Here is a 54,720-nt window from a genome sequence, read left to right as displayed (position 1 = left end):
ACGACAAGATCTCGAAGCGCGTCAAGCTGCGGGCCCACGACGGCGACCACGTCGCGGTCGGCGAGAAGCTCACCGAGGGCACCATCGACCCGCACGAGTTGCTGCGGATCATGGGTCCGCGGGCGGTCCAGGTCCACCTGACCCAGGAGGTCCAGGAGGTCTACCGCTCGCAGGGTGTGCTCATCCACGACAAGCACATCGAGATCATCATCCGCCAGATGCTGAAGCGGGTGACGGTCATCGACTCCGGCGCGACCGAGTTCCTGCCGGGCGTGCTGGTCGACCGGGCGCTCTTCGAGTCGGAGAACCGCCGGCTCGTCGGCGAGGGTGGCGAGCCCGCCGCCGGTCGTCCCGTGCTGATGGGTATCACCAAGGCCTCGCTGGCGACCGACTCCTGGCTCTCGGCGGCCTCCTTCCAGGAGACCACCCGGGTGCTGACCGACGCGGCGATCAACTCGCGCAGCGACTCGCTGGTCGGCCTCAAGGAGAACGTCATCATCGGTAAGCTCATCCCGGCCGGTACCGGCATCAGCAAGTACCGCAACATCCGGGTCGAGCCCACCGAGGAGGCCAAGGCGAAGGTGTACTCGATGACCGGGTACCCGGAGACCGACTACGGCTTCGGGCCGGCCAGCGGGCAGGCTGTGCCGCTGGACGACTTCGACTTCGGGTCGTACCGCTAAGGGTTCTTCAGTTTCACCGCCGAAGGCGGTCGCGCACCGCGCGGCCGCCTTCCGGCGTTCCTAGAATGGGGGAGTGACGCTTCCCGCCGCCGTGCCCACCCGCCATCCGATGGATCCGGACCCGGTCACGGCGACCAAGGCCCGCGCGGTGTTCGCGCTCGGGCTGATCGCGCTGCTCACCGGCCCGCTGATCGGCGGCGTCATCCCGGCCACCATCGCGTTGCTGCTGGCCCGGCAGACCCACCGCCAGCAGTACGCCGCCCGCGGCTACCTGACCGGCTCGGCGTGGTTGCGGCGAGGGCGGCGGCTGGCCTGGGCGGGGCTGATCCTGGCGTTGACGGCGCTGGTGGTCGCGGTGATCACCGGTTTGCTGCACGTGGCGGCTCCGGGGCAGGACTTCGACGCCAACACCGACTGACACCCCTGGCGGCCCGGGGTGGCGGGCCCGGCAGGGGTGGGCTGCGGACGGCCTCGAACGAGTGACATGCTCGAACCATGACGCAGCCACCGGGTCCCGGCCAGTACCCACCCGCCGATCCGGCTTCCGCGCCGCCCGGCGGTTCGCCCGGGCAGTTCGCGTCCGGGCACGCGACGCCCGGGCATTTCGCGTCTTCTGAACAAGCCGCCTCCGGGCAGCATTCGGCCGGGCAGACGTCTGGGCAGTTCGTGCCTGGGCAGGCCGGGCCGGGTGCCTATCCGCCCGTGCCGCCCCCGCCGCCCGAGGGCCGCTGGAAGCCCGCCCGGGTCGACCCCATGCCCGGCACCGACTTCGGCCTGGTGCAGTTGCAGATCGCGCCGGCCGCCTCCGGGCTGGCCACCGGTGCGCTGCTGGCCGGCATCGGCTCGATCCTCGCCTCCGTGCTCGTGCTGTGCTTCGGCGTGGCCGGCGCCGAGGGGGGCTGGGGCGGCTGGGTGGCCGGCGCCTTCACGCTGCTGGCCGTGCTGTTCGGCGGGGGAGCGGTCGCGGTCGGGGTGGTGGCACGGCGTCAGATCGCCGGCTCGGGTGGGGCGGGCCGGCTCCGGCTCACCGGCCGGGGCGTCGCCGTGGCGGGGATCTCGTGCGGTGTGGTGGGGGTGGGAATCGCGCTGTCAGCGCTGGCGTTGGGACTGGTGTTGCAGCTGTGAGAGCGCCACGACGCACGGGTTCGGGCACCGCGGTGATGCCGCCCGGGAGTACCCGTTACACTGGGTCTGTAGAGATGTCCGTCATGGGAAGCTGGTATCGAGGATCACCCTCGTTTTGACCTGCCTGCTCGTGATGGGTAATCTTTCCCCTCGTGCCCGGGCTTGCCCGGGCAACTCGTGCGTGCGCCCGAGTCGGAAATAGCGACGGGGCAGTGGCACGACGGGCCTAAGGCCTGACACAGACAAGACCCGGTGCGCGTTGACAGGCGCGCGGCGGGACCGTGAGCCGGACGACACGCCCGACCGCGGGTGCCGGAGGGCCCTTCGGGGTCAGACGACACACACAGGCAGAACGAAGACGGTGCGGCCGTGAGAAGGCGGCCGAAGGGAGCGGAGAAACCCGGTGCCCACGATCCAGCAGCTGGTCCGAAAGGGCCGCCAGGCGAAGACGAGCAAGACTAAGACGCCGGCGCTGAAGGGTAGTCCCCAGCGGCGCGGCGTGTGCACGCGCGTGTACACCACCACCCCCAAGAAGCCGAACTCCGCGCTGCGCAAGGTCGCTCGTGTGAAGCTCAGCAGCCAGATCGAGGTGACCGCGTACATCCCGGGCGTCGGCCACAACCTGCAGGAGCACTCGATCGTGCTCGTGCGTGGCGGTCGTGTGAAGGACCTCCCGGGCGTCCGTTACAAGATCGTCCGTGGTTCGCTGGACACCCAGGGTGTCCGCAACCGCAAGCAGGCCCGCAGCCGTTACGGCGCGAAGAAGGAGAAGAGCTGACATGCCGCGTAAGGGCCCCGCTCCGCGCCACCCGGTGGTCGCTGACCCGGTGTACAACTCCCCGCTGGTTACGCAGCTGGTCAACAAGATCCTGGTCGGCGGCAAGCGGCAGCTGGCCGAGCGCATCGTCTACGGCGCGCTCGAGGGCTGCCGGGAGAAGACCGGCACCGACCCGGTGGTGACGCTCAAGCGCGCGATGGACAACGTGAAGCCGACCCTCGAGGTCCGCAGCCGCCGCGTCGGTGGCGCGACCTACCAGGTTCCGGTCGAGGTGCGCACCCCGCGCCAGACCACCCTGGGTCTGCGCTGGCTGGTCCAGTACTCCAAGGCCCGTCGCGAGAAGACCATGATCGAGCGCCTGCAGAACGAGCTGCTCGACGCCAGCAACGGTCTGGGCGCCGCGGTCAAGCGTCGCGAGGACACCCACAAGATGGCGGAGTCCAACAAGGCCTTCGCGCACTACCGGTGGTAATCCACCACCTGACGACGACGAAGACGAAGAGGGATTGAAGTGGCTGCCGCAGACGCGCTCGCCAAGGTACGCAACATCGGCATCATGGCGCACATCGATGCTGGTAAGACCACGACGACCGAGCGGATCCTGTTCTACACCGGCATCACGTACAAGATCGGTGAAGTCCACGAGGGCGCGGCCGTCATGGACTGGATGGAACAGGAACAGGAACGCGGTATCACCATCACCTCCGCCGCCACGAAGTGCGAGTGGAAGGGCTACACGATTCAGATCATCGACACGCCCGGCCACGTCGACTTCACGGTCGAGGTCGAGCGGTCCCTGCGTGTGCTCGACGGCGCGGTGGCGGTCTACGACGGCGTCGCCGGCGTGGAACCGCAGACCGAGAACGTGTGGCGGCAGGCGGACAAGTACCACGTGCCCCGCATGTGCTTCGTCAACAAGCTCGACCGGACCGGAGCGGACTTCTTCCGCTGCGTGCAGATGATGATCGACCGGCTCAACGCCACGCCGCTCGTCCTGCAGATTCCGATCGGCCTCGAGGGCGACCACATCGGCGTCGTGGACCTGGTCACCATGAAGGCGTTCACCTGGCGTGGGGAGACCCAGAAGGGTGAGGACTACGCGATCGAGGAGATCCCGGCCGACCTGGTCGACTCCGCGAACGAGTGGCGCGAGAAGCTGATCGAGACGCTCGCCGACGTGGACGACGACGTCATGGTCAAGTACCTGGACGGCGTGGAGGTCTCCCAGGAGGAGATCAAGGCCGCCATCCGGCGCGCCACCATCGCCAGCAAGGCCAACCCGGTCCTGTGTGGCTCGGCGTTCAAGAACAAGGGCGTCCAGCCCATGCTCGACGCCGTGGTCGACTTCCTGCCGTCGCCGCTGGACGTTCCGGCGATCGAGGGCACGGCGACCGACGGCGAGACCCCGATGCTGCGCAAGCCGTCGAACGACGAGCCGTTCTCCGGCCTGGCGTTCAAGATCCAGACGGACAAGCACCTCGGCAAGCTGACCTACGTGCGGGTCTACTCCGGCACGCTCGACTCCGGTTCCCAGGTGATCAACTCCACCAAGGACCGGAAGGAGCGCATCGGCAAGATCTACCAGATGCACGCGAACAAGCGGGAAGAGCGTCCTACGGCCCAGGCCGGGGACATCATCGCGGTGCAGGGTCTCAAGCAGACCACCACCGGTGACACCCTGAGTGACCCGGCCGCGCCGGTGATCCTGGAGTCGATGACCTTCCCGGAGCCGGTCATCCAGGTGGCGATCGAGCCGAAGACGAAGTCCGACCAGGAGAAGCTCGGCACCGCGATCCAGCGGCTCGCCGAGGAGGACCCGACCTTCCGCGTCTGGAACGACGAGGAGACCGGTCAGACGGTCATCGCCGGCATGGGCGAGCTGCACCTCGACATCCTCGTCGACCGCATGCGGCGCGAGTTCAACGTCGAGGCGAACATCGGTAAGCCGCAGGTGGCGTACCGTGAGACGATCCGCGGCAGCGTGGAGAAGCTCACGTTCGTGCACAAGAAGCAGACCGGTGGCTCGGGCCAGTACGCGAAGGTCGTCGTCACCGCCGAGCCGCTGCCGCTGGACGCGGACGGCCCGACGTACGAATTCGTGAACGCGGTCTCCGGTGGCCGCATCCCGCGGGAGTTCATCCCGTCGGTGGACGCCGGTGCCCAGGACGCGCTGCAGTACGGCGTGCTGGCCGGCTACCCGATGGTCGGTGTCCGGCTGACGCTGGTGGACGGTCAGTACCACGAGGTCGACTCGTCGGAAATGGCGTTCAAGATCGCCGGTTCGATGGCCATGAAGGAGGCGGCCCGCAAGGCCGACCCCGCGCTGCTCGAGCCGATGATGGCCGTTGAGGTCACCACCCCCGAGGACAACATGGGTGACGTCATCGGTGACCTCAACTCCCGCCGCGGCCTGATCCAGTCGATGGAGGAGCGCTCCGGCGCCCGCGTCGTCAAGGCTCTGGTACCGCTGTCGGAGATGTTCGGCTACGTCGGCGACCTGCGGTCGAAGACTCAGGGCCGGGCGAGTTACAGCATGCAGTTCGACTCCTACGCCGAGGTTCCGGCAAATGTGGCGAAGGAGATCATCGCGAAGGCAACGGGTGCGTAGTCACCGCCGGATGCGTTGAGGCACGTGCGGTCCGTCGTGGACCGCACGTGCACGAGCAGTCGACAGAGTCCTAAGCGCCTTTCCGGCGCGCCGGGCGAGAGAAGAAAATCCAGTCCACAGGAGGACACCAGTGGCGAAGGCGAAGTTCGAGCGGACTAAGCCGCACGTCAACATCGGCACCATTGGTCACATCGACCACGGTAAGACGACGCTGACTGCGGCCATCACGAAGGTCCTGCACGACCAGTACCCGGACCTGAACCCGTACACCCCGTTCGACGAGATCGACAAGGCGCCTGAAGAGAAGGCCCGCGGTATCACGATCTCGATCGCACACGTCGAGTACCAGACCGCGGCGCGCCACTACGCGCACGTGGACTGCCCCGGCCACGCCGACTACATCAAGAACATGATCACCGGTGCCGCCCAGATGGACGGCGCGATCCTGGTGGTCGCCGCGACCGACGGCCCGATGCCGCAGACCAAGGAGCACGTGCTCCTGGCCCGCCAGGTCGGCGTTCCGTACATCGTCGTCGCCCTGAACAAGAGCGACATGGTCGAGGACGAGGAGCTCCTGGAGCTCGTCGAGCTCGAGGTCCGCGAGCTGCTCAGCACGTACGAGTTCCCGGGTGACGACGTTCCGGTCATCCGCGTCTCGGCGCTGAAGGCGCTCGAGGGCGACGAGGAGTGGTCCGGCAAGCTCATGGAGCTGATGAACGCGGTCGACACCGCGATCCCGCAGCCCGAGCGTGACGTCGAGAAGCCGTTCCTCATGCCGATCGAGGACGTCTTCACGATCACCGGTCGCGGTACGGTCGTCACCGGCCGGGCCGAGCGCGGCATCCTCAAGCCGAACGAGGAGGTCGAGATCGTCGGCATCCGCGAGAAGTCGACGAAGACCGTCTGCACCGGCATCGAGATGTTCCGCAAGCTGCTCGACGAGGCCCGCGCGGGCGAGAACGTCGGCCTGCTGCTCCGCGGCATCAAGCGCGAGGACGTCGAGCGCGGCATGGTCGTGGTCAAGCCCGGCACCAGCACTCCGCACACGGAGTTCGAGGGCCAGGTCTACATCCTCTCGAAGGAGGAGGGTGGCCGGCACACGCCGTTCTTCCAGAACTACCGGCCGCAGTTCTACTTCCGCACCACGGACGTCACCGGCGTCGTCACGCTGCCCGAGGGCACCGAGATGGTCATGCCGGGCGACTCCACCACCATGTCGGTCAAGCTGATCCAGCCGATCGCCATGGAGCAGGGCCTGAAGTTCGCGATCCGGGAGGGTGGCCGCACCGTCGGCGCCGGAACGGTCACGAAGATCAACGTCTAGTTGAGAGTCGTTCACCGCTGTGAACAACCCTCATCGGTGACCCCGATTAGCATTGCCAGCTTCGATCCGGCATACTAGTCAGGTTGCGTCCGCGCAGGGTGGTTGGCTGCCGCAAGATGTATTCGGCAGTCGGCCACCCTCGCCCGGTGTCCGGGTGTGTTTACTGGCCGCCCGGCACTACGTTCCCCCGCTGGACACGGGCACCATCGCTCCAGATCCCTGGGGCGGAGCCTGGTTCGCAGAGCAGTCTGTGAAGCGGCGCGACACGCCCGACCGCGGGGGTCGGACAACGCAGGATCAACGGTCCTGCGGGCATGCGAGGGCCACCGCTTTCGCACGTAGCGGCATCGAGAGAAGGAAACAGAAGCCACCATGGCGGGACAGAAGATCCGCATCCGGCTCAAGGCCTATGACCACGAGGTCGTCGACTCCTCGGCACGCAAGATCGTCGAGACGGTCACGCGTACCGGAGCGTCGGTCGCAGGTCCGGTGCCGCTGCCCACGGAGATCAACCGTTTCTGCGTGATCCGTTCGCCGCACAAGTACAAGGACTCGCGCGAGCACTTCGAGATGCGCACGCACAAGCGTCTGATCGACATCATCGACCCGACTCCGAAGACGGTCGACTCGCTCATGCGTCTCGACCTGCCGGCTGGCGTCGACATCGAGATCAAGCTGTAGGGATCCGGACAATGGACAGGCAAGTGAAGGGCATCCTGGGCGCCAAGCTCGGCATGACCCAGGTCTGGGACAACAACAAGGTCGTCCCGGTGACTGTGGTGCAGGCCGGCCCGTGCGTCGTGACCCAGGTCCGCACCCCCGAGACGGACGGCTACGCCGCGGTCCAGCTGGCGTACGGCGCCATCGACCCGCGGAAGGTCAGCAAGCCGAAGAGTGGCCAGTACGCCAAGGCCGGTGTGTCGCCGCGGCGCCACCTGGTCGAGCTGCGTACCACGGACGCCGGCGAGTACGAGCTCGGCCAGGAGGTCACGGTTGAGACCTTCGTGCCGGGCACGCCGATCGACGTGACCGGTAAGACCAAGGGCAAGGGCTACGCCGGCGTCATGAAGCGGCACGGCTTCCACGGTCTGAAGAGCAGCCACGGTGTCGAGCGCAAGCACCGCTCGCCGGGCTCCATCGGCGCCTGCGCCACGCCGGCCCGGGTGTTCAAGGGCACCCGGATGGCCGGTCGCATGGGTAGCCGCCGGTTCACCGTGCAGAACCTGACCGTGCAGGCGGTCGACCTGGAGAACAACCTGATCCTCGTCCGCGGTGCCGTTCCCGGCCCCAAGGGCGCGCTGATCCTGGTCCGCACCGCGGCGAAGAAGGGCGGTGTCAAGTGAGCTCCGTTGACGTGATCAACGCCGAGGGCACGAAGACCGGCTCGGTCGAGCTGCCGGAGTCCGTGTTCGACGTACAGGCGAACATCCCGCTGATGCACCAGGTCGTGGTGGCCCAGCTCGCGGCCGCCCGGCAGGGCACGCACAAGGCGAAGACCCGCGGCGAGGTGGCCGGCGGCGGCAAGAAGCCGTACAAGCAGAAGGGCACCGGTCGCGCCCGCCAGGGCTCGATCCGCGCCCCGCAGTTCGCCGGCGGTGGCGTGGTCCACGGCCCGGTGCCGCGCGACTACAGCCAGCGGACCCCGAAGAAGATGAAGGCCGCCGCGCTCCGCGGTGCCCTCTCGGACCGGGCCCGCGACGGCCGGGTGCACGTCGTCGAGGCGTTCCTCACCGGCGAGACCCCGTCCACCAAGGCCGCGGTGGCGACGCTGCGCAAGGTGACCGAGTCCCGGAAGGTCCTCGTCGTGCTGAGCAGCACCGACGAGCTGAACTGGGTGTCGCTGCGCAACGAGACGACCGTGCACCTCATCGAGGCCGGCCAGCTCAACACGTACGACGTGCTGGTCGCCGACGAGGTGGTCTTCACGAAGGAAGCGCTCGACGAGTTCCTGGGCACTTCCGAGACCAGTGAGGAGGCTGGCGCATGAGCACGATCGCCGACCCGCGCGACATCATCGTCGCCCCGGTGGTCTCCGAGAAGAGCTACAGCGTTCTCGACCAGAACTGGTACACGTTCCTCGTCCACCCGGACGCGAACAAGACCCAGATCAAGATCGCGATCCAGCAGATCTTCAACGTCCGCGTGCTGACGGTGAACACCGCGAACCGCGAGGGCAAGCGCAAGCGCACCCGGACCGGTTTCGGTCAGCGCAAGGCGACCAAGCGCGCGATGGTGAAGCTGGCTGACGGTGACCGTATCGAGGCCTTCGGCGGGCCGGTCAGCTAAGGGGTTATGACTGATGCCTATCCGTAAGTACAAGCCGACCACGCCGGGCCGTCGTGGCTCCAGCGTCGCCGACTTCGCCGAGATCACCCGGTCCACGCCGGAGAAGAGCCTGCTGAAGCCGCTGCCCCGCAAGGGTGGCCGCAACGTCCACGGCCGCATCACCACGCGGCACCAGGGCGGCGGTCACAAGCGGCAGTACCGGCTGATCGACTTCAAGCGGGTCGACAAGGACGGCGTGCCGGCCAAGGTCGCGCACATCGAGTACGACCCGAACCGCACGTCCCGCATCGCACTGCTGCACTACGCCGACGGCGAGAAGCGCTACATCCTCGCGCCGAAGGACCTCAAGCAGGGCGACCGGGTCGAGTCCGGCCCGGGCGCGGACATCAAGCCGGGGAACAACCTTCCCCTGCGCAACATCCCGGTCGGAACGACGATCCACGGTGTGGAGCTTCGTCCCGGCGGTGGCGCCAAGCTGGCCCGCTCGGCCGGTGTCGGTATCCAGCTGCTCGGCCGTGAGGGTGTCTACGCCACGCTGCGTATGCCCTCCGGTGAGATCCGCCGGGTCGACATCCGTTGCCGTGCCACGGTCGGCGAGATCGGCAATGCCGAACAGTCGAACATCAACTGGGGCAAGGCCGGCCGCATGCGCTGGAAGGGCAAGCGCCCGACCGTCCGCGGTGTCGCCATGAACCCGATCGACCACCCGCACGGTGGTGGTGAGGGTAAGACCTCCGGTGGTCGCCACCCGGTCAACCCGGCTGGTAAGCCCGAGGGTCGTACCCGCCGCAAGGGCCAGGAGAGCGACAAGCTGATCGTTCGCCGCCGCTACGCCACCCGCAAGCGCGGGTAACGGGAGTTTAAGAGATGCCACGCAGCCTGAAGAAGGGCCCGTTCGTCGACGACCACCTGCTCAAGAAGGTGGAAGTCCAGAACGAGAAGAACTCGAAGAACGTCATCAAGACCTGGTCGCGACGCTCGACGATCATTCCCGACATGCTCGGGCACACGATTGCCGTGCACGACGGGCGCAAGCACGTCCCGGTGTTCATCACCGAGGCCATGGTCGGGCACAAGCTCGGCGAGTTCGCTCTGACCCGCACGTTCAAGGGTCACGAGAAGGACGACCGCAAGAGCCGCCGCCGCTAAGCAGATTCACGGATCAGAGGATTTAGGAGCTACAGCGATGCCAGTCAAGGGCGACGCTCCGGTGCTTCCGGGCGCGCGGGCGATTGCGCGGCACGTGCGCATCTCGCCGAACAAGGCGCGCCGGGTGATCAACCTCGTCCGCGGTCTGCCCGCGAAGGAGGCGCTCACCGTGCTGCAGTTCGCGCCGCAGGCGGCGAGTGAGCAGGTCTACAAGGTGCTCGCCAGCGCGATTGCCAACGCGGAGAACAACGAGCGGCTCGACCCGGATGCACTCCTGGTCAGCGAGGCGTTCGTGGACGAGGGACCGACGCTCAAGCGGTTCCGGCCGCGGGCGCAGGGCCGGGCGTACCGGATCCGCAAGCGCACGTGCCACATCACGATCGCGGTCGAGGCGGTTCAGGTGAACCGTCCGGCGAAGAAGGCCCCGGCGAAGAAGGCCGCCAAGGCCGCCGAGCCGAAGGCCGAGTCCCAGACCAGCACGGAGGGTGCGGAGTAATGGGTCAGAAAGTTCACCCCACCGGGTTCCGTCTGGGCATCTCCACCGACTGGAAGTCCCGCTGGTTCGCGGACAAGCTCTACTCCGACTACATCGGCGAGGACGTCAAGATCCGCCGCATGATGTCGAAGGGCCTGGAGCGCGCCGGCATTTCCAAGGTGGACATCGAGCGCACCCGGGACCGGGTCCGCGTCGACATCCACACCGCCCGGCCGGGCATCGTCATCGGCCGTAAGGGCGCCGAGGCCGACCGCATCCGCGGCGAACTCGAGAAGCTCACCGGCAAGCAGGTCCAGCTCAACATCCTCGAGGTGAAGAGCCCGGAGTCGGACGCACAGCTGGTGGCGCAGGCCGTCGCCGAGCAGTTGTCCAGCCGGGTCAGCTTCCGCCGGGCGATGCGCAAGGCGATGCAGTCGGCCATGAAGAACCCGATCTGCAAGGGCATCCGGGTGCAGGTCTCCGGTCGCCTCGGCGGCGCGGAGATGAGCCGCACGGAGTTCTACCGTGAGGGTCGCGTCCCGTTGCACACGCTGCGCGCCAACATCGAGTACGGCTTCTTCGAGGCCCGTACCACGTTCGGCCGCATCGGTGTGAAGGTCTGGATCTACAAGGGCGACGCCGTGCCGGGTCGCGAGGTCGCCCCCGAGGCGCCCGCGCGTCCGCGCCGTGACCGGGGCGACCGTCCCGAGCGCCCGCGCCGTGGCCGTTCCGGTTCGTCCGGCACGACCGCCGGCGGTACCGAGGCCGGCCGGGCCGCTGCCGCCCAGGCGAAGGGCGACACCCCGACCGGTGAGTCGACCGACGACGCGGCAGTTGCCGCGGCGCCGGCCGTCGCCGAAACGCAGCAGGAGGGCTGACACATGCTGATGCCGCGTAAGCCCCCGAAGGGCTTCCGCAAGCCGCACCACCCGGGCCGCTCCGGCGCGTCCAAGGGCGGCAACCGGGTGGTCTTCGGCGAGTTCGGTATTCAGGCCCTGGAACCGGCGTACGTGACCAACCGGCAGATCGAGTCGGCACGTATCGCGATGACCCGCCACATCAAGCGTGGCGGCAAGGTCTGGATCTCGATCTTCCCGGACCAGGCTCTGACGAAGAAGCCGGCCGAGACCCGGATGGGTTCCGGTAAGGGCTCTCCCGAGTGGTGGGTGGCGAACGTCAAGCCGGGACGCATCCTCTTCGAGATGTCGTTCCCGAACGAGACGGTTGCGCGTGAAGCGATGCGTCGCGCGATCCACAAGCTCCCGATGAAGTGCCGCATCGTGACACGCGAAGGGGCGGAAGGCTGATGGCAGCGGGCGTTAAGCCAGCCGAGCTGCGGGAGATCTCCGACGAGGAGCTGGTCTCGCGGCTGCGGGAGGCCAAGGCGGAGCTGTTCAACCTCCGCGTGCAGGGCGCGACCGGTCAGCTCGACAATCACCGTCGGCTGCAGGTTGTCCGTCGGGACATCGCCCGGATCTACACGATCATGCGTGAGCGTGAGCTGGGGCTCTCGGCCGCGCCGGATGAGGTGACAGCATGAGTGAAACCGCCCCGCAGGGGACCAGTTCTGCCGCGCCGCGGACTCAGCGCAAGACGCGTGAGGGCCTCGTGGTCAGCGACAAGATGGACAAGACCGTGGTCGTCGAGGTCGAGGACCGTGTCAAGCACGCCCTCTACGGCAAGGTGCTCCGTCGTACCCGCAAGCTGAAGGTGCACGACGAGCAGAACGCGTGCGGTATCGGCGACCGCGTTCTGATGATGGAGACCCGTCCGCTCTCCGCCACCAAGCGGTGGCGGGTCGTGGAGATCCTCGAAAAGGCCAAGTGAGGTACGCCGGGCCGCAAGGCCCGGCGATCTCGTAGTTCCGCCAAGCTCCGACCGCCCCGGTGGCGGAGAACTGGCAGACATAGGAGACAGACGTGATTCAGCAGGAGTCGCGACTGCGCGTCGCCGACAACACGGGTGCCCGGGAAATTCTGTGCATCCGCGTACTCGGTGGCTCCGGTCGCCGCTACGCGAGCATCGGCGACGTCATCGTGGCCACGGTCAAGGACGCCATTCCGGGTGCGGGCGTGAAGAAGGGTGACGTCGTCAAGGCGGTCATCGTGCGCACCGCCAAGGAGAAGCGCCGTCCTGACGGCTCGTACATCCGTTTCGACGAGAACGCCGCCGTCATCATCAAGGACGGCGGGGACCCCCGCGGTACGCGCATCTTCGGCCCGGTCGGCCGGGAGCTGCGCAACAAGCGGTTCATGAAGATCATCAGCCTGGCGCCGGAGGTGCTCTGACCGTGAAGATCAAGAAGGGCGACACGGTCGTCGTCATCGCCGGCAAGGACAAGGGTGCCAAGGGCAAGGTCATCGCGGCCTACCCGCGGCAGGACAAGGTCCTGGTCGAGGGCGTGAACCGCGTCAAGAAGCACGAACGCATCCGCACCACCCAGCGCGGCGCGAAGACCGGCGGCATCGTCACCCAGGAAGCCCCGATCCACATCTCGAACGTGCAGATCGTGGACGACCAGGGCAAGCCGACTCGCATCGGCTACCGCATCGACGACAGCGGCCAGAAGGTCCGCATCGCGCGTAGCACCGGTAAGGACCTGTGATGACTGCCGCCACCGAGACCAAGACCCTGCCCCGCCTGAAGCAGAAGTACCGCAGCGAGGTCATCCCCGCGCTTCGGGAGCAGTACAACTACGGCAACCCCATGCAGATCCCCGGCCTGGTCAAGGTCGTCGTGAACATGGGTGTGGGCGAGGCTGCCCGCGACGCCAAGCTGATCGACGGCGCGGTCCGTGACCTCACCACGATCACCGGTCAGAAGCCGCTGGTGCGGCGGGCGACCAAGTCCATCGCGCAGTTCAAGCTGCGTGAGGGCATGCCGATCGGCGCGAAGGTGACCCTCCGTAACGACCGGATGTGGGAGTTCCTGGACCGGCTGCTCTCCATCGCGCTGCCGCGTATCCGCGACTTCCGCGGCCTGGACGGGCGCAAGCTCGACGGGCACGGCAACTACACGTTCGGTCTGACCGAGCAGTCGGTGTTCCACGAGATCGACCAGGACCGGATCGACCGGACCCGGGGCATGGACATCACGGTGGTCACCACCGCCAAGACCGACGACGAGGGCCGGGCGCTGCTCAAGCTCCTGGGCTTCCCGTTCAAGGAGAACTGAGCATGGCTAAGAAGGCGCTGATCCTCAAGGCTGCCGCGAAGCCCAAGTTCGCGGTGCGTGCGTACACCCGCTGCCAGAAGTGCGGACGGCCGCACTCGGTCTACCGGAAGTTCGGTCTGTGCCGGGTGTGCGTCCGGGAGATGGCTCACCGCGGTGAACTGCCCGGCGTATCGAAGGCTTCCTGGTAACCGCGCCCACGAACCGGCGCACACACTTGCTATACCGCTTCGCCGTAGGCCTGGAGATTCCGGGAACCCCGGCGAGAAAGGTTGACGAATACCCATGACGATGACGGACCCGATCGCAGACATGCTCACGCGTCTGCGCAACGCCAACCAGGCGTACCACGACAAGGTGACCATGCCCTACTCGAAGATCAAGGCGAACATCGCCGAGGTCCTCAAGGCCGAGGGCTACATCGCCTCCTGGACGGCTGAGGAGCCCGAGGAGGGCGCTGTCGGCAGGCGCCTGGTCGTTGAGCTGAAGTACGGCCAGAGCCGCGAGCGCAGCCTCGCCGGCATCAAGCGCGTGTCCAAGCCCGGTCTCCGGGTGTACGCCAAGTCGGACGAGCTTCCGCGCGTGCTCGGCGGTCTCGGTGTCGCGATCATTTCGACGTCCCAGGGGCTGCTGACCGACCGGCAGGCCCGCAAGCGGAGCGTGGGCGGGGAAGTCCTCGCCTTCGTCTGGTAACTGGAGACTTTGACATGTCGCGAATCGGACGTAAGTCGATCCCGGTCCCGGCCGGCGTCGACGTCACCATCACGGGCCAGACCGTCAAGGTCAAGGGCCCCAAGGGCGAGCTGTCGCACACCGTCTCCGAGCCGATCACGGTGGAGAAGGCGGACGGCGAACTGCACGTCAACCGCCCCAACGACGAGCGTCGGGCCAAGGAGCTGCACGGCCTCTCCCGTACCCTGGTCGCCAACATGATTGTCGGCGTCACTGAGGGTTACCGGAAGACGCTGGAGATCAACGGCACCGGTTACCGCGTGACCGCCAAGGGCAAGGACCTCGAGTTCGCCCTGGGCTTCTCGCACCCGGTCAACGTGGTTCCGCCGGACGGCATCACCTTCACGGTGGAGCGCCCGACGCAGTTCACGGTCGCCGGCATCGACAAGCAGCTCGTCGGCGAGGTCGCCGCGAACATCCGGAAGATCCGCCCGCCGGAGCCCTACAAGGGCAAGGGCGTCAAGTACCAGGGCGAGGTCATCCGCCGCAAGGCTGGAAAGGCAGGTAAGAAGTGACCGCCACGCTGCTCAAGCGCCGCAATGGCGGCGGTGTCGCCTCCAAGCGCGCCGTCGGAAAGGCGCGTCGGCACTTCCGGGTCCGCAAGAACGTCCGCGGCTCTGCCGAGCGTCCCCGTCTGGTCGTCACCCGGTCCTCGCGGCACATCACCGCGCAGATCGTGGACGACCTCAAGGGCCACACGCTCGCTTCCGCTTCCACGCTCGACGCCTCCCTGCGGGGCTCCGAGGGTGACAAGAGCGCTCTGGCCGGCAAGGTCGGCGCTCTCCTCGCCGAGCGGGCCAAGGCCGCGGGCGTGTCCAAGGTCGTCTTCGACCGCGGCGGCAACCGGTACGCGGGGCGGATCGCCGCGCTGGCGGACGCTGCCCGCGAAGCCGGACTCGAGTTCTAGGAAGGAAGACCTATGCCTGGTCAGCAGCGCCGTGGCGGCGGGTCCGGCGGTAACAACGAAGGTGGCCGCCGGGACAACCGCCGTGAGGGCGGTCGCGGCAACGCGCCCGTCGAGAAGACTCCGCACCTCGAGCGGGTCGTCGCGATCAACCGTGTCGCGAAGGTCGTCAAGGGTGGTCGTCGCTTCAGCTTCACCGCCCTGGTGATCGTCGGCGACGGCGACGGCACCGTCGGTATCGGATATGGAAAGGCCAAGGAGGTGCCCGCGGCCATCGCCAAGGGCGTCGAGGAGGCCAAGAAGCACTTCTTCAAGGTGCCGCGGATCGGTGCCACGATCCCGCACCCGATCACGGGCGAGGCCGCCGCGGGCGTCGTACTCCTCAAGCCCGCGTCCGCCGGTACCGGTGTCATCGCCGGCGGCCCGGTGCGCGCGGTGCTGGAGTGCGCCGGTATCCACGACGTCCTCTCCAAGAGCCTGGGTTCGTCGAACCCGATCAACATCGTGCACGCGACGGTGGCCGCGCTGAAGGGCCTCGAGTCGCCGGAGATGGTCGCGGCGCGCCGTGGCCTGCCGGTCGAGGATGTGGCGCCGGCGGCCATGCTGGCGGCGCGTGCGGAAGCGGCGGTGCACTGATGGCACGTCTGAAGGTCACCCAGGTCCGGTCCGGTATCGGCCGCAAGCAGAACCAGCGGGACTCCCTGCGGTCGCTCGGCCTGAAGCGGATCAACGACGTGGTGGTCAAGGAGGACCGTCCCGAAATCCGGGGCATGATCTTCGCCGTGAACCACCTCGTGAGCGTTGAGGAGGTCGAGTAATGGCGATCAAGGTCCATCACCTGCGCCCGGCGCCCGGTGCCAAGACCGCAAAGACCCGTGTGGGTCGCGGTGAGGGCTCCAAGGGCAAGACCGCCGGTCGGGGTACGAAAGGTACGGGAGCCCGGAAGAACGTCTCGGCGGCCTTTGAGGGCGGCCAGATGCCTATCCACATGCGTCTCCCGAAGGTCAAGGGTCTGGGCAACCGGCCCCGCAACAAGGTCGTCTTCCAGGTCGTGAACCTGGACCGGCTCGCCGAGCTGTTCCCGAACGGTGGCGAGGTCGGCCCGACCGAGTTGGCCGAGGCCGGAGCGGTACGCCGTAACCAGCCGGTCAAGGTTCTCGGCTCGGGTGAGTTGGGCGGTGTTGCGCTGAATGTCAAGGCGCACGCGTTCAGCGAATCGGCCAAGGAGAAGATTGCCGCAGCCGGTGGTTCCGCGACCGAGCTGTGAGTTTGCTGGGGGTGTTCGCCCGAGCGCAGCAAGTCGCGCTCGGGCGGCGTCCCCTTTTGTGGCGCCTGACCTGGCCTTTCCTCAGCAGGTGCAAAGCGTCACCGCAGTCACGCCGACCGTGGCTGACCACGGCCGTGCGAGGCTGTTAGAGTCCGTTCCCAGCTAGGGATATCGGTCGTCCGGACCGATGCCCACCCCCGTCCGCCTGATGTGGCGGTTACCTCGCGCAGGAGGAAGAAGTTGCTCTCCGCCTTTTCCAGTGCGTTCCGGACGCCTGACCTGCGCAAGAAACTGCTGTTCACAGTAGCGATCATCGCGGTCTACCGGCTCGGTGCGACGTTGCCCAGCCCGGGCGTGTCCTACATCAACGTGCAGAACTGCCTCGAAGCCGTGAACACGTCGGACGCCGGTGGTGGGGTATTGACCCTGCTGAATCTGTTCTCCGGCGGCGCGTTGCTCTCGCTGTCGGTCTTCGCGCTCGGGATCATGCCGTACATCACGGCGTCGATCATCCTGCAGCTGCTCACCGTGGTGATCCCCCGCCTGGAGCAGCTCCGCAAGGAGGGCCAGTCCGGCCAGGCGAAGATCACGCAGTACACCCGCTACCTCACGCTCGGCCTGGCGATCCTGCAGTCCGCCGCGTTCGTCGCACTGGCCCGCTCCGGCCAGCTGTTCGCCGGCGCGTGCCCGCAGGACCAGTCCCAGTTCCAGATCATCCCGACGAACACCGGTCTGCCGATGTGGCTGACGCTGGCGACCCTGGTGATTACGATGACCGCGGGCACCGGCGTGGTGATGTGGCTCGGCGAGCTGATCACCGACCGCGGTGTCGGCAACGGCATGTCCGTCCTGATCTTCACCTCGATCGCCGCCCGCCTCCCCGGCGAGGGCTGGACGATCAAGGAGGAGAGCGGCGTCGCCAAGTTCCTCCTGGTGATCGCGCTGGTGCTGCTCATCATCACGGCGGTCGTCTTCATCGAGCAGGCGCAGCGGCGCATCCCGGTGCAGTACGCCAAGCGGATGATCGGCCGGCGGATGTACGGCGGCACCTCGACCTACATCCCGCTGAAGGTGAACCAGGCGGGTGTCGTCCCGGTCATCTTCGCGTCGTCGCTGCTCTACCTGCCGCAGCTGTACCTGCAGTTCTTCGACCCGAACAACCTCAAGGGCTACCAGCAGTGGATCCAGAACAACCTGGCCAACCCCAGTAACTGGATCTACATCGTCACGTACTTCCTGCTGATCATCTTCTTCACGTACTTCTACGTCTCGATCACGTTCAACCCGACCGAGGTCGCGGAGAACATGAAGAAGTACGGCGGATTCGTGCCGGGCATCCGGCCGGGCAAGCCGACCGCGGACTACCTGGACTTCATCCTCAGCCGGATCACCCTGCCGGGTGCGCTCTACCTCGGCCTGATCTCGGTCATGCCGAACTTCTTCTTCATCTGGCTGAACAACGACCAGTACATGAACTTCCCGTTCGGTGGCGTGGCGGTGCTGATCATGGTCGGTGTGGGTCTGGAGACCGTGAAGCAGATCGAGAGCCAGCTCATGCAGCGCAACTACGAAGGGTTCCTCCGGTAGTGGGGGCGCGGGGCCGGGGGGCTCACGCGTTGGTCGGTTCTCACCGAAGCGAGGCGATGTAGGTGCGGCTGGTACTGGTGGGCCCTCCGGGGGCCGGCAAGGGGACCCAGGCTGAGTTCGTTGCCGCCCACCTCGCCGTACCGAAGATCTCGACCGGGGACATCTTCCGGGCGAACGTCTCGCAGGGCACGCCGCTGGGCGTGGAGGCCAAGCGCTACATGGACGCCGGCTCGCTGGTTCCGGACGAGGTCACCATCAACATGGTCCGGGACCGGCTGGCCGAGCCGGACGCCGGTGACGGCTTCCTGCTCGACGGCTTCCCGCGTACCGTGCCCCAGGCCAACGCGCTGGACAAGCTGCTGGCCGACCTCGGCACCGCGCTCGACCTGGTGATGGAGCTGGTGGTCGACGACGACGAGGTCATCCGTCGGCTGTCCGGGCGGCGTACCTGCCGGGGCTGCGGAAAGATCTGGCACGTCGAGTTCGACCCGACCAGCAAGGAGAACATCTGCGACCGGTGCGGGTCGGAGCTGTTCCAGCGGGACGACGACAAGGCCGAGACGATCGCGAACCGGCTGGTCGAGTACGCGGACAAGACCCAGCCGTTGGTCGACTACTACGGCGCGCAGGGCAAGCTGGTGGGCATCGACGCGACCGGCCCGGTCGAGGACGTCACCGTGCGCGCCATCGACGCCCTGCGGTCGTACGGAGGCTGACATGCGCCGCTCCCAGCTGGACATTCAGCTGAAGACGCCCGCGCAGATCGAGCTGATGCGCGGCGCCGGCCTGGTGGTCGCCGCCGCGCTGGACGCGATGCGCGAGGCGGTCGCCCCGGGCGTCTCCACCGCCGACCTGGACGCGATCGCCGAGAAGGTGATCCGGGACGCCGGCGCGGTCCCGTCGTTCAAGGGCTACCACGGCTTCCCGGCGTCCATCTGCGCGTCCGTGAACGAGCAGGTGGTGCACGGCATCCCGGCGGCCGACCAGGTGCTGCGCGAGGGCGACCTGATCTCGTTGGACTGCGGCGCGATCCTGAACGGCTGGCACGGCGACTCCGCCATCACGGTGGGGGTGGGCGACACCGACCCGGCGCTGCTGACCATGGCCGAGGTGGCCGAGGACGCCATGTGGGCGGGCATCGCCGCGGCCGCGCGGGGCGTCGCAAACGGCCGTGGGCGGCTCACCGACATCTCCTTCAACGTGGAGAAGGCCGTCCGCAAGGCGGGCCGCTACGGCATCGTGGACGGGTACGGCGGCCACGGCATCGGCACCGAGATGCACCAGGACCCGCACGTGCTCAACCACGGCAAGCCGGGCAAGGGCCCGAAGCTGGTGGTCGGCATGGCGCTGGCGATCGAGCCGATGATCACCATGGGGTCGCCGCGCACCGTGGAGCTGTCCGACGGGTGGACCGTGGTCACCCGGGACGGTTCGGTGGCGGCGCACGTCGAGCACACCATGGCGCTCTGCGACGACGGCGTGTGGGTCACCACGGCGCCGGACGGCGGCCGGTCCCGCCTGGGCGACCTGGTGACGGCCCGGCAGCCGGCGGTCCCGGTCGCCGACTGACAGCGCTGGTGTTCCACTGGAGCGCTCCAGTGGTGCACCGATGTCGTTCTGCGGGCCGGGTAACGACGCTGGTGTTCCAGTGGTACGCCGATGTCGTCCTGCGGGCCGGGTAGCAACGCTGGTGTTCCACTGGAGTGCTCCAGTGGTACGCCGATGTCGTCCTGCGGGCCGGGTAGCAACGCTGGTGTTCCACTGGAACGGCGGCGGCGGTCATCCGGCGGCCGGGGTCCAGAAGGCGCGGTCGCGGACGCCGTGCGGCTGGTCGGTGGGTTCGTGGGACGCGTCGGGCGGCGTGACCGCCGCGACACGGGTCGGACGGACGGGCGTGCGGCTGGCAGAATCGGAACATGGGCCGCGACGAGATGAGGGCCGCCGACGCCGATCGGCAGACGGTCGCCGACGCACTGAAGTCCGCCCTCGACGAGGGCCGCCTCGATCTCCACGAGTATGACGAGCGGCTGCAGCAGGCGTACGCCGCGAAGACGTACGGCGAGCTGGACACGCTGCTGGACGACCTGCCCACCGCGGTCCCGGCCCAGCGTGTGGCTGCCGGTGTGCCGGCGGCGCCGCCGGTCCGGGACGACGTGACCCGGAGATGGCTGCTGCACGTGTGGAGCAGCTACGTGCCGACGGTCGCCATCACCATGGTGATCTGGGTGATCTCCAGCCTCGCCGCGGGCGATCCGCTCTACTTCTGGCCGATCTGGGTGGCCGGGCCCTGGGGGCTCGTGCTGATCTGGCAGACGGTCGCCGGCCTGTCCCAGGGCGAGCCGCGCAAGTGGCAGACGAAGCTCGACAAGGCCGAGCAGAAGAAGCAACTCAAGCGCCAGCGCAAGGCGCTCGAGGCGGAGGCGATCGCCCGGGGTGAGCTGCCGCCCGCGAAACCGAAGAAAAAGTCCGCTTAGTCCGGTTTTCCGGGGCGCGACACACCCGACTCCGGGTTACGGGGACCTCGGTTTGGTGTCGATGCCACGGCGCGCGTACACTGGCTAGCTGGCGCGCAGCGTCCACTCCCGCATGTCTTCAGCGCTTCGGAGACGGCGGGAGCCGCGGCTGGTCCGGGCGGTCATCCACCCGGGTAAAGACGTTGCGAGCCCGCCCCAGAACCCGATGTCAGGTAGCGGAGGACATGCCAAAGAAAGACGGAGCCATCGAGATCGAAGGCCGAGTGATCGAGCCCCTGCCCAACGCGATGTTCCGCGTTGAGCTGGCGAACGGTCACAAAGTGCTGGCTCACATCAGCGGCAAGATGCGGCAGCACTACATCCGCATCCTGCCCGAGGACCGAGTCGTCGTCGAACTCTCGCCGTACGACCTCACCCGCGGGCGCATCGTCTACCGCTACAAGTGATCGGGTCCCGTCGGACCGAATAGGGTAAGGCACACCGTGAAGGTCAAGCCGAGCGTCAAGCGGATCTGCAACAAGTGCCGGGTCATTCGCCGGCACGGCCGGGTCATGGTCATCTGTGACGACCCGCGCCACAAGCAGCGCCAGGGCTGACGCCTCTTCAGTACAAGCTCGTTCCAGCCGCGGTCGTCTCACGTCGATGACGCACGCGGTTCCACCCCTGGTCGGAGGCCAGGGCCCGCCCGGGCAGGCGGGGTGGACCGGGCACAGACCTCCGTGAGACAACGAGGAGTACGCCCGCTAATGGCACGTCTCGTCGGCGTCGATCTGCCCCGCGAAAAGCGGATGGAGATCGCGCTCACCTACATCTTCGGGGTCGGTCGGACCCGCGCCGTGGAGGCGCTCACCGCGACCGGCATTGACCTGAACAAGCGCGCCAAGGACCTCACGGACGAGGAGCTGGTACAGCTCCGCGACTACATCGAGGCCAACTTCAAGGTTGAAGGCGACCTGCGCCGCGAGGTCGCCGCTGACATCCGCCGCAAGGTGGAGATCGGCTGCTACGCCGGCATCCGGCACCGCCGGGGCCTGCCCGTCCGCGGACAGCGGACCCGGACCAACGCGCGTACCCGCAAGGGTCCGAAGCGCACGGTCGCCGGTAAGAAGAAGCCCGGACGCAAGTAGTTATAGGAGCGCACTGACTTATGCCACCGAAGGCACGCGCTGGGGCCGCCGTCAAGAAGGTCCGGCGCAAGGAACGCAAGAACGTCGCCCACGGGCAGGCGCACATCAAGAGCACCTTCAACAACACCATCGTGTCGATCACCGACCCGACCGGTGCGGTCATCTCCTGGGCCTCGTCCGGCCAGGTGGGCTTCAAGGGCTCCCGCAAGTCGACCCCGTTCGCCGCGCAGCTGGCCGCCGAGGCTGCCGCGCGCCGGGCGATGGAACACGGCATGCGCAAGGTCGACGTGTTCGTCAAGGGCCCCGGCTCCGGCCGGGAAACCGCCATCCGTTCGCTGCAGGCCGCCGGCCTCGAGGTCGGGCAGATCTCCGACGTCACGCCGCAGCCGCACAACGGATGCCGCCCGCCGAAGCGTCGTCGGGTCTGAGAGGTAGAGGATAAATGGCTCGTTATGCAGGTGCCGACTGCCGCCGTTGCCGTCGGGAGAAGATGAAGCTGTTCCTCAAGGGCAGCAAGTGTGACGGTCCGAAGTGCCCGTTCGAGTCCCGGCCGTTCCCGCCCGGGCAGCACGGCCGCGGCCGCACCAAGGAGACCGAGTACCTGCTCCAGCTCCGCGAGAAGCAGAAGGCGCGTCGCGTCTACGGCATTCTCGAGAAGCAGTTCCGCGGGTACTACGAGGAGGCAGTGTCCAAGCCCGGCAAGACCGGTGAGGTGCTGCTGCAGATCCTCGAGTCGCGTCTCGACAACGCGGTCTACCGGGCCGGATACGCCTCGTCCCGGGACATGGCCCGGCAGCTGGTCAAGCACGGCCACTTCCTGGTCAACGGCAAGAAGGTCGACATCCCGTCGTACCGGGTGAAGGACCACGACATCATCCAGGTTCGGGAGAAGTCCCGCGAGATGACGCCGTTCGTGGTGGCGCAGGCCCAGGCGGGTTCCCGCCCGGTGCCGGCGTGGCTCGAGCCGATCCCGAGCGAGATGAAGATCCTGATCCACACGCTCCCGGCGCGTCAGGTCATCGACACGCAGGTCCAGGAGCAGCTGATCGTCGAGCTCTACTCCAAGTAGCAGCACCGGGTGCCGGTCGATCTGGCCGGCACCCGTCAGACGGGCGTCATATAGCGGATGCCCTGACAGAAAGAAGAACCACGTGCTCATCAGCCAGCGCCCGAGCCTCTCGGAAGAGTCGCTCAGCGAGACCCGCTCCCGGTTCACCATCGAGCCGCTGGAGCCCGGCTTCGGCTACACCCTCGGCAACTCGCTGCGCCGCACGCTGCTGTCGTCCATCCCGGGCGCGGCGGTCACCAGCATCAAGATCGACGGCGTGCTGCACGAGTTCACCACGATCCCCGGTGTCAAGGAGGACGTGGTCGAGCTGGTCATGAACGTCAAGGACCTGACCGTCAGCTCGGAGCACGACGAGCCGGTCAGCATGTACCTGCGCAAGCAGGGTCCGGGCGACGTCACCGCGGGCGACATCCAGCCCCCGGCCGGTGTCTCCGTGCACAACCCCGACCTGAAGCTGGCCACGCTGAACAGCAAGGGCCGGCTCGACATGGAACTGACCGTCGAGCGGGGCCGTGGCTACGTCACCGCCGCGCAGAACAAGAACGCCGGCGCCGAGATCGGCCGCATCCCGGTCGACTCGATCTACTCGCCGGTGATGAAGGTGACCTACCGCGTCGAGGCGACCCGTGTCGAGCAGCGTACCGACTTCGACCGGCTGATCATCGACGTCGAGTCGAAGGCGTCCATCTCGCCCCGGACCGCGCTGGCGTCGGCCGGCTCGACGCTCGTCGAGCTGTTCGGCCTCTGCCGCGAGCTGGACGAGACCGCCGAGGGCATCGACATCGGACCGTCCCCGCAGGACGCTCAGCTGGCTGCGGACCTGGCCCTGCCGATCGAGGAGCTGGACCTCACCGTCCGGTCGTACAACTGCCTCAAGCGCGAGGGGATCAACACCGTCGGCGAGTTGATAGGGCGTACGGAGGCCGACCTTCTGGATATAAGGAATTTCGGTCAGAAGTCCATCGACGAGGTCAAGATGAAGCTCGCCGGAATGGGTCTGGGCCTGAAGGACAGCGCGCCGTCCTTCGACCCGGCGCACGTCGTGGATTCGTTCGGCGACGTGGATTACGACACCGACGACTACCGCGAGACCGAGCAGCTGTAAGCCTGCTGCGCCATTTACCAAGGAGCATCTGAAATGCCCACGCCCACCAAGGGTCCCCGCCTCGGCGGCAGCCCGGCGCACGAGAAGCTGTTGCTGGCCAACCTCGCCACGGAGCTCTTCCGGCACGGGAAGATCAAGACCACCGAGACGAAGGCCAGGCGGCTGCGCCCGCTGGCTGAGCAGCTCATCACGAAGGCCAAGCGCGGCGACCTGCACAACCGTCGCCGGGTACTGACCGTCGTGAAGGACAAGGACGTCGTGTACGCCCTGTTCGAGCAGATCGCTCCGCGGTACGGCAACCGGCCGGGTGGCTACACCCGGATCACCAAGACCGGCCCGCGCAAGGGTGACGCCGCGCCCATGGCGATCATCGAGCTGGTCGAGGAGCTGCAGGTCGCCACGCCGGCGCCCGCGAAGAAGGCGGCCCGCAAGGCCGCCGCGCAGCAGGACAAGGTCGAGGCGCTCAGCCGCGAGGACGAGGCGCCCGCGAGCACCCGGACGGACGCCGACCAGGACTCCGAGCCGCCGGTGAACGCGTCCGGCGACAAGGGTGCCGAAGGCCCCGGCGACCAGGCCGAAGGCGAAGACCCGGCCGACCGCAAGTAGTTCCCGGCGATGAGCCCGGCACTCCAGGTGGGGTGCCGGGCTCACGTCTTTTCTGGTACGAGCGTTCGTGCCGTGACCTGGCTCAGGAGGTAGCGCCGTCGTGGTCGAGGCCGTAGCCCCGGCATCCGGGCCGGACCAGGTGGTCCGGCTCAGGCTCGAGGTGTCCTACGACGGCACCGACTTCTCCGGGTGGGCGGTTCAGCCCGGCCGGCGCACGGTTGCCGGCGTGCTGGTGGAAGCGCTGGCCACGCTGGTCGGCCAGGACACGCCGCTCGGGCTGACCGTGGCCGGCCGCACGGATGCGGGCGTGCACGCCACCGGGCAGGTGTGCCACATCGAGCTGCCCGCCGCGGTCTGGGACGAGCTGACCGGCTCGCTGGTGCGGCGGCTCGCCGCGCTGATGCCGCCGGACGCCCGGGTGCGCGCGGTGACCCCGGTGCCGGCCACGTTCGACGCCCGCTTCTCCGCCACGTTCCGCCGCTACCGGTACCGGGTCGCGGACCGGCCCTGGGGCCCGGAGCCGCTGCGCCGGCACGACACCATCGGCTGGGCGCGTCCGCTGGACCTGGATCTGCTCCGGGAGGCGGCGGCCGGGCTGGTCGGCGAGCACGACTTCGCCGCGTACTGCAAGCGCAAGGACCACGCCACCACCGTGCGGGCCATCACCCACCTGGACTGGCACCGCGAGGCGGACGGGGTGGCCGTGGCCACCGTGCAGGCCGACGCGTTCTGCCAGGCGATGGTCCGCAGTCTGGTCGGCGCCATGCTGACCGTCGGCGACGGGCGGCGCCCGCCGTCCTGGCCGGCCACCCTGCTCACGCTGCGGGAACGCTCCAGCGCGGTCACCGTGGCACCGGCGCACGGGCTCACCCTGGTCGAGGTCGGCTACCCGGCCGAGGCAGAGTACGCCCACCGCGCCGACGCCACCCGCCGGCTGCGCGTCTGACGCCCTGCCGGCTGCGCTTCCCACGCCCTGCCGGCTGGGCGTCCGACGTCCTGCCGGCTGCGCGTCCCACGCCCTGCCGGCTGGGCGTCCGACGTCCTGCCGGCTACGCGTCTGACGCCCGGGCGCCGAGGATCTCCCCGCCCAGGTAGGACTCCAGCAGGTCGGTGGTGATCCGCCGGGCGTACCGGTCGTCGGCCCGCACCAGCTGCCCGTCCGGCGCCGCGATCACGCAGTACACCAGGAAGTGCCCGCGTTCCTGCCAGCCCACCTGGGACAGCGGCTCGGCCCTCGGCGCGCTGCCCGGCACCGAGTCGGCGGACATCACGGCGAAGCTGCCGTCCCCGCTCTCCACCAGCGCCCGGACCTGCTCGGCCAGCCGGATCGCGGCCACGTCGTCACTCAGGTTGAACACGCCCACGGTCACCCGGTAGCCGCCGTACGGTGCGGTCACCGCCGCCCGGACCACCTGGCTGCACCCGTGCCGGTCGAGCAGCGCACCCGTCGCGCCGGTCGCCGCGATGGCGCAGTCGCCGTCGATGTGGGTGGCCCGCACACGGTACGGGTCGGCGCCGGACGCCATCCGGATCGCCGTACCGGGGAACACCTCGGCCACGCTCAACGGCCGGGCGTCCACCTGACGGCTGGCGATCGACCGGGCGTACCCCGAGGTGGTGCTCGCCTCCGCACCGTCACCGGGGCCCTGGTCGGCGATCACGAAGAAGCCGCTCAGCCCGCAGATGGCCAGCAGGATGACCGCGCCCAGGCCGGTCATCACCGCGTGCATGGCCCGCTCCGGCTCGCGGGGCGCCCGCCGGGGCCGCCGCGGCCGCGGTATCCGGTGCTGACCGGTCGGCGGACGGCCGGGCCGGCGTGCCCGCGGCCCCGCTCCTCCGGACCTCGCGCGGTGGGCAGGGCGGGCCGGTGAACCGAGAAGCATGCCTGCACGCTAGAAGCGCACGGTGGTCAATGAACGCACCCGGTGTGCGGCATCCCGGACGCCGCTGTCGTCGTTGAACCCGGGACGTGCGGAACAATGTCCGGGTGACCGCCGACCATTACTTCAGTGCCGAGCCCAGCACGCCCGCCCGGCACGGCACCGTGGAGTTCTCCGTGGCCGGGCGCGACTACGCGCTGACCGCGGCCTCCGGGGTGTTCTCCGCCGCCCGGCTCGACCCCGGCACCGCCGTCCTGCTGCGCAAGGCCGACCTGCCCACCGCCGGCACCCTGCTCGACCTCGGCTGCGGGTACGGCCCGATCGCGTGCGTGCTGGCCCGCGAGGCGCCCGGCGCGACCGTGTACGCGGTGGACGTGAACTCCCGGGCCCGCGACCTGACCGCCGCCAACGCCGCCGCGCTCGACCTGGCCGTCCGGGTGCACGCCCCCGACGAGGTGCCGGACGACGTGACGTTCACCGAGATCTGGAGCAACCCGCCCACCCACGTCGGCAAGGCCGAACTGCACGCCATGCTGACCCGATGGCTGCCCCGGCTGGCCCCCGGCGGCGTGGCCTGGCTGGTGATCAACCGGCACCTGGGCGGTGATTCGCTGCACAGCTGGCTGGTCGGGCACGGCTGGGCGGTGGCGCGGACCGCCAGCCAGAAGGGCTTCCGGGTGCTGCGGGTGACCCGGAAAACCGACTGACCGCGCGCCCGCCGCCAGGGAGGATGCGGGGCATGGGTTACGTGGATGTCGCCGGGGCCGGATTCGTACTGCCGGACGGCCGGGAGTTGTTCGCCGACGTGTCGTTCCGGGTCGGCGAGGGCGCCAAGGTCGCGCTGGTCGGGCCGAACGGTGCCGGCAAGACCACGCTGCTCCGGATGGTCGCCGGTGACCTGCCGATGCAGACCGGTGCGGTCGCGCGCTCCGGCGGGCTGGGCGTGATGCGGCAGTTCATCGGGATGATCGGCGACGACCGTACCCTCGCGGATCTGGCTCTGTCCCTGGTGGAACCGCCGCTGCGGGCGGCCGGCGAACGGCTGAACGCGGCCGCCGCGGCGCTCGGCGACTCCGAGAAATCCCAGATCGGGTACGCCAACGCGCTGGCATACTGGGGCGAGGCCGGCGGGTACGACGCCGAGGTGCTGTTCGACACGGTCGCCGTGGCCATCCTCGGCAAGCCGTGGGACGACGTGAAGCAGCGCCCGGTCCGCACCCTCTCCGGCGGCCAGCAGAAGCGGTTCGCCCTCGACCTGCTGCTGCGCGGCAACGACGAGGTGCTGCTGCTCGACGAGCCGGACAACTTCCTCGACGTGCCCGGCAAACGCTGGCTGGAGACCCGGCTGCGCGAGTCGCCCAAGTCGGTGCTGTACGTCTCGCACGACCGGGAACTGCTGGCCCAGACCGCCGACCGGGTGGTCGCGGTCGAAGGTGGCGGCGCGTGGACCCATCCCGGCGGCTTCGCGTCCTGGCACGACGCGCGGGCGAACCGGCACGAGCGGCTGCTCGAATCCCGCCGGCGCTGGGACGAGGAACACGAGAAGCTGCGGGAACTGGTCTTCACGCTGAAGCAGAAGGCGACCTACAACGACGGGATGGCGTCGCGGTACCAGGCCGCGCAGACCCGGCTGCGCAAGTTCGAGGAGGCCGGGCCGCCGCCGCTGCCGCCCAAGGAGCAGTCACTGCGGATGAACCTGCGCGGTGGGCGGACCGGCAAGCGCGCGGTGATCTGCACCGGCCTGGAGCTGGAGAACCTGACGTTCCCGTTCGACCTGGAAGTCTGGTACGGCGACCGGGTCGCGGTGCTCGGCGCCAACGGCACCGGCAAGTCGCACTTCCTGCGGCTGCTGGCAGCCGGCGGCAGCGCACCCGAGCCGGACAACAAGCCGGTCGACGGAGCGCCGCTGGCCCACGTGGCGCACGACGGGACGGCCCGGCTCGGCGCGCGGGTGCGGCCCGGCCACTTCTCCCAGACCCACGACCGGCCGGAGCTGCTGGAACGCACGCTGGTGGAGATCCTCTGGCGGGGCGACGACCACCGGTCCGGCCTGGACCGGGCCGGGGCGATGAAGGCGCTCAACCGGTACGAGCTGGCGGCGCAGGGCGACCAGCGGTTCGGCACCCTGTCCGGCGGTCAGCAGGCGCGGTTCCTGGTGCTGCTGCTGGAACTGTCCGGCGCCACGGTGCTGCTGCTCGACGAGCCGACGGACAACCTGGACCTGGCGTCGGCGGAGGCGCTGGAGGAGGGGTTGCGGGCGTTCGAGGGGACGGTGATCGCGGTCACCCACGACCGGTGGTTCACGCGGTCGTTCGACCGGTTCGTGCTGTTCCGGAGCGACGGCGAGGTGGTCGAGACCCCGGAGCCGGTCTGGGACGTCCGCTGATCGCCCCAGCGGAGCAGGCCGTTGTCCGGTATGTGGCCTCCAAGATCTGCGCGCCATCGGGCAATCCACGACCAAACGTCCCTCCGGTAATGGCGTGTGGAGCAGCGGCGCGCTGCGTGCCGCAACTCCACGCACCTCTGTCGCCCGAGCGCGATGTGCGGAGTTGCGGCGCGCTGTGCGCCGGGAGGCCACACGCGGCGTCGCCCGAACCCGGCGAGCAGAAACGGCGCGCTCGTCAGTCTCGCGGCAAGGGACAGATCTTGGAGGCTTGCGCACATCTTGGAGCCGCTCGCCCTCATGAGGGCCATTTCGCGTCAAGTCCAAGATCGACGGTCGGCCGGGTGGGGTGGCGGGGAGCGCTCGGCGCGGCTGAGGGTTTACGGGGGTGGCGCGGGGGGTTATCGTCGGGACGGAACAACCCCACGGGAGTCCGGTGCACCGGGCTGAGAGGGGGGCTGCAGCCCCCGACCGTCGAACCTGATCCGGGTCATGCCGGCGCAGGGAGGAGCGTGTTGTGGACCCGTCGTTTCCACGTCTGCACCTGGTCACCGGCCCCCGTCCGATGGAGACCGTGCGCGCCGCGGTGGACGTCGCGGCCCGGCTCGGGATGGCGGCGGAGTTGGCCGTGCAGGTGCGGGTCGAGGATCACGTCACCGACCGGGTCGCGTACGACCTGACCCTCGCGGTGCTGGCCGTCACCCGGCCGCACGGCGTGCTGTGCCTGGTCAACGATCGGCTGCACGTGGCCGTGGCGGCGGGCGCGGACGGTGGTCACGTGGGCGCCGACGACCTGCCGGTGGCGGCGGCGCGGGCGGTGCTCGGCCCGGCGGCGGTGCTTGGGGCGACCGCGCGTACGCCGGACGGCGGGACGGCGGCCCGTGCGTCGGGTGCGACGTATCTCGGCGTCGGGCCCGCGTACGCGACGTCCACCAAGGATGGTCTGCCGGAACCGATCGGGCCGGCCGGGGTGGCGGCGGTGACCGGTGCCGTGCTGGGGCTGCCGGTGCTGGCGATCGGTGGCGTCACCGCGGGACGGGTGCCGGATCTTCGTGCCGCGGGGGCGCACGGCGTGGCGGTGGTCGGTGCGATCGCGGCCGATCCGGAACGGGCCACCGAGGACCTCCTCAAGGCGCTGGCATGAGCACGGCCGGACCGGCGGAACGGCACCACGACGACACCGACGCGGCCGAGCGGGAGTTCGGGGGCGCGGCGGAGCGGGAGTTCGGGGGCGCGGCGGAGCGGGAGTTCGGGGGCGCGGCGGAGCGGGGCGCCGGGGGAACGGTCGCGGTGGTGGGTGGTGGGATCGTCGGGTTGTCCGTGGCCTGGCGGCTGGCGCGGCGCGGGGTCGATGTGCGGGTGCACGACCCGGGGCGGGACGACGGTGCCTGGTGGGTCGCCGCGGGGATGCTGGCGCCGGGTGGCGAGTCGGCGTTCGAGCACGCGGCGCTCGCGGAACTGATGCGTGAGTCCGCGAAGCGCTGGCCGGCCTTCGCCGCCGAGTTGGCCGGGGAGACGGGCCACGATCTGGGGTACGACGAGGCCGGCACGCTGAGTGTGGCGCTCACCGCGGACGATGCGGCCGAGGCTCGGCGGATGTGGGCGTACCAGGGACTTCGCCCGACCGCGCTGCGGGAACTGGAACCGGAGCTGTCGCCGCGGGTGCGGGCCGGGGCGCACGCGCCGGACGACCGTCAGGTCGACCCGCGCCGGGTGGTGACGGCGTTGCGGGCGGCCCTCGCCGGGCGGATCGTCACCGGGTCGGTGGCCGGGCTCGGCGAGCTGGAGGCGGACACCGTCGTGGTGGCCGCGGGGTGCGGCACCGCGGCGCTCACCGGGCTGCCGGTGCGGCCGGTCAAGGGGCAACTGCTGCGGCTGCGCGGGGAACCGGGCGTACTGCGGCACGTGATCAGCGGTGCGGCCGACGGGCGGCACGTCTACCTGGTGCCGCGGGCGGACGGCGAAGTGGTGGTGGGCGCGACCCAGGAGGAGCGCACGGACCGTGCGGTCACCGCGGGCGGCGTACTCGATCTGCTCCGGGCCGCCCTCGATCTGGTGCCGGCGCTGGCGGAGTTCGAGCTGGTGGAGACGCTCGTCGGGCACCGGCCGGCCACCCCGGACAACGCGCCGCTGCTCGGGGCAGTGCCGGGTGACTCCGGGCGGCGGGTCCTGGTGGCCGCGGGTCACCACCGTAACGGCGTACTCCTGGCACCGGTCACCGCGGATCTCATCGCCGAGCTGGTGGTGACCGGCGTGCCCGATCCACTGCTGGCCGCGTTCCGGCCCGGGAGGTTCTCATGCACCTGATGGTCAACGGACAGAGCCGCGAGGTCACCGGCGAGGCCACGGTGGCCGTGCTGGTGGCCGAGCTGACCGAGGCCGAACGCGGCGTCGCGGTCGCGGTGAACGGCGAGGTGGTGCCGCGGTCCACCTGGCCGGCGGCCGGCCTGCGCGACGGCGACCGGGTCGAGGTTCTCACCGCGGCACAGGGGGGCTGACGATGACCGCTGTCGACGTGGACGTGCCGCTGCTCGGCGAGTCCCGGCTGATCCTCGGCACCGGGGGCGCGAGCAGCCTGTCCGTGCTGGAGGCGGCGATCGTGGCGTCCGGCACCGACCTGGTCACGCTGGCGCTGCGGCGGGTCGACGCCGCCGGGCCGGGTCTGCTGCCGATGCTGGACCGTCTCGGCGTGCGCCTGCTGCCCAACACCGCGGGCTGCTACACCGCCCGGGACGCGGTGCGGACGGCGCGGCTGGCCCGGGACGCGTTCGAGACCGACCTGATCAAGCTTGAGGTGATCGGCGACGAGCGCACCCTGCTGCCGGACGGCGTGGAGCTGCTGCGGGCGGCCGAGACGCTGGTCGGCGAGGGGTTCCGGGTGCTGCCGTACACCAGTGACGATCCGATCCTGGCGCGCCGCCTGGCCGACGCCGGGTGTGCGGCGGTGATGCCGGCCGGCTCGCCGATCGGGTCCGGGCTGGGCATCGGCAACCCGCACCACATCCGGCTGATCCGGCAGAGCGTGGACGTGCCGGTGATCCTGGACGCCGGCATCGGCACGGCCTCGGACGCGGCGCTGGCGATGGAACTCGGCTGCGACGCCGTGTTGGTCGCCAGTGCGGTGACCCGGGCCGCGGACCCGGTGCGGATGGCCGAGGCGATGCGGCACGCGGTGCGGGCCGGGCGACTGGCGGCCCGGGCGGGCCGGATCCCGAGGCGGTTCCACGCCCTGGCCTCGACCGCCGACGACGGGCTGGCGCAGTGGTGACCCCGTCCGGCGTCGTCGTGCTCACCGACCGGCGGATCGCCGGCGGGCCGCTGGTGGAGGTGGTGGCGGCCGCGGTCGCCGGTGGCGCCCGGTGGGTGGTGCTGCGGGAGCGCGATCTGGGGTACGCCGAACGGCAGGCGCTCGCGGTCTCGTTGCGGGCGGTCGTGCCGCCGGGGCGGTTGATCGTGGCCGGTCCCGATCCGCTGGGCGGGGACGCGGTGCACCTGGCCGCCGCCGATCCGCTGCCGTCCGTTCCGCAGCGGACGTCCCCGAGATCAGCGCCAGTGGAACACCAACGCGGGGCGGTGCGCGTGGTGGGACGGTCCTGCCACGACGCGGCGGAGGTCGCCGCGGCGTCCGGCCTGGACTACGTGACGTTGTCGCCGGTCTTCCAGACGGCCACCAAGCCGGGTTACGGTCCGGCGCTCACCCCGGACGGCGCCGCGCGCCTCGCACCGGCGGTGCCGTGGCTGGCGCTGGGTGGCGTCGACTCGGCCGGGCGGGCCCGGCGGTGCGCCGCGGCCGGCGCGGCGGGGGTGGCGGTGCTGGGCGCGGTGATGCGGGCCGCCGATCCGGAGCGGGTGGTCCGCGACCTGGCCGGGGCGTTCGCGGATGCGGAGGTGCCGGCGTGACGCCGCGGGTGGTGCTGACCGTCGCCGGGTCGGACTCCGGCGGGGGAGCGGGCATCCAGGCCGATCTGAAGACGTTCGCGGCGCTGGGTGCCTACGGCGCGTCGGTGCTCACCGCGGTGACCGCGCAGAACACGCTGGGCGTGACCGCGATCCATCCGATTCCGGCGGACGTGGTCGCCGCCCAGTTGGACGCGGTGCTGGCCGACCTGCCGGTGGCGGCGGTGAAGGTGGGCATGATCGGTGACCCCGCGGTGGCCGAGGTGATCGCATCCCGGGCCGCGGACCTGCCGCACCTGGTCGTCGATCCGGTGCTCGTGGCGACCAGCGGAAGCCTGCTCTCCGGTGTGGCGTCTGTGGCACCTCTGCTGGCGTACCCCTGTGTGTTGACGCCGAACCGGCACGAAGCCGGCGCCCTCGTCGGGCGGGTGGTGTCCACGGCCGAGGAGATGGCGGAGGCGGCGGCGGAGCTGGCCGCGGCCGGGCCGGGCACGGTCGTGGTGACCGGCAGCGAGCTGGCGGTGGACGTGCTCTGCCACGACGGGGAGGTGTCGATGCTGCGCGGTGCGCCGGTGCCGACCGCGAACAACCACGGCTCGGGCTGCACGTTCTCGTCGGCGATCGCGGTGCGGCTGGCCGCGGGTGATCCGGTGCCGGAGGCGGTGCGGGCGGCGAAACGGTACGTGGCCGGTGCGCTGGCCGGGGGCCGGGACTGGAAGCTGGGCGGTGGGCCGGGGCCGCTGGATCACTTCGGCTGGTCCGCCTAACGAGTCTGGTGGGTGGCGTTCGGGGATGCACGCCGCCCATGCATGTCCTGTTTGTACCGATTGGGGAGGAAAGCATGAGGCGCAAGGTGTACGTCGAAGGGTCCCGTCCGGACGTCCGGGTGCCGTTCGCGGAGATCGCGCTCACCGGCGACAACCCGCCCGTCCGGCTGTACGACACGTCCGGGCCGGGCAGCGACCCCGCGGTCGGCCTGCCGCCGCTGCGCGCGCCGTGGCGGACCGGGCGCACCCAGCTCGCGTCCGCCCGGGCCGGCGAGATCACGCCGGAGATGGAGTTCGTGGCGATCCGGGAGAACGTCGACCCCGAGGTGGTACGAGCGGAGATCGCGGCCGGCCGGGCGGTGCTGCCGGTCAACGTCAACCACCCCGAGTCGGAGCCGATGATCATCGGCTCCCGGTTCCTGGTGAAGGTCAACGCGAACATCGGCACGTCCGCGGTGTCGTCCTCGGTCGACGAGGAGGTGGAGAAGCTCACCTGGGCCACCCGGTGGGGTGCGGACACCGTGATGGACCTGTCCACCGGCAAGCACATCCACGCCACCCGCGAGGCGATCATCCGGAACGCCGCCGTGCCGATCGGGACCGTGCCGATCTACCAGGCGCTGGAGAAGGTCAACGGCGATCCGGTGAAGCTGTCCTGGGAGGTGTTCAAGGAGACCGTGATCGAGCAGGCCGAGCAGGGCGTGGACTACATGACCGTGCACGCCGGCGTGCTGCTGCCGTACGTGCCGCTGGCGGTGAACCGGGTCACCGGCATCGTCTCCCGGGGCGGCTCGATCATGGCGGCCTGGTGCCTGGCGCACCACACCGAGAACTTCCTCTACACCAACTTCGACGAGCTGTGCGAGCTGATGGCCCGGTACGACATCACGTTCTCGCTCGGCGACGGCCTGCGCCCGGGGTCGATCGCGGACGCCAACGACGAGGCCCAGTTCGCCGAGCTGCGGACGCTGGGCGAGCTGACCCACATCGCCTGGCGGCACGACGTCCAGGTGATGATCGAGGGACCCGGGCACGTACCCATGCACAAGATCAAGGAGAACGTCGACCTGCAGCAGGAGCTGTGCGCGGGCGCGCCGTTCTACACGCTCGGTCCACTCACGACGGACATCGCGCCGGCGTACGACCACATCACGTCCGCGATCGGCGCCGCGATGATCGGCATGTTCGGCACCGCGATGCTGTGTTACGTGACCCCGAAGGAGCACCTCGGCCTGCCCGACCGTGACGACGTGAAGGCCGGCGTGATCGCGTACAAGATCGCGGCGCACGCCGCCGACCTGGCCAAGGGCCACCCGGGCGCGCAGGCCTGGGACGACGCGCTGTCCAAGGCCCGCTTCGAGTTCCGCTGGGAGGACCAGTTCAACCTGGCGCTGGACCCGGAGACCGCGCGGGCGTACCACGACGCGACGCTGCCGGCCGAGCCGGCCAAGACCGCCCACTTCTGCTCCATGTGCGGGCCCAAGTTCTGCTCCATGAAGATCACCCAGGAGCTGAAGGAGTACGCCGCCCAGGGGATGCAGGAGAAGAGCACCGAGTTCCTGGAGTCCGGCGGCAAGGTGTACCTGCCGGTGGTTCAGAGCTTGTAGAAGTTCAGGTAGTGGTCCGGGGTGAACCAGGTCTCCCGGGTGGAGCGGTTCACCACGATGCGGTAGGCGTCCCGGGCGGCGCCACGGTTACGCGGGTACACGTCGTACTCGCCGTACGTGGCGCCGGCCGGGAGCTGGCCCTCGCGGTTCTGGAACGTGCCGCCGGTGAAGTTGAACCGGCCGGCCGGCCAGGTGTACCAACCCCGGCTGGTGGGCCAGCTCAGCGACGCCCAGCCGGTGCGGGCGGTCCGGGCGTCGGCGCAGCGGCTGATCGTGCAGCTGGCGTAGACGGTGGCCTCGGCGGCCGTGGGCGGGGACACGACCAGCGTGCCGCCGGAGACGGCGAGCGCCAGAGCCACGGCGGCGAGAAGTCGGCGGAGGGGCGACGGCGTCATGGCATGCTCCGATGCATCGAGGACGGGTCCTGATCACATCGTCGGTGGGCGAGCGGCCGCCGGGTACCTCCCGGACACATCATTCCATCGGTGTTAGCCGATGCTTCACGGGCCGTTACTCGCCGCCCAGCCCGCTCACCCAGTCGACGTAGTCGTCGTCGGATCCGCGTCGCTTGGCGTCCTTCCCGCCGCGGCGGCCACCCGGCTCGGGCGCCGGCGTGACGGCCAGCGGCGGCGTGATCGGCTCGGGCTCGGGCAGCGGTGCGGAGATGGCGTGCGGCTCGGGTACCAGCGGGCCGCGTCCCGTCGGCACCGGCGCGCTACCCGGCCAGTCCGGTGCGGTGCCGCCCGGGCGACGGTGCGCCTCGGCCTCGGCGTGCCCCGGTCCCGCGTTGTCGGCCCGGCGCGGCGTGGCCGGCCCGTCGGCGCCCGGAAGGTCCGGGCGGTGCGCCGGTGCCGGCACCGGCACCAGCGGGTCGGGGAATGCCGGCGCGGTGGCGTTCCGCTCGGCCCGGCTCCGGCCGCGACCGAACGGCAGGCGGCCGCGACCCCGGGCCGGGCGCGCCGGGGGTTCCTGGATCGCCTCCGGGGGGAGGGGGCGGGTGGCCGGCTCCGGCACGTACGGGTCGGAACCGGCGTCCTGGCTGCCGGACCAGGGTGTCGAGCTGCCCCAGGTGGTCTCGCCGGGCGGGCGGGACGGGCCGGTGCGGCGGGTGGGCCATTCGCCGGACCGGCCGGTGAAGGCGTCGGCGGCACTGGATCGCCGGCCGCCGCCGAGGGACCCCGCCCTGCCGCTGGTGGAACGCTCCGGGGTGGTGCGCTGGTCCGGGATGTGGTCGGCCGGGACACGGCCCGCCGGGGTGCGGCCGCCAGGGTCCCGGCCGGCGGGGTCCCGGCCGGCGAGGTACTGGCCGGCGGGGTCCTGGTCGGCGGGGTCTCGGTGGCTCGCGTGGTGACCGCTCGCGTTCCGGTCCCTCGGGTCCCGGTCCCGGGGACGCGGGTCGCGGCGGTCCTGGTCGCGGGGGCCGCTGTCCCGGGAGTCCTTGTCCCGGGGGTCCCGGTCGGGCGGGTTCGGTGTCCTGGGCGGCACGTCGAAGACGCCGGTGTCCGACGGGCGCAGGGGCGCGTCGACCGCGGGGGCACGGCCGGCGGGGGCCGTCCCGGTGACGGGTGCGGTACCGGTGACCGGCGCTCCTCCGGGGGCGGTACCGGTGACCGGCGCTCTTCCGGGGGCGGAACCGCCACCCGGCGTGGAAGGCGAGCCGGGTGTGGGCGCGGCGCCCGGTGCGGGAGTTCCGCCGGTGGCCGGACCTGCGCCGGAGGTGGCGGCCGCGCCGGTGGCCGGACCTGCGCCGGAGGTGGCGGCCGCGCCGGTGGCCGGACCTGCGCCGGAGGTGACTGCCGCGCCGGTGGCCGGCGTGGCGGTGCCCGACGCGGACGCCCCGACCGGTATCTCGGCGGTCTTCTCCTCCGTGTCGTCCGCCTCGTCCTCGGCCTCGGCGCCCCGCCGCAGGACCGCGGCCAGCACCGACCCCAGCACCCCGGCGCCGGTGGCGGTCATTGCGGCCCAGTACGGCACCACCTGGTAGCGCTCGGTGCCCGCCCCGGGACCGGCGATCAGGTAGGCGAGTGTCAGTGACGCCGGGCCGGCCAGCCCGGCCAGCGCGATGGTCAGCGTCGGCATCTCGCGGCGACGGGCCGTCCAGCCCAGGGCGGCGCCCATCAGCAGCGCCAGCGCGGGCATCGTGAACAGGGCGGTCCGCTGGGTGACCGCGGGGGCCAGGAAGCCCGCGTCGAAGACGCCCAGGCGTACCGCGGGGAGGGGGTCGCTGGGGGTGAGTGACGGCGCCACCGACACCAGCGCCAGCAGCCAGACCGCGGTGCCCATCGCGGCCAGGCTCCACCGGGCCACCGCCTGCGCCAGGGCCGCGTACGCGGCGAGCAGGCCGGCCAGCGCGCCCAGCGCGGCGCACACGCCGATCACGAACACCGGATGGACGCCGGTGATCTGTGCGGTCCGGGCCGGCTGCATGGTCAGCGGTACCACCATCGCGGCGCCCACCGCGGCCGCCACGGCCAGGCCGAGCCGAGTGCCGACCGTGGACGGGAGGCGCCAGCGGTCGCGGAGACGCCCGCCGGTCACCGCGCCGATCACCGCGGACATCATCGCGAACCAGGCCACCCAGGCGAGCTGCGCGGTCCACTGGTCGCGGGTGGTGATGTCCAGAACCCGGGTCAGCCGCAGGACGCCGAGTCCGTACGCCACGCCGAGCTGGCTGGCGGCGGCCAGAGCGCCCGCACCGAGCGTGACGGCCAGCAGTCTGGCCCAGGTCCGAAATGCCATGCCGGGCACGTTACGGAATGTTCCATGACCGTCGCCACCCTCGGGCCCGGATATTAAGGCAGGGTAAAAACGCCGGGTCAGGCCTTCAGCTCGACGATTCGGGCCACGTACACAGTGTCACCGGCATTTGTCAGAGTGTGCGTGGCGCCGGGCTCCCGGAAGACCACGCCGCCGGTCTCCTCGTCGGCCTCGATCCGCTCGCCGGCCGCGGTGTGGATCACGTTGCGGGCGCCCTGCACGGCGATCACCACGTACGGCAGGCCGTGGTGGTGCAGTGGCTGCGTCTCGCCGGGCGCCAGGGTGATGTGCCAGACCCGGACCCGGTCGTTCTCCAGCATGATCTCCTGGCCCACGCCGCCCAGTTCGCTCATGCCCCCACCTGCGGCAGCACCTCGTCGGCGATCAGGTCGACATGGTCCAGATCGGACATGTCGATCACGCGCAGGTGGATCCGGGTGGCGCCGATCTCGGCCATCTCGCCGATCCGCTGCACCAGCAGGTCCGGCGATCCGACCACCGGGTCCTCCGGCGGCAGCACGCTCTTGACGTGCAGCGGTGCGGCCCGGCGCTGCGCCTCGGCGTCGGTGCGGCCGAGGGCCACCACGATGCCGGCGGACAACGTCATGGCCCGGCCGGGCGGACGGGCGTACCTCTCGCAGGCGGCCCGCACCCGCTCGAAGGCCGTGGCCGTCTCCGCGACCGTCTTGAACGGCATGTTGAACTCGTCCGCGAAGCGGGCGGCCAGCGCCGGGGTGCGGCGCGGCCCGCGGCCCCCGACGATGATCGGCGGACCGGGCTTCTGCACCGGTTTGGGCAGCGCCGGGGCGTCCAGCAACTGGTAGTGCTTGCCGTCGAACGAGTAGCTCGCGCCGTCCGGCGTGGCCCACAGCCCGCTGATGATCGCGAGTTGCTCGGCCAGCCGGTCGAACCGCTCGCCGAGCGGCGGGAACGGGATGCCGTACGAGGTGTGCTCGCGCTCCACCCAGCCGGCGCCGAGGCCCAGCTCGATCCGGCCGCCGCTCATCGCGTCCACCTGGGCCACCGTGATCGCCAGCGGGCCGGGCAGCCGGAACGTGGCGGACGAGACCAGCGTGCCGAGCCGGATCCGGGACGTCTCCCGGGCCAGACCGGCCAGCGTGACCCAGGCGTCGGTCGGTCCGGGCAGCCCCGGGTCGGCGCTCATCGACTGGTAGTGGTCGGCGCGGACGAAGCCCTCGAAGCCGGCCGCCTCGGCGTGCCGGGCCAGCCGCAACTGATCGTCGTAGGTCGCGCCGCGATGCGGCTCGACGAAGAGCGTGACGCGCATGATCTCCCGCCTGTCAGCTCAGGTCATCAACAGTTCGTGCAGCTCGGCGCTGCACCGGGCGACCTCTTCGAGGTGTGCGGTGCGGCCCAGCGTGCGGGGCCGGGGGATCTTGATGTCCAGGATCTCGCGGATCCGCCCGGGGCGCGGGCTGAGCACCACCACCCGGTCGGCGAGCAGCACCGCCTCGTCGATCGAATGGGTGACGAACACGATCGTGGCGCCCAGTTCCATGTGGACGCGCTGCAGCTCACCGGAGAGTTCCTCGCGGGTGAGCGCGTCCAGCGCGGAGAACGGCTCGTCCATGAGCATCACCCGCGGGTTCGCGATCAACGAGCGGCAGAGCGCGACCCGCTGCTGCATGCCGCCGGAGAGTTCGTGCGGCATCCGCTTCTCGAAACCCTCGAGGCCGGTCAGCGCCAGCAGCTCGTGTGCCCGTTGCCGGTGGGCGGACTTGCGCCATCCGTAGAACTGCACCGGGAGCAGCACGTTGTCCAGCACGGTGCGCCAGGGGAGCAGCGCGGGACGCTGGAACATCATGGCGATGTCACGGCGCGGCTTCGTCACCCGATCGCCGGACACCCGCACCTCACCGGCGGTGGTCGGGAGTAGACCCGCGATCAGGCGCAGCATCGTGGACTTGCCGCAGCCGGAACGGCCCAGCACCGCGACGAACTCGCCGTCGCCGACGTCCAGATCGATCTCCCGCAACGCCTCCACCGTGCCGGAACGCCCGGCGAACGAACGGGAGACGCCGGTGAGACGGATCATCTGCGCGGGCTCCCGATCGTGACGGATCAATCACCGGTGAGCGTACCGGCTGTGTGTTGCCGAGCGGTATCGGCCCGTCCACAAGGGTTTTTGAGACGAACCTGGCATCGATGACCAGCCTTCGGTCACCTACGCTTGCCCGCGAGTCTCACTCACGCCCACCCCCTCGGTGCCGGTGCACCCTCCGCCCGGCGCCGACCGGCTCAACGACCCCCTCAGTTGGGAAGGACAACGGTGCACAGAAGAACGTTCACCCGCACTCTCGTGGCCGCGGCACTGGCCACGACCCTCGCCGCAGCGGCCGGTTGCAGCGGCGACGACGCGGATGATCCCGCGTCCTCCGGCGGGACGCAGTCGCTGGAGAAGGTCACGTACCTGACGTCGTTCGGCAACTTCGGCCGCGACTCCTACGCCTATGTGGCCAAGGAGAAGGGCTACTTCAAGGACGCCGGGTTCGATGTGGAGATCAAGCCGGGCAACGGCACCTTCGAGAACCTCAAGCAGGTCGTCGGCGGACAGGCCCAGTTCACCCCGCTCGACCTCACCGGACTCCTGCTCGCGGCCGGCGGCAAGCAGCCGGTGACCGGGTTCAGTGCGGTGGCCGGCATCCAGCAGCGCACCATGGCGGCGATCATCTCGCTCGAGGGTAACGGCATCAGCACGGCCAAGGACCTCGAGGGCAAGACGCTGGCCGACTCGCCCAGCTCGGTGGTGCGCAACCTGTTCCCGACGTACGCGAAGCTGGCCGGGATCGACTACAACAAGGTCAAGTGGCAGAACGGCACGCCGCAGACGCTGATGGGCACGCTGGCCTCGGGTGGGGCGGACGGGATCGGCCAGTTCGTCGTCGGTAAGCCCACCGTGGAGACCATCGCCAAGGGCAAGAAGGCGGTCGTCCTGCCGTACAGCGACTACCTGCAGGACCTCTACGGCAACGTGCTGATCACCTCCGCGGGTTACGCCAAGGACAACCCGGAGAAGGTCAAGAAGTTCACCGGCGCGCTGCTGAAGGGCCTGGAGGACTCGATCGCCAACCCGGCCGAGGCCGGGGAGATCCTGAAGAAGAACGTGCCCACGGCGATCCCCCAGGCCGCCGCCGCCGAGCTGGGGCTGATGGGCCCGTTCGTCCGCTCCGAGGCGTCCGGTGTGCCGGTCGGCGCGCTGGACAGCCAGCGGGTCGCCCGCAGCATCGCGATCCTGCAGGCCTCCGGTCAGATCGGTGCCGGCCTGACGCCGGAGAAGGTCATCGACTTCAGCCTGGTTCCGCAGGCCTGATCCGGGTCACGCACGACGGGGGCGTGCCGATCCCGCCACTCCGGGTGGATCGGCGCGCCCTCGCGGTGTCGGTGAGGAGAGCACTGAGATGACTGCTGAACTGGCGACACCGCCGGCCGCGACGGCGCCCGTGGCGGCACCGCGCCGGCGTACCGTCTCGGCGGTGGCCTGGCCGGTCCTCGGCCTGGCCGTGGCGATCGCCGGCTGGTGGGCCGCCACCGTGGCGTTCGACGTCCAGACGATCATTCTGCCGTCGCCGCCGGAGGTGCTGTCCGCGTTCTCCGCGCTGCGCACCGAGTTGCTCCGGCAGACCTGGAGCACCGCCGTCGCCACGCTGCTCGGCTTCGGCATCTCGGTGCTGGTGGGCGTGTTGATCGGGGTCGCGATCGCCGCCTGGCGGCCGTTCGAGCGGATGTTCCAGCCGCTGCTGGTGGCGTTCAACGCGGTGCCCAAGGTGGCGCTCGCGCCGCTGATGCTGGTGTGGTTCGGCTACGGCCGCACGCCGGTGCTGGCGATGGCGTTCATGGTCTGCTTCTTCCCGATCGTGCTCTCCACCGCGACCGGTCTGACCAGTACGCCCGCCGACCTGGCGGAACTCGCCCGGTCGATGGACGCCTCCCGGCTGCAGACCTTCGTCCGGGTGCGGCTGCCGGCCGCCCTGCCGCAGATGTTCGTCGGGCTCAAGGTGGCCATGCCGCTCGCGGTGATCGGTGTGGTGGTCGGCGAGATGCAGTACGGCGAGACCGGGCTGGGCATGATCATCGTGCAGACCAGCGGCCAGGCGGACACCGCTTCGGCGTTCGCCGCCATCGCCCTGCTCGCGCTGGTCAGCATCGTTCTGTACTACGCCCTGGTGCTGATCGAGCGCCTGCTGCTGCCCTGGGTGCGGGCCACCACGTCACAGCGCTGACCCGCGGTGTCCGCCGGCCCGGTGTGCCCGGGCCGGCGGTCGGTCAGCTGGCGATCCGCCACCGGCCGCTGCGCGCGACCAGCAGGGTCAGCGCCTGCGGCATCAGGCCGGAGTGGTTGTCCGGGGTGATGCGGATCGGCCCGGACAACCCGTCGATCTGCGACGTCTCCAGGATGTCGCGGATCCGGGCCCGGTCCCCGCCGACCCGGTTCACCGCGCCGGCGATCAGCTCGACCGCGTCGGCGGCGAACGAGGCCACCCCGGAGTAGCTGCCGTACCGGGAGGTGTAGTCCCGGAACCACTGCTTGCGGGACGCCTTGGCCGGGGTGGTCGCGATGACGTCGTCGATCGCCAGGATCTGGGTGAACACCATGGTGGCGTTGTTCGTGGCGGCGGCGGCCGCGCGCGGGATGAACAGGTCACCGGCGGAGGCCGCGTCGTAGTAGATGCGCCCGGCGAAGGCGGCGCCCTTCGCGCTGATCGCGGCCAGGCCGGCCTGCTCCGGACCGACCAGCACCAGCAGCGCCTGCGGCTCGGTGGCGACCAGGTCGCCGACCGCCTGGCTGATGTTGGTGGCGGTCGGCTTCACCGAGGTCGACCCGCTCACCGCGACGCCGGCCTTGTCCAGCTCGGCGCGGATCGCGGTATGCCCACCCCGCCCGTAGAGATCGTCGGAGTACAGCACGGCCACCTTGGCGATCTTCGACCGCACCAGTTCGGCGGTCATCGCGGCGGCGCTGTCGGCGGTGTTCGGTCCCAGCTTGAACATCCACCGTCGTTCGGTGACCGGCTCGCTCACCTGGTCGGCCGCGGCCAGGGCGATGGTCGGGATCTGCTGCTTGTTGACCGTGCCGGCCGCGCCCACCGCGCATTCGCCGCAGAATCCGGAGATCACCGCGGCCACCGACCGGTCGTCGGCGAAGGTTCCGATGTTGCGCAGCGACGCCGTCGGGTCCGAGCGGTTGTCCTGGATCTGCAGCACCAGCCGTCGGTTGCCGAGCGCGCCGGACGCGTTCAGCTGCTGCACCTTCAGTTCCAGGGCCCGCCGGTACGCGGTGTCGACCGCGGAGCCGAAGGCCAGGTCGGCACCGATGACGATGTCGGTGACCTCACCGGCCGAATCGTCGGAGCTGCAACCGGTCAGGGCGGCGGCGAGAAGCGTGCAGGTGACGGCGGCTGCCGTCACACGGCGGGGGTACCTCACTGCGGGTGCCTCCTCGGGGCAACGGCGGGGATCGTACAGCGAACGTTGTCCGGTGTGGACCCCACCAACACGGACACGGCGTCCGTCCGATCGCGCCAAACCTTGCCAACGTGAGAGTCCTTGGTCAAGCCGCGCGAAATCTTGGACGCGGGACGACTATCCCACATAGTGGTTGGAATCTTGATGGACGTCGGTCACTCTCTGCAGTCATTCCGCTGCGAGAACGATATTCGCGCACGTCAAAGCCGTACGGGGCCCGATTCTCGATCCGAAAGGGCGATTGTCAGTGCGGAAGGTGGGACGTTTCCGGGAGGTCTCAGACTTTCCAAAGGCGCTCGGGGTCTGATGAAATCGCGGCCGTGCCGAGTGCGGCACCTACCCTGTCGCAGCGATCCGACGAGCCCGGGCGGCGGGACCCGGCTGGACGAAGAGATGCGGGGATGACCACAGAGGAGATGTCGTGAGCACCGGATCCTCGACCCAGCCTGCGACCTACCCGGACAGCGGCCCGCAGGCCGGCGGGTCGTCGCCGGAAACGCGTGGACGGCGTGGCTTCCCGCGGCTGCGTGACGCGCGCATCCGGTCCAAGCTGGCCATGATTCTGCTGGTGCCGCTGCTGGCCGTGCTCGCCCTCGCCACCGTGCGCCTGTTCGACGTCGGTGGCCGCGCGTTCGACGCCGCCCAGGTGGAGGACCTGACCCGGCTCTCCGCCGACCTGTCCGATCTCACCCAGGTGATGCACAAGGAGCGGATGGCCGCGGCGGAGTACCTCGCCACGCCGACCGCCAGGCCGGACGGCTACAACGCGGCGATCGCGCAGACCGACAGCCGGATCGACCGGTACACCGCCAGCCGGGACGACCTGGACGAGCCGCCGCCCTCGGTGGCGACCCAGCTCAACCGGATCGACGACCACCTGCGGACCATGGACGCCACCCGGTCCAAGGTGGCCAGCCGCGACGACATCGCGGTGTCCGAGGTGGTGCTGCGCTACGGCGTGGTGATCACCGACCTGGTCGGCTACGGCGACGTCCTGAGCCAGTTCGCCGGCGACGGCGCGGTCGCCGACGGGTTGCGGGCGCTGTCCGCGTTCACCCGGGCCAAGGCGGGCACCGCGGATCAGGAGGCCATCTCGTACGCGGCCCGCGCCTCCGGCGACGTCAGCGCCGAGCAGCAGTCCGCGTTCATCGCCACCCAGACCAGCCAGCAGGAGGCGCTCCTCGCCTTCTCCCTGGTCGCCTCGCCCGGACAGCGTGCGCTGGTGGACCGCACGGTCACCGGTGACGCGGTCAACCTCGCCGACCAGATCTCGCTGCGGTTGAGCCGCAGCGACGTGGTCGCCCCGGCCGAGATCACCCAGGCGTTCGGTGCCGTCGTCGACCTGATGCGATGGGCCGAACAGCGCCTGGAGGCGCGGAGCGTCGAGGCCGCCCGCGACGAGAGCGCCTCGGTCACCCGCCAGGCCACCATCGAATCGGTACTGGTGCTGCTGGTCCTGATCCTCGCCGTCGCGCTGGCCGTGATGCTGGCCCGCTCGCTCAACCTGTCGCTGCGCCGGCTGCGCGAAGGCGCGCTCGCGGTGGCCAACCGCGACCTGCCGGACGCCGTGGCCCGGCTGCGCGACGTCCGCAACCTCGGCGAGGGCGCGGCGGACGACATCGTCCGCCAGGTCCGCGACCCGATCCAGCTGAAGAACCGCGACGAGGTCGGCCAGGTGGCGCAGGCCTTCAACGTGGTGCACCGCGAGGCGGTTCGGATCGCGGCCGAACAGGCCGCGCTGCGGACCAGCGTCTCCGCGATGTTCCTGAACCTGGCCCGGCGCAGTCAGTCGCTGGTCGACCGGATGATCGGCGAGCTGGACCAGATCGAGCGCGGCGAGGAGGACCCGAAGCGGCTGGCTCAGCTCTTCGAACTGGACCACCTGGCCACCCGGATGCGCCGCAACGACGAGAACCTGCTGGTGCTCGCGGGTGCCGACTCCAGCGCGCCGCGCCGCGAGGACGCGCTGCTGGTGGACGCGCTGCGCGCCGCCCAGTCCGAAGTGGAGCTGTACAACCGGATCGAGTTCGGCACCGTCGACACCGACATCTCGATCACCGCGCTGGCCGTCAACGACGTGGTCCGCCTGGTCGCCGAGCTGCTCGACAACGCCACCCGCTTCTCCCCGCCCAACACCGTGGTGGTGGCGGACGGCCGCCGGATCCGCGACTACGTGGTGATCCAGGTCGAGGACCGCGGGCTCGGCATGTCCGAGGAGCAGATGGACCAGCTGAACCGGCGGCTGTCCGAACCGCCCAGTGTGGACGTCGCCGCCTTCCGGCTGATGGGCCTCGCGGTGGTCGGCCGGCTCTCCAGCCGGTACGGCATCCGGGTCGAACTCCGCGCCAACATCGAGGGCGGCACGGTCGCCCAGGTCACCCTGCCGAGCAGCATCGTGGTGCTGCCGAACCGGCCGATCGACCCGCCGCGCAGCGGCCGCACGCCGCAGCTCGACAGTGGACCGTCGGGCGGCTGGGACGCACTGCCGGCCGGACGCAACGGCGCCGCCACCGCGACGTTGCCGGCGATCGCCCCGGAACCATGGGACCAGCGACAGCCCGCGGCCGACGACCCGAACCGCAGCTCGCCGTCGTACCAGGAGCCCTACCAGGACGCGCCCTACCCGGAGCCGTACCAGGAGGAGCCGTACCAGGAACGGCCGGCGCACCCCGCGCTTCCGCAGATGCCGTCGCAGCGCCCGGCCGGCCTCCCGCCGCTGCCGAAGCGCGGCGAGCCGGTGCCGGCCGCCACCGCGGACCGGCCGCCGCTGCCGACGCGGGCGCCGCAGCAGCCCGAGACCCCGGTCCCGGCCGCGGCTCCGGGCGCCTCGGCCTTCGCCTCGCCGACGGTGGCCTACCCGGTGGTGCAGCCGGCCGCCTCGCCGGACCTGCAGGTGGCCGTGGGATTTGTCACCCCGGACGGGAAGAAGATCCCGCCACCGCCACCGCCGGTCAGCCCCAACCCGTCCGGCTGGGGCGCCGCGCTCGCCGCGATGCCGGCCGCGCCGCCGGTGCCCACGCCGACCCCGGCCGAGGAACGGGCCGAGGCGCCGATCTTCCTGCAGATGCAGGCGAGCTGGTTCAAGGGTCACGACGGAGTGAGCCCGGAGGACTGGACCATGCCGACGGCGGGGTACGCCCCGCCGCCCACACCGCTGGCCGAGCCCGAGTACGAGGCACCGGCCGAGGCCCCGGCGCCGGAACGGGTGCCGGTACCGGAACGCGAGGCGCCACCCGCCCGGACGGTCCCCGCCGCCCGGACCGAACGGGCCGCCCGCCCGACGGAGGGTGCCACGGGCGGCGGTACGGGGCAGAATGGTGCACGACCGGCACCGGCCGGTCCGGACAACGGCGGGGCATCGGTTCCGCGGCCGCGTACCTCGGCCGAGGACAGCTGGCGCACCGCCGCCGACGAAGGATGGCAGCGGGCGATGGCGGCGGCGGAACCCGCGGCGGCCGGCACCACCCGCTCCGGGCTGCCGAAGCGCGTCCCCCAGGCACAGCTCGTGCCGGGTGGCGTGCAGACCAGCTCGCGCAACCAACAGCGTCGCAGCCCGGACGAGGTACGCGGCCTCCTCTCCGCGTACCACCGTGGCGTGCAACGAGGGCGTACGGCCGGCAGCGCGGAAGCTGCCTCGAGCGCCCCCGGTCCTAAGGAGAACGAACTGTGACCAGGCCCCCCACCATGCACGACATGGGCTGGCTCCTCAGCAACTTCGCCGACAGTGTGGCCGGAATCGCCCACGTCGTGGCGGTCTCCGCCGACGGGCTGCTCCTCGCCTCGTCGCGGGATCTGCCGGCCGACCGCGCCGATCAGCTGGCCGCGATCACCTCCGGCGTGGTCAGCCTCACCGACGGCGCCTCGCGCATGTTCAACGCCGGCGAGGTGCAGCAGACGATCATCGAGATGGACAGCGGTTACCTTTTCCTCATGTCCATCAGCGACGGCTCCTCGATGGCCGTCCTGGCCGCGCGCAGCTGCGACGTGGGCCAGGTCGGCTACGAGATGGCGTTGCTGGTCGAACGCGTCGGCGCCGCCCTGGTGCCCGCGCCCCGTGAAGCCGTCGGTCATCAGGTCTGACCGCTGATCCGGTATCGCGTCACTCGCCCCGGAAGGAGGTGACCGCACGATGGGACATCCCCAGCCGCCCCACGATCCCCGTGGAGCGTTGGTCCGGCCCTATGCGGTCACCCGGGGGCGAACTGAACCGCAGCGCCACATCCCGATCGAAGCGGTCCTGGTCGCCAGCCAGGCAGCCGTCCAGGAAGCCCGGTTCGCCGGGCACGACAAGTACCGCATAGCCGTGCTGTGTGAGCCACGGGCGCAGTCGCTGGCCGAGATCGCGGCCTACTGCCGACTGCCGCTGGGCGTCGCTCGCGTGCTCGTCGCCGACATGGTCGCCGACGGACTGCTGTCGCTACACAGCGCCGCTCCCAAGGAAGGCTTCACGGAGCGGATGGATCTGCTGGAAAGGGTGTTGAGTGGACTTCGCAAGCTCTGAGCGGGCGGGGGCGCAACCCAAGGAGATCACCTCCGCGAAGATCGTCGTGGCCGGCGGTTTCGGCGTGGGCAAGACGACGATGGTCGGGGCGGTCTCGGAGATCGAGCCGCTCACCACGGAAGCCGTGATGACCTCCGCGGGTGTCGGCGTCGACGACTCCTCCAAGGTGCCCGGCAAGGAGACCACGACGGTCGCCATGGACTTCGGCCGCATCACCATGGCCGACGACCTCATCCTGTACCTCTTCGGTACGCCCGGGCAGACCCGTTTCTGGTTCATGTGGGACGAGCTGATCCGGGGTGCGGTGGGTGCGGCGGTGCTGGTCGACACCCGGCGGATCTCGGACGCGTTCGCGCCGCTGGACTACTTCGAGAACCGGCATCTGCCCTACCTGGTGGCGCTGAACTGCTTCGACGGCGCACCCCGGTACGAGCCCGAAGAGGTGCGCGAGGCGCTGGCCATCGCGCCGCACGTGCCACTGATCATGTGCGACGCGCGGCACCGTGATTCGGTCAAGCAGGTCCTGGTGGGTGTCGTGGAGCACGCCATGGCCACGCTGGTGGCCGAGCAGGGCCGGGGCTTCCAGCCCACGCCGGTCGGTTGATGTTTCGCGCTGGTGTTCCACTGGAGCGCTCCAGTGGAACACCAGCGTTGTCATGCGTGCCCGACGACAGCGTTGGTGTTCCACTGAGGTCGGCGCGGGATCAGTAGTGGTGTCACTGGCGGTGGACAAGCCCGGGCGGTGTCGTTGCCGCCCGTTGTCCGATATGCGCCCTCTCAACGTGATTTCGCCGGATCATGGGGGCGGATCTTGGAGGCGTGGTCAGATCTTGGCGCGCGCTGGCCCCCCTGGGGGCGTTCCGGCGCCAAGATTCGCCCGTGCCTCCAAGATCTGGCCGAACCAAGGCGGCATACCAGGCGCGGCATACCAGGCAAAGCTGTGTGCCGTACCCGATCGGAGCCGCGCCAAGGCCGCATTCGGGCGGCGGCGGGTCGCCGGCTCGTCCGCCACCTCGGCTCCTCGCTCACCGACGTCACGTCGAGCCCGCGACTGGGACGAAACACGTGCGGGACTGGCGTTCATCGCGGCGGGGTGGGCTGAGGGCGTGCGGGAAGTGGCGTGCGCCGTGGCCGGGTCAGCTCGGTAGGCGGTAGCCGCGTTTCACCACGGTCTGGATGATGCCGGGAGTGGCCAGGCCGGCCCGGAGCCGGGCCACCGCCATCTCCACCGCGTGCTCGTCCGCTCCCCGCGGCAGCGCCTGCAGCAGCGCGGCCCGGGACAACACCCGCCCGGGTACGCCGGCGAGCGCCCGCAGCACCGCCATCGGCGCGGGTGCCAGGGGGCGCAGCTCGCCGTCCACGATCGCCGCGTGACCGCGCAGGGTCAGCGTGTGCCCGGAGACCTCCAGGTTCACCGCGCGCCGCGGCAGCTCGTCCACGATGGTGCGGACCAGTGCGCTGAGCCGGGCCCGGCCGGGCGCGACGACCGGCACGTCGTACCCGCGTAGGGGTGCGGCCGTGACCGGCCCGACGCAGGCCGCCAGTACGTCGGTGCGCAACGCCTCCAGCAGGGCGTCGCACTGCGCCCCGGCGGCGCGCAGCAGCGCGCCCACCGCGGGCGCCGAGGTGAACGTCACCGCGTCCACCAGCCGGGCGGTGATCAGGTCCACCAGCCGGTGCAGGGGAGCGGGGTCGGTGGGCGGCGCCCAGCGGTAGACCGGTACCTCGATGACGCGGGCACCGGCCGATTCCAGGGCCTCGGTGTACTCCGGCTGGCTCTCGCCGTGCAGTTGGATCGCGACGGTGAGCCCGGCGATGCCCCGGGCGCCGAGGTGTTCGGCGACCTCGTCGAAGCTCTCGCCCTCGGGGGACCACTGGTCCTGCAGGCCGGCCGAGCGGATCGCGGCCCGGGCCTTGGGTCCGCGGGCCACCACGTACGCGCGGGACAGCACCGCGCGCAGCGGTTCACCCAGGCCCCAGCCGTCGGCGGCCTCCAGCCAGCCGCGCATGCCGATGCCCGTGTTGACCAGCACGATGTCGGGCGGCGAGTCCAGGCAGGCACGGGTGGCGGCGCGCAGTTCGGCGTCGTCGGCGATCGGCACGATGCGCAGCGCCGGGGCGAGCACGACGCGGGCGCCGCGGCTCTCCAGCAGGCCGGCCAGTTCGTCGCGGCGGCGGTCCGCGGTGACGCCGATGGTGTAGCCGGACAGGGACGCGGCGGGCTCGGCGAGCGCCGCTGCGGTGATCACGGTGCGCCGGGCTCCCGGGGTCCGCTCCGTCATCCGGCGGTCCGCGCTGCCCGGTGCGGTGTCGCCCGCGTTCCCGGCTTCGGCAGGCGCCTCCCCCCGGGCCGCCCCGGAGTGTCCGTTCCCTGGATCTGTCGTTCGAAAAGCCGCGGCGTGGCCGGCCGGTCCACCGAAGGGCACGCTCGGAGTCCGTCGTCCTCAGCGTCGACCCGCTCCCATGTCACGCCTACGTTCTCCGCCGTACCTCCGACCAGCGCACGCCGCGGCCTTTCCGCGCCGAACCGGGGAACCGGTCCGGCGGTCACCGTCAGGTCCGTCCTCAACCCTGACGGTGGCTGGTGGCGGGTGCCCACCCGGACGCTCCCGGGCCGGGACCCGGGCCGCGTCGTCGAGGTGTCCGCACCGCTTGCCATGTCGAGAGACTGCCGGGGGGTAATTTCGGCCTTGCGTCCCGTATGTTTCGAGCCTGCTAAGAGGCATCGATCCGGAAATCGGCACACTCGGGCGATCGAGCGACGGACCGGGTCTGCCGGCGCCCGGGATGCGGTCGGCGGCCCGGCCGTGGTAGCGCCATCGACGGCGGCTATCATGGGCCCGACATGTTTGGGGGTCCCGTCGGACGTGCCGTTCGGCAAGACGGAACCGCCGCCCGTTTTGACCGCGCGCCGCGCAGGCAGGTATTGTTGCCTGCTGTTGTGCGACAGCTGCGAGCGTTCCCCGTCGGGTACGCTTGTCGTTCGTGCTCCGCTGCGACCAGCGCGCGCCCCCAGACCGACGACGAGACAAGGTAATTCTGTGCGTACGTACAGCCCGAAGCCGGGTGAGATCGAGCGTCAGTGGCACATCATCGACGCTTCTGACGTCGTCCTGGGCCGCCTGGCCACCCACACCGCCACTCTTCTGCGTGGCAAGCACAAGCCGACGTTCGCCCCGCACGTCGACACCGGCGACTTCGTGGTGATCATCAACGCCGGGAAGGTCGCGCTGACCGGCAACAAGCGGCAGACCAAGGTCGCGTACCGGCACTCCGGCTACCCGGGCGGTCTCAAGCAGGTCGGCTACGAGGAGCTGCTGAGCAAGCGTCCCGAGAAGGCGGTGGAGCTGGCCGTCAAGGGCATGCTCCCGCACAACAAGCTGGCGCGTCAGATCATCAAGAAGCTGAAGGTCTACCCGGGCGCCGAGCACCCGCACGCCGCGCAGCAGCCGAAGCCGTTCGAAATCACCCAGATCGCGCAGTGAGCGCGGGAGAAGGCAGCAGCATGTCCGACATCATCGAGCCCGAGGTCGTCGAGACCGTCGAGGAGCCCGCTGAGACGGTCGTCGTGGTCGAGACGCCCGCGCCGGCCCCGGTCCGCGCCCCGCGTCCCGGTGACCGTCCCATCCAAACCGTCGGCCGCCGCAAGGAGGCCATCGTCCGGGTTCGTCTCGTGCCCGGCACCGGCAAGATCACCTGCAACGGTCGTGACCTCGAGGCCTACTTCCCGAGCAAGGTGCACCAGCAGCTGATCCGCGAGCCGCTGGTCACCACGGAGCGGGCCGAGCAGTTCGACGTCATCGCGAACCTGCGTGGCGGCGGCATCACCGGCCAGGCCGGCGCGCTGCGCCTCGGCATCGCCCGTGCGCTCATCACGAACGAGCCGGACGACCGTCCCGCTCTCAAGAAGGCCGGCTTCCTCACCCGCGACGCCCGCGTCAAGGAGAGCAAGAAGTACGGTCTCAAGAAGGCCCGTAAGGCTCCGCAGTACTCGAAGCGCTGATCTCCGCGCTCGTCTTGCACCACGTCTGACCGGACGGCCGGGTGCGCCCTACCTCAGGGCGGCGCCCGGCCGTTCCGTGTTTCACGCACTTTCCCTCCCACTACCGACCCGGGGCCGACGATTCGGCGATATGTTCGCCGAGCGGGCAACCACACCCGGCGAAAGGAAGCCGCCATGGCGCGACTCTTCGGCACCGACGGCGTACGCGGTCTCGCGAACGGTGACCTCACTCCGGAACTGGCCCTCTCGGTCGCGGTCGCGGCCGCCCGGGTGCTGGTGGAGACGGACAGCAGCCACCCGCCGCTGGCCATCGTCGGACGTGACCCGCGCGCCAGCGGCGAGATGCTGGAGGCCGCGGTCGTGGCGGGACTGACCAGTGCCGGTGCCAACGTGGTCCGGGTCGGGATGCTGCCCACGCCGGCCGTCGCGTACCTGGTCGGCCAGGCCAAGGCGGATCTCGGCGTGATGCTGTCCGCCTCGCACAACCCGATGCCGGACAACGGGATCAAGCTGTTCGCCGGAGGTGGCCAGAAGCTGCCGGACGAGCTGGAGCAGCGCATCGAGGCCGCGATCGCCGACGGGCACGGGCTGCGCGGGCGTCCCACCGGCGCCGGGATCGGCCGGGTGCACGACCTGCTGGACGGTGCCGAGCACTACATCAAGCACCTGGTCGCGGCCACGCCGCACCCGCTGGCCGGGATCAAGGTCGTGGTGGACTGCGCGAACGGCGCGGCCAGCGAGGTCGGCCCCACCGCGTACGCCGAGGCGGGCGCCGAGGTCATCGCGATCCACGCCGACCCGGACGGCCTCAACATCAACGACAACTGCGGCAGCACCCACCTCGAGGCGGTGCGGGAGGCGGTCCTCGCCGAGGGCGCCGACCTGGGCATCGCCCACGACGGTGACGCCGACCGCTGCCTGGCCGTCACCGCCGCCGGTGACGTGGTCGACGGCGACCAGATCATGGCGATCCTGGCCCTGGCGATGCGCGACGCGGGCACGTTGACCGACGACACGCTGGTTGCCACCGTGATGAGCAACCTGGGCCTGCGCCTGGCGATGAAGCAGGCCGGCATCACCCTGATCGAGGCCAAGGTCGGCGACCGGTACGTGCTGGAGGAGCTGCAGGCCGGCGGGCTGGCGCTGGGCGGCGAGCAGAGCGGCCACATCGTGCTCCCGGCGTACGCGACCACCGGCGACGGCGTGCTGACCGGCCTGCAGCTGATGGCGCAGATCGCCGCCACCGGCAAGTCGCTGGCGGACCTGGCCGCGGTGATGCACAAGCTGCCCCAGGTGCTGATCAACGTGCGGGTGGCCGACCGGCAGGCCGGCGCGGCGGCGCCCACCGTGCAGGCAGCGGTGGCGCTGGCGGAGAACGAGCTGGGCGAGACGGGACGGGTGCTGCTCCGCCCGTCCGGCACCGAGCCGCTGGTGCGCGTCATGGTCGAGGCGGAGACCGAGGAGCAGGCCCGTACCGTGGCCGAGCGCATCGCCGACGAGGTCCGCGCCGCCAGCCCGGCGTGACCGGCCCGCGGCCGTCCTGACGCTGGTGTTCCACTGGAGCGCTCCAGTGGAACAACACCGACGCCACGGGCCGTCCGGAGACACCTCAGTGGAACACCGGCGTCAGGACGCGAGGGTACGCAGACGCTGGGCGGCGTCGTCGATCACCGACCGGCGCTTGCAGAACGCGAAGCGGACCAGCCGGCGCCCGGCGTCCTGATGGTCGTAGAACACCTGGGTGGGTACCGCGACGACGCCGCAGCGTTCCGGCAGGGCGCGGCAGAACTCGACGCCGTCCGCGCCGCCCAGCGGAGTGATGTCCGCGGTGACGAAGTAGGTGCCCTCGGACGGGAGCACCCCGAAGCCGGCGTCGGTCAGGCCGGCCACCAGGTGGTCCCGGCGAGCCTGCAGGCCGTCGCGGAACCCGGTGAAGTACGCGTCGGGCAGGCCCAGGGCGACCGCGACCGCCGGCTGCAGCGGTGCGCCGTTGACGAACGTCAGGAACTGCTTCACCCGCGTCGTGGCCGAGACGAGTGCCGCCGGCCCGGTGGCCCAGCCGATCTTCCAGCCGGTGCAGGAGAACGTCTTGCCGGCCGAGGAGATCCGCACGGTGCGTTCCCGCATGCCCGGCAGGGTGGCCAGCGGCACGTGCGGCGACGCGGCGTCGGAGAACACCAGGTGTTCGTACACCTCGTCGGTGACGGCGTACACGTCGTGCTCCTGGCAGAGGCTCGCGATCAGGCCGAGTTCCGCGGCCGTGAAGACCTTGCCGGTCGGGTTGTGCGGCGAGTTCAGCAGCACCAGGCGGGTGCGCGGCCCGAACGCCTCGCGGAGCCGGCCCTCGTCGAACCGGTAGCGGCCGTCCGGCCCGGGGCGCAGGGTGACCGGCCGCCGGACCGCGCCGGCCAGGGCGATGGAGGCCGCGTACGAGTCGTAGTACGGCTCGAAGCAGACCACCTCGTCGCCCGGCTCGCACAGCGCCAGGATCGTCGCCGCGACCGCCTCGGTGGCGCCGGCGGTCACCACCACCTCGGTGTCCGGGTCCCGGGTCAGGCCCCAGAACCGTTCCTCGTGCGCCGCCACCGCGGTCCGCAGCGCCGGGATGCCGGGCAGCGGAGGGTACTGGTTGGCGCCGCCGCGCAGGGCGTCGGCGGCCGCGGCCAGCATCTCGGCGGGTCCGTCGGTGTCCGGGAAGCCCTGGCCGAGGTTCACCGCGCCGGTGCGCACGGCGAGCGCGGACATCTCACTGAAGATGGTGGTGCCGAACGGGCGCATGCGCGCCACCAGCGGATCGGCCGGAATCGACGTCGTCACGGGCCCAGCCTACGGTGGCGCGGGCGCCTAGTGCGCTGACCACGAACGTTCACCGGGTCGGCGACACACCGGTGCACGTGCGCGGGTAGTCGTTGCCGAAGGCTCACTCTCAACGGCGGTGATATTGGCTGTTGAGAGGGAGGTGGCGGGTTGG

Annotated in this window: 67 protein-coding genes and 1 riboswitch (1 of these 68 only partly in view); of the genes, 58 read left to right on the top strand and 9 right to left on the bottom strand. The window is 70.4% G+C overall.

The window, feature by feature from the left end:
• The 40 genes from LDL48_RS08925 to truA all read left to right on the top strand — a co-directional run.
• Nucleotides 1-683 carry the 3' end of a DNA-directed RNA polymerase subunit beta' gene (locus LDL48_RS08925; RefSeq protein ID WP_225254550.1) on the top strand. The gene continues 3,208 nt to the left of window position 1, outside the view, so 683 of the gene's 3,891 nt are visible here — the last part of the coding sequence; its start codon lies beyond the left edge, outside the window; the stop codon is at nt 681-683.
• A gap of 109 nt (nt 684-792) precedes the next feature.
• On the top strand, nt 793-1,101 hold the full coding sequence (locus tag LDL48_RS08920; RefSeq protein ID WP_225254813.1) for a hypothetical protein: 309 nt from the start codon (nt 793-795) through the stop codon (nt 1,099-1,101).
• A gap of 77 nt (nt 1,102-1,178) precedes the next feature.
• Complete coding sequence (locus LDL48_RS08915) at nt 1,179-1,808, top strand: phage holin family protein (protein WP_225254549.1); 630 nt, start codon at nt 1,179-1,181, stop codon at nt 1,806-1,808.
• A 403-nt stretch (nt 1,809-2,211) separates the two neighbouring features.
• Nucleotides 2,212-2,586, top strand: coding sequence for a 30S ribosomal protein S12 (rpsL, locus tag LDL48_RS08910; protein ID WP_014440718.1), 375 nt, complete (start codon nt 2,212-2,214; stop codon nt 2,584-2,586).
• 1 nt (nt 2,587) lies between these two features.
• A complete protein-coding gene (rpsG, locus tag LDL48_RS08905) occupies nt 2,588-3,058 on the top strand; it encodes a 30S ribosomal protein S7 (protein ID WP_225254548.1) in 471 nt (156 codons plus the stop codon).
• A 39-nt stretch (nt 3,059-3,097) separates the two neighbouring features.
• Nucleotides 3,098-5,194 (top strand): elongation factor G, encoded by a 2,097-nt coding sequence (gene fusA, locus LDL48_RS08900; protein WP_225254547.1) that lies wholly within the window; start codon nt 3,098-3,100, stop codon nt 5,192-5,194.
• A gap of 130 nt (nt 5,195-5,324) precedes the next feature.
• Nucleotides 5,325-6,518: an elongation factor Tu gene (gene tuf, locus LDL48_RS08895; RefSeq protein ID WP_225254546.1), complete on the top strand. Its 1,194-nt coding sequence runs from the start codon at nt 5,325-5,327 to the stop codon at nt 6,516-6,518.
• Between the two features lie 372 nt (nt 6,519-6,890).
• Nucleotides 6,891-7,199 (top strand): 30S ribosomal protein S10, encoded by a 309-nt coding sequence (gene rpsJ, locus LDL48_RS08890; RefSeq protein WP_097322778.1) that lies wholly within the window; start codon nt 6,891-6,893, stop codon nt 7,197-7,199.
• 11 nt (nt 7,200-7,210) lie between these two features.
• The gene (rplC, locus tag LDL48_RS08885) at nt 7,211-7,861 is read left to right on the top strand and encodes a 50S ribosomal protein L3 (protein WP_225254545.1); all 651 of its coding nucleotides are present in this window, start codon (nt 7,211-7,213) and stop codon (nt 7,859-7,861) included.
• On the top strand, nt 7,858-8,505 hold the full coding sequence (gene rplD / locus LDL48_RS08880; protein ID WP_225254544.1) for a 50S ribosomal protein L4: 648 nt from the start codon (nt 7,858-7,860) through the stop codon (nt 8,503-8,505). Before rplC ends, rplD begins: the two co-directional genes overlap by 4 nt.
• The gene (gene rplW / locus LDL48_RS08875) at nt 8,502-8,804 is read left to right on the top strand and encodes a 50S ribosomal protein L23 (protein WP_122976227.1); all 303 of its coding nucleotides are present in this window, start codon (nt 8,502-8,504) and stop codon (nt 8,802-8,804) included. The genes rplD and rplW overlap by 4 nt, the downstream gene beginning before the upstream one ends.
• 13 nt (nt 8,805-8,817) lie before the next feature.
• Nucleotides 8,818-9,657, top strand: a complete 840-nt coding sequence (gene rplB, locus LDL48_RS08870; RefSeq protein ID WP_225254543.1) for a 50S ribosomal protein L2 — start codon at nt 8,818-8,820, stop codon at nt 9,655-9,657.
• Nucleotides 9,658-9,671: 14 nt separating this feature from the next.
• The gene (gene rpsS, locus LDL48_RS08865) at nt 9,672-9,953 is read left to right on the top strand and encodes a 30S ribosomal protein S19 (protein ID WP_020513590.1); all 282 of its coding nucleotides are present in this window, start codon (nt 9,672-9,674) and stop codon (nt 9,951-9,953) included.
• Between the two features lie 37 nt (nt 9,954-9,990).
• A complete protein-coding gene (gene rplV, locus LDL48_RS08860; RefSeq protein WP_225254542.1) occupies nt 9,991-10,449 on the top strand; it encodes a 50S ribosomal protein L22 in 459 nt (152 codons plus the stop codon).
• Nucleotides 10,449-11,306 carry a 30S ribosomal protein S3 gene (gene rpsC, locus LDL48_RS08855; RefSeq protein ID WP_225254541.1) on the top strand — a complete coding sequence of 286 codons (858 nt, stop codon included), beginning with the start codon at nt 10,449-10,451 and terminating at the stop codon, nt 11,304-11,306. Before rplV ends, rpsC begins: the two co-directional genes overlap by 1 nt.
• Nucleotides 11,307-11,309: 3 nt before the next feature.
• Nucleotides 11,310-11,735, top strand: a complete 426-nt coding sequence (gene rplP, locus LDL48_RS08850; protein ID WP_225254540.1) for a 50S ribosomal protein L16 — start codon at nt 11,310-11,312, stop codon at nt 11,733-11,735.
• Nucleotides 11,735-11,968, top strand: a complete 234-nt coding sequence (rpmC, locus tag LDL48_RS08845) for a 50S ribosomal protein L29 (RefSeq protein ID WP_225254539.1) — start codon at nt 11,735-11,737, stop codon at nt 11,966-11,968. The genes rplP and rpmC overlap by 1 nt, the downstream gene beginning before the upstream one ends.
• Entirely contained in the window at nt 11,965-12,255 is a 291-nt protein-coding gene (rpsQ, locus tag LDL48_RS08840; RefSeq protein ID WP_225254538.1) for a 30S ribosomal protein S17, read from the top strand. The genes rpmC and rpsQ overlap by 4 nt, the downstream gene beginning before the upstream one ends.
• 92 nt (nt 12,256-12,347) lie before the next feature.
• Complete coding sequence (rplN, locus tag LDL48_RS08835) at nt 12,348-12,716, top strand: 50S ribosomal protein L14 (protein WP_225254537.1); 369 nt, start codon at nt 12,348-12,350, stop codon at nt 12,714-12,716.
• Entirely contained in the window at nt 12,713-13,033 is a 321-nt protein-coding gene (gene rplX / locus LDL48_RS08830; protein WP_225254812.1) for a 50S ribosomal protein L24, read from the top strand. Before rplN ends, rplX begins: the two co-directional genes overlap by 4 nt.
• The gene (rplE, locus tag LDL48_RS08825; protein WP_225254536.1) at nt 13,033-13,602 is read left to right on the top strand and encodes a 50S ribosomal protein L5; all 570 of its coding nucleotides are present in this window, start codon (nt 13,033-13,035) and stop codon (nt 13,600-13,602) included. The genes rplX and rplE overlap by 1 nt, the downstream gene beginning before the upstream one ends.
• Before the next feature lie 2 nt (nt 13,603-13,604).
• Entirely contained in the window at nt 13,605-13,790 is a 186-nt protein-coding gene (locus LDL48_RS08820; RefSeq protein WP_225254535.1) for a type Z 30S ribosomal protein S14, read from the top strand.
• A 94-nt stretch (nt 13,791-13,884) separates the two neighbouring features.
• On the top strand, nt 13,885-14,292 hold the full coding sequence (rpsH, locus tag LDL48_RS08815) for a 30S ribosomal protein S8 (RefSeq protein ID WP_225254534.1): 408 nt from the start codon (nt 13,885-13,887) through the stop codon (nt 14,290-14,292).
• A 14-nt stretch (nt 14,293-14,306) separates the two neighbouring features.
• Nucleotides 14,307-14,846 carry a 50S ribosomal protein L6 gene (gene rplF / locus LDL48_RS08810; protein ID WP_225254533.1) on the top strand — a complete coding sequence of 180 codons (540 nt, stop codon included), beginning with the start codon at nt 14,307-14,309 and terminating at the stop codon, nt 14,844-14,846.
• Nucleotides 14,843-15,238, top strand: a complete 396-nt coding sequence (gene rplR, locus LDL48_RS08805) for a 50S ribosomal protein L18 (protein ID WP_443667669.1) — start codon at nt 14,843-14,845, stop codon at nt 15,236-15,238. Before rplF ends, rplR begins: the two co-directional genes overlap by 4 nt.
• A 12-nt stretch (nt 15,239-15,250) precedes the next feature.
• Nucleotides 15,251-15,871, top strand: a complete 621-nt coding sequence (rpsE, locus tag LDL48_RS08800; protein WP_225254532.1) for a 30S ribosomal protein S5 — start codon at nt 15,251-15,253, stop codon at nt 15,869-15,871.
• A complete protein-coding gene (gene rpmD / locus LDL48_RS08795) occupies nt 15,871-16,053 on the top strand; it encodes a 50S ribosomal protein L30 (protein ID WP_014440739.1) in 183 nt (60 codons plus the stop codon). The genes rpsE and rpmD overlap by 1 nt, the downstream gene beginning before the upstream one ends.
• Nucleotides 16,053-16,502 carry a 50S ribosomal protein L15 gene (rplO, locus tag LDL48_RS08790; RefSeq protein ID WP_225254531.1) on the top strand — a complete coding sequence of 150 codons (450 nt, stop codon included), beginning with the start codon at nt 16,053-16,055 and terminating at the stop codon, nt 16,500-16,502. The genes rpmD and rplO overlap by 1 nt, the downstream gene beginning before the upstream one ends.
• 240 nt (nt 16,503-16,742) lie before the next feature.
• A complete protein-coding gene (secY, locus tag LDL48_RS08785; RefSeq protein ID WP_225254530.1) occupies nt 16,743-18,089 on the top strand; it encodes a preprotein translocase subunit SecY in 1,347 nt (448 codons plus the stop codon).
• A gap of 62 nt (nt 18,090-18,151) precedes the next feature.
• Entirely contained in the window at nt 18,152-18,805 is a 654-nt protein-coding gene (locus LDL48_RS08780) for an adenylate kinase (RefSeq protein WP_225254529.1), read from the top strand.
• A gap of 1 nt (nt 18,806) precedes the next feature.
• Entirely contained in the window at nt 18,807-19,658 is an 852-nt protein-coding gene (map, locus tag LDL48_RS08775) for a type I methionyl aminopeptidase (protein WP_225254528.1), read from the top strand.
• 362 nt (nt 19,659-20,020) lie between these two features.
• Nucleotides 20,021-20,563: a DUF1707 SHOCT-like domain-containing protein gene (locus tag LDL48_RS08770; protein ID WP_372472080.1), complete on the top strand. Its 543-nt coding sequence runs from the start codon at nt 20,021-20,023 to the stop codon at nt 20,561-20,563.
• A 224-nt stretch (nt 20,564-20,787) separates the two neighbouring features.
• Nucleotides 20,788-21,009, top strand: a complete 222-nt coding sequence (gene infA, locus LDL48_RS08765; RefSeq protein ID WP_007073013.1) for a translation initiation factor IF-1 — start codon at nt 20,788-20,790, stop codon at nt 21,007-21,009.
• 36 nt (nt 21,010-21,045) lie between these two features.
• Entirely contained in the window at nt 21,046-21,159 is a 114-nt protein-coding gene (gene rpmJ / locus LDL48_RS08760) for a 50S ribosomal protein L36 (protein ID WP_023358216.1), read from the top strand.
• Nucleotides 21,160-21,309: 150 nt separating this feature from the next.
• On the top strand, nt 21,310-21,690 hold the full coding sequence (rpsM, locus tag LDL48_RS08755) for a 30S ribosomal protein S13 (protein WP_071803339.1): 381 nt from the start codon (nt 21,310-21,312) through the stop codon (nt 21,688-21,690).
• Between the two features lie 20 nt (nt 21,691-21,710).
• Nucleotides 21,711-22,118 carry a 30S ribosomal protein S11 gene (gene rpsK, locus LDL48_RS08750; protein WP_014440747.1) on the top strand — a complete coding sequence of 136 codons (408 nt, stop codon included), beginning with the start codon at nt 21,711-21,713 and terminating at the stop codon, nt 22,116-22,118.
• 14 nt (nt 22,119-22,132) lie between these two features.
• Nucleotides 22,133-22,759 carry a 30S ribosomal protein S4 gene (gene rpsD, locus LDL48_RS08745; RefSeq protein WP_225254526.1) on the top strand — a complete coding sequence of 209 codons (627 nt, stop codon included), beginning with the start codon at nt 22,133-22,135 and terminating at the stop codon, nt 22,757-22,759.
• 82 nt (nt 22,760-22,841) lie between these two features.
• Nucleotides 22,842-23,864, top strand: coding sequence for a DNA-directed RNA polymerase subunit alpha (locus LDL48_RS08740; protein ID WP_189079649.1), 1,023 nt, complete (start codon nt 22,842-22,844; stop codon nt 23,862-23,864).
• Between the two features lie 33 nt (nt 23,865-23,897).
• Nucleotides 23,898-24,470: a 50S ribosomal protein L17 gene (gene rplQ / locus LDL48_RS08735; RefSeq protein ID WP_225254525.1), complete on the top strand. Its 573-nt coding sequence runs from the start codon at nt 23,898-23,900 to the stop codon at nt 24,468-24,470.
• A 100-nt stretch (nt 24,471-24,570) separates the two neighbouring features.
• Entirely contained in the window at nt 24,571-25,416 is an 846-nt protein-coding gene (truA, locus tag LDL48_RS08730; RefSeq protein WP_225254524.1) for a tRNA pseudouridine(38-40) synthase TruA, read from the top strand.
• 103 nt (nt 25,417-25,519) lie between these two features.
• On the opposite strand, the gene LDL48_RS08725 is transcribed toward truA, so the two are convergent.
• On the bottom strand, nt 25,520-26,200 hold the full coding sequence (locus tag LDL48_RS08725; protein ID WP_225254523.1) for a hypothetical protein: 681 nt from the start codon (nt 26,198-26,200) through the stop codon (nt 25,520-25,522).
• A gap of 257 nt (nt 26,201-26,457) precedes the next feature.
• Between LDL48_RS08725 and LDL48_RS08720 the strand changes: the two genes are divergently transcribed.
• The 9 genes from LDL48_RS08720 to thiC all read left to right on the top strand — a co-directional run bounded on the left by LDL48_RS08720 (nt 26,458) and on the right by thiC (nt 35,004).
• Entirely contained in the window at nt 26,458-27,057 is a 600-nt protein-coding gene (locus LDL48_RS08720) for a class I SAM-dependent methyltransferase (protein WP_225254522.1), read from the top strand.
• A gap of 32 nt (nt 27,058-27,089) precedes the next feature.
• Nucleotides 27,090-28,736: an ABC-F family ATP-binding cassette domain-containing protein gene (locus LDL48_RS08715; protein ID WP_225254521.1), complete on the top strand. Its 1,647-nt coding sequence runs from the start codon at nt 27,090-27,092 to the stop codon at nt 28,734-28,736.
• A gap of 412 nt (nt 28,737-29,148) precedes the next feature.
• A riboswitch (TPP riboswitch) is annotated at nt 29,149-29,257 on the top strand.
• A complete protein-coding gene (locus LDL48_RS08710; protein WP_225254520.1) occupies nt 29,251-29,877 on the top strand; it encodes a thiamine phosphate synthase in 627 nt (208 codons plus the stop codon). It overlaps the preceding riboswitch by 7 nt.
• Nucleotides 29,874-31,040 carry a glycine oxidase ThiO gene (gene thiO / locus LDL48_RS08705; RefSeq protein ID WP_225254519.1) on the top strand — a complete coding sequence of 389 codons (1,167 nt, stop codon included), beginning with the start codon at nt 29,874-29,876 and terminating at the stop codon, nt 31,038-31,040. Before LDL48_RS08710 ends, thiO begins: the two co-directional genes overlap by 4 nt.
• The gene (gene thiS / locus LDL48_RS08700; protein WP_225254518.1) at nt 31,031-31,231 is read left to right on the top strand and encodes a sulfur carrier protein ThiS; all 201 of its coding nucleotides are present in this window, start codon (nt 31,031-31,033) and stop codon (nt 31,229-31,231) included. The genes thiO and thiS overlap by 10 nt, the downstream gene beginning before the upstream one ends.
• A gap of 2 nt (nt 31,232-31,233) precedes the next feature.
• Nucleotides 31,234-32,001 (top strand): thiazole synthase, encoded by a 768-nt coding sequence (locus LDL48_RS08695; RefSeq protein ID WP_225254517.1) that lies wholly within the window; start codon nt 31,234-31,236, stop codon nt 31,999-32,001.
• A complete protein-coding gene (locus LDL48_RS08690) occupies nt 31,995-32,633 on the top strand; it encodes a thiamine phosphate synthase (protein WP_225254516.1) in 639 nt (212 codons plus the stop codon). Before LDL48_RS08695 ends, LDL48_RS08690 begins: the two co-directional genes overlap by 7 nt.
• Nucleotides 32,630-33,397 carry a bifunctional hydroxymethylpyrimidine kinase/phosphomethylpyrimidine kinase gene (gene thiD, locus LDL48_RS08685; protein WP_225254515.1) on the top strand — a complete coding sequence of 256 codons (768 nt, stop codon included), beginning with the start codon at nt 32,630-32,632 and terminating at the stop codon, nt 33,395-33,397. Before LDL48_RS08690 ends, thiD begins: the two co-directional genes overlap by 4 nt.
• A 74-nt stretch (nt 33,398-33,471) precedes the next feature.
• A complete protein-coding gene (gene thiC / locus LDL48_RS08680) occupies nt 33,472-35,004 on the top strand; it encodes a phosphomethylpyrimidine synthase ThiC (RefSeq protein ID WP_225254514.1) in 1,533 nt (510 codons plus the stop codon).
• Here the strand turns inward: thiC and LDL48_RS08675 are convergent.
• From LDL48_RS08675 to LDL48_RS08655, 5 genes are all read right to left on the bottom strand, one after another.
• Nucleotides 34,992-35,399 (bottom strand): ribonuclease domain-containing protein, encoded by a 408-nt coding sequence (locus LDL48_RS08675; protein WP_225254513.1) that lies wholly within the window; start codon nt 35,397-35,399, stop codon nt 34,992-34,994. The two genes, thiC and LDL48_RS08675, sit on opposite strands and share 13 nt — an antisense overlap.
• 115 nt (nt 35,400-35,514) lie before the next feature.
• Nucleotides 35,515-37,743, bottom strand: a complete 2,229-nt coding sequence (locus LDL48_RS08670) for a hypothetical protein (RefSeq protein ID WP_225254512.1) — start codon at nt 37,741-37,743, stop codon at nt 35,515-35,517.
• A 77-nt stretch (nt 37,744-37,820) separates the two neighbouring features.
• A complete protein-coding gene (locus LDL48_RS08665) occupies nt 37,821-38,114 on the bottom strand; it encodes a cupin domain-containing protein (RefSeq protein ID WP_225254511.1) in 294 nt (97 codons plus the stop codon).
• A complete protein-coding gene (locus LDL48_RS08660) occupies nt 38,111-39,049 on the bottom strand; it encodes an LLM class F420-dependent oxidoreductase (protein WP_225254510.1) in 939 nt (312 codons plus the stop codon). Before LDL48_RS08660 ends, LDL48_RS08665 begins: the two co-directional genes overlap by 4 nt.
• An 18-nt stretch (nt 39,050-39,067) precedes the next feature.
• Nucleotides 39,068-39,817, bottom strand: coding sequence for an ABC transporter ATP-binding protein (locus tag LDL48_RS08655; protein ID WP_225254509.1), 750 nt, complete (start codon nt 39,815-39,817; stop codon nt 39,068-39,070).
• 276 nt (nt 39,818-40,093) lie between these two features.
• Between LDL48_RS08655 and LDL48_RS08650 the strand changes: the two genes are divergently transcribed.
• Entirely contained in the window at nt 40,094-41,092 is a 999-nt protein-coding gene (locus LDL48_RS08650) for an ABC transporter substrate-binding protein (RefSeq protein ID WP_225254810.1), read from the top strand.
• Nucleotides 41,093-41,180: 88 nt separating this feature from the next.
• Nucleotides 41,181-42,002: an ABC transporter permease gene (locus LDL48_RS08645; protein ID WP_225254508.1), complete on the top strand. Its 822-nt coding sequence runs from the start codon at nt 41,181-41,183 to the stop codon at nt 42,000-42,002.
• 43 nt (nt 42,003-42,045) lie between these two features.
• Here LDL48_RS08645 and LDL48_RS08640 read toward each other — a convergent pair whose 3' ends face one another.
• Nucleotides 42,046-43,188, bottom strand: coding sequence for an ABC transporter substrate-binding protein (locus LDL48_RS08640; RefSeq protein ID WP_225254507.1), 1,143 nt, complete (start codon nt 43,186-43,188; stop codon nt 42,046-42,048).
• A gap of 478 nt (nt 43,189-43,666) precedes the next feature.
• Between LDL48_RS08640 and LDL48_RS08635 the strand changes: the two genes are divergently transcribed.
• From LDL48_RS08635 to LDL48_RS08620, 4 genes are read left to right on the top strand one after another with little or no spacing between them, the layout of a single operon-like run.
• Nucleotides 43,667-46,915, top strand: a complete 3,249-nt coding sequence (locus LDL48_RS08635; RefSeq protein ID WP_225254506.1) for a sensor histidine kinase — start codon at nt 43,667-43,669, stop codon at nt 46,913-46,915.
• Entirely contained in the window at nt 46,912-47,325 is a 414-nt protein-coding gene (locus LDL48_RS08630; protein ID WP_225254505.1) for a roadblock/LC7 domain-containing protein, read from the top strand. Before LDL48_RS08635 ends, LDL48_RS08630 begins: the two co-directional genes overlap by 4 nt.
• Nucleotides 47,326-47,374: 49 nt before the next feature.
• On the top strand, nt 47,375-47,746 hold the full coding sequence (locus LDL48_RS08625) for a DUF742 domain-containing protein (RefSeq protein WP_225254504.1): 372 nt from the start codon (nt 47,375-47,377) through the stop codon (nt 47,744-47,746).
• Nucleotides 47,727-48,350 carry a GTP-binding protein gene (locus LDL48_RS08620; RefSeq protein WP_225254503.1) on the top strand — a complete coding sequence of 208 codons (624 nt, stop codon included), beginning with the start codon at nt 47,727-47,729 and terminating at the stop codon, nt 48,348-48,350. Before LDL48_RS08625 ends, LDL48_RS08620 begins: the two co-directional genes overlap by 20 nt.
• A gap of 532 nt (nt 48,351-48,882) precedes the next feature.
• Here the strand turns inward: LDL48_RS08620 and LDL48_RS08615 are convergent.
• Nucleotides 48,883-50,028, bottom strand: a complete 1,146-nt coding sequence (locus LDL48_RS08615; protein ID WP_225254502.1) for a uroporphyrinogen-III synthase — start codon at nt 50,026-50,028, stop codon at nt 48,883-48,885.
• A gap of 759 nt (nt 50,029-50,787) precedes the next feature.
• Between LDL48_RS08615 and rplM the strand changes: the two genes are divergently transcribed.
• The 3 genes from rplM (at nt 50,788) to glmM (ending at nt 53,273) form a co-directional block, all read left to right on the top strand.
• Nucleotides 50,788-51,231, top strand: a complete 444-nt coding sequence (rplM, locus tag LDL48_RS08610) for a 50S ribosomal protein L13 (protein WP_225254501.1) — start codon at nt 50,788-50,790, stop codon at nt 51,229-51,231.
• A gap of 20 nt (nt 51,232-51,251) precedes the next feature.
• Nucleotides 51,252-51,749, top strand: a complete 498-nt coding sequence (rpsI, locus tag LDL48_RS08605; RefSeq protein WP_225254500.1) for a 30S ribosomal protein S9 — start codon at nt 51,252-51,254, stop codon at nt 51,747-51,749.
• Nucleotides 51,750-51,923: 174 nt separating this feature from the next.
• Nucleotides 51,924-53,273, top strand: a complete 1,350-nt coding sequence (gene glmM / locus LDL48_RS08600; protein ID WP_225254499.1) for a phosphoglucosamine mutase — start codon at nt 51,924-51,926, stop codon at nt 53,271-53,273.
• 102 nt (nt 53,274-53,375) lie between these two features.
• On the opposite strand, the gene LDL48_RS08595 is transcribed toward glmM, so the two are convergent.
• Complete coding sequence (locus LDL48_RS08595; RefSeq protein ID WP_225254498.1) at nt 53,376-54,566, bottom strand: pyridoxal phosphate-dependent aminotransferase; 1,191 nt, start codon at nt 54,564-54,566, stop codon at nt 53,376-53,378.
• Nucleotides 54,567-54,720: the final 154 nt, after the last annotated feature.

Source organism: Jidongwangia harbinensis (genome assembly GCF_020216025.1).
Classification (GTDB): Bacteria; Actinomycetota; Actinomycetes; order Mycobacteriales; family Micromonosporaceae; genus Actinoplanes; species Actinoplanes harbinensis.
Note: the sequence above shows the minus strand (reverse complement) of the source record. Positions and strands in the feature narration are given on the sequence as shown.

Excerpts from the sequence above, each read along its gene's own strand:
- rpsS (WP_020513590.1), top strand. The coding sequence starts at position 9,672 with ATGCCACGCAGCCTGAAGAAGGGCCCGTTCGTCGACGACCACCTGCTC.
- LDL48_RS08655 (WP_225254509.1), bottom strand. The coding sequence starts at position 39,817 with ATGATCCGTCTCACCGGCGTCTCCCGTTCGTTCGCCGGGCGTTCCGGC.
- rplC (WP_225254545.1), top strand. The coding sequence starts at position 7,211 with ATGGACAGGCAAGTGAAGGGCATCCTGGGCGCCAAGCTCGGCATGACC.
- thiO (WP_225254519.1), top strand. The coding sequence starts at position 29,874 with ATGAGCACGGCCGGACCGGCGGAACGGCACCACGACGACACCGACGCG.
- rpsH (WP_225254534.1), top strand. The coding sequence starts at position 13,885 with ATGACGATGACGGACCCGATCGCAGACATGCTCACGCGTCTGCGCAAC.
- map (WP_225254528.1), top strand. The coding sequence starts at position 18,807 with ATGCGCCGCTCCCAGCTGGACATTCAGCTGAAGACGCCCGCGCAGATC.
- LDL48_RS08660 (WP_225254510.1), bottom strand. The coding sequence starts at position 39,049 with ATGCGCGTCACGCTCTTCGTCGAGCCGCATCGCGGCGCGACCTACGAC.
- rpsJ (WP_097322778.1), top strand. The coding sequence starts at position 6,891 with ATGGCGGGACAGAAGATCCGCATCCGGCTCAAGGCCTATGACCACGAG.
- thiS (WP_225254518.1), top strand. The coding sequence starts at position 31,031 with ATGCACCTGATGGTCAACGGACAGAGCCGCGAGGTCACCGGCGAGGCC.
- LDL48_RS08715 (WP_225254521.1), top strand. The coding sequence starts at position 27,090 with ATGGGTTACGTGGATGTCGCCGGGGCCGGATTCGTACTGCCGGACGGC.
- infA (WP_007073013.1), top strand. The coding sequence starts at position 20,788 with ATGCCAAAGAAAGACGGAGCCATCGAGATCGAAGGCCGAGTGATCGAG.
- rplB (WP_225254543.1), top strand. The coding sequence starts at position 8,818 with ATGCCTATCCGTAAGTACAAGCCGACCACGCCGGGCCGTCGTGGCTCC.
- LDL48_RS08915 (WP_225254549.1), top strand. The coding sequence starts at position 1,179 with ATGACGCAGCCACCGGGTCCCGGCCAGTACCCACCCGCCGATCCGGCT.
- rpsD (WP_225254526.1), top strand. The coding sequence starts at position 22,133 with ATGGCTCGTTATGCAGGTGCCGACTGCCGCCGTTGCCGTCGGGAGAAG.
- rplO (WP_225254531.1), top strand. The coding sequence starts at position 16,053 with ATGGCGATCAAGGTCCATCACCTGCGCCCGGCGCCCGGTGCCAAGACC.
- rplW (WP_122976227.1), top strand. The coding sequence starts at position 8,502 with ATGAGCACGATCGCCGACCCGCGCGACATCATCGTCGCCCCGGTGGTC.
- LDL48_RS08920 (WP_225254813.1), top strand. The coding sequence starts at position 793 with ATGGATCCGGACCCGGTCACGGCGACCAAGGCCCGCGCGGTGTTCGCG.
- rpsG (WP_225254548.1), top strand. The coding sequence starts at position 2,588 with ATGCCGCGTAAGGGCCCCGCTCCGCGCCACCCGGTGGTCGCTGACCCG.
- rplF (WP_225254533.1), top strand. The coding sequence starts at position 14,307 with ATGTCGCGAATCGGACGTAAGTCGATCCCGGTCCCGGCCGGCGTCGAC.
- LDL48_RS08820 (WP_225254535.1), top strand. The coding sequence starts at position 13,605 with ATGGCTAAGAAGGCGCTGATCCTCAAGGCTGCCGCGAAGCCCAAGTTC.
- rpsC (WP_225254541.1), top strand. The coding sequence starts at position 10,449 with ATGGGTCAGAAAGTTCACCCCACCGGGTTCCGTCTGGGCATCTCCACC.
- rpmD (WP_014440739.1), top strand. The coding sequence starts at position 15,871 with ATGGCACGTCTGAAGGTCACCCAGGTCCGGTCCGGTATCGGCCGCAAG.
- glmM (WP_225254499.1), top strand. The coding sequence starts at position 51,924 with ATGGCGCGACTCTTCGGCACCGACGGCGTACGCGGTCTCGCGAACGGT.
- thiC (WP_225254514.1), top strand. The coding sequence starts at position 33,472 with ATGAGGCGCAAGGTGTACGTCGAAGGGTCCCGTCCGGACGTCCGGGTG.
- LDL48_RS08625 (WP_225254504.1), top strand. The coding sequence starts at position 47,375 with ATGGGACATCCCCAGCCGCCCCACGATCCCCGTGGAGCGTTGGTCCGG.
- rpmC (WP_225254539.1), top strand. The coding sequence starts at position 11,735 with ATGGCAGCGGGCGTTAAGCCAGCCGAGCTGCGGGAGATCTCCGACGAG.
- LDL48_RS08770 (WP_372472080.1), top strand. The coding sequence starts at position 20,021 with ATGAGGGCCGCCGACGCCGATCGGCAGACGGTCGCCGACGCACTGAAG.
- LDL48_RS08695 (WP_225254517.1), top strand. The coding sequence starts at position 31,234 with ATGACCGCTGTCGACGTGGACGTGCCGCTGCTCGGCGAGTCCCGGCTG.
- LDL48_RS08725 (WP_225254523.1), bottom strand. The coding sequence starts at position 26,200 with ATGCACGCGGTGATGACCGGCCTGGGCGCGGTCATCCTGCTGGCCATC.
- LDL48_RS08665 (WP_225254511.1), bottom strand. The coding sequence starts at position 38,114 with ATGAGCGAACTGGGCGGCGTGGGCCAGGAGATCATGCTGGAGAACGAC.
- rpsQ (WP_225254538.1), top strand. The coding sequence starts at position 11,965 with ATGAGTGAAACCGCCCCGCAGGGGACCAGTTCTGCCGCGCCGCGGACT.
- rplV (WP_225254542.1), top strand. The coding sequence starts at position 9,991 with ATGCCAGTCAAGGGCGACGCTCCGGTGCTTCCGGGCGCGCGGGCGATT.
- rpsE (WP_225254532.1), top strand. The coding sequence starts at position 15,251 with ATGCCTGGTCAGCAGCGCCGTGGCGGCGGGTCCGGCGGTAACAACGAA.
- LDL48_RS08670 (WP_225254512.1), bottom strand. The coding sequence starts at position 37,743 with ATGGCATTTCGGACCTGGGCCAGACTGCTGGCCGTCACGCTCGGTGCG.
- rpsK (WP_014440747.1), top strand. The coding sequence starts at position 21,711 with ATGCCACCGAAGGCACGCGCTGGGGCCGCCGTCAAGAAGGTCCGGCGC.
- LDL48_RS08615 (WP_225254502.1), bottom strand. The coding sequence starts at position 50,028 with ATGACGGAGCGGACCCCGGGAGCCCGGCGCACCGTGATCACCGCAGCG.
- rplP (WP_225254540.1), top strand. The coding sequence starts at position 11,310 with ATGCTGATGCCGCGTAAGCCCCCGAAGGGCTTCCGCAAGCCGCACCAC.
- rpsM (WP_071803339.1), top strand. The coding sequence starts at position 21,310 with ATGGCACGTCTCGTCGGCGTCGATCTGCCCCGCGAAAAGCGGATGGAG.
- rplE (WP_225254536.1), top strand. The coding sequence starts at position 13,033 with ATGACTGCCGCCACCGAGACCAAGACCCTGCCCCGCCTGAAGCAGAAG.
- rplQ (WP_225254525.1), top strand. The coding sequence starts at position 23,898 with ATGCCCACGCCCACCAAGGGTCCCCGCCTCGGCGGCAGCCCGGCGCAC.
- LDL48_RS08675 (WP_225254513.1), bottom strand. The coding sequence starts at position 35,399 with ATGACGCCGTCGCCCCTCCGCCGACTTCTCGCCGCCGTGGCTCTGGCG.
- rpsI (WP_225254500.1), top strand. The coding sequence starts at position 51,252 with ATGTCCGACATCATCGAGCCCGAGGTCGTCGAGACCGTCGAGGAGCCC.
- LDL48_RS08645 (WP_225254508.1), top strand. The coding sequence starts at position 41,181 with ATGACTGCTGAACTGGCGACACCGCCGGCCGCGACGGCGCCCGTGGCG.